General features: G+C 60.4%; 55 protein-coding genes, 1 tRNA gene, 2 pseudogenes and 1 riboswitch (2 of these 59 running past the window's edge). Of the genes and pseudogenes, 29 read left to right on the top strand and 29 right to left on the bottom strand.

Annotation, left to right across the window (positions count from 1 at the left end; all coding sequences use genetic code 11):
* The 3 genes in view from AC3IP0_RS23885 to AC3IP0_RS23875 are tightly spaced (at most 15 nt apart) and all read right to left on the bottom strand, a layout consistent with a single transcriptional unit that may run on beyond the window.
* Positions 1-612: the 5' portion of an ABC transporter permease gene (locus AC3IP0_RS23885; RefSeq protein WP_150756382.1), read on the bottom strand. It extends 195 nt beyond the left edge of the window; only the first 612 of its 807 coding nucleotides appear in the window; its start codon is at positions 610-612; the stop codon falls past the left edge of the window.
* Positions 612-1,532 (bottom strand): ABC transporter permease, encoded by a 921-nt coding sequence (locus AC3IP0_RS23880; protein ID WP_489317217.1) that lies wholly within the window; start codon positions 1,530-1,532, stop codon positions 612-614. Before AC3IP0_RS23880 ends, AC3IP0_RS23885 begins: the two co-directional genes overlap by 1 nt.
* A 15-nt stretch (positions 1,533-1,547) precedes the next feature.
* Entirely contained in the window at positions 1,548-2,666 is a 1,119-nt protein-coding gene (locus tag AC3IP0_RS23875; RefSeq protein ID WP_489317216.1) for an ABC transporter ATP-binding protein, read from the bottom strand.
* Positions 2,667-2,894: 228 nt separating this feature from the next.
* Between AC3IP0_RS23875 and AC3IP0_RS23870 the strand changes: the two genes are divergently transcribed.
* Complete coding sequence (locus tag AC3IP0_RS23870) at positions 2,895-3,800, top strand: LysR substrate-binding domain-containing protein (RefSeq protein WP_489326058.1); 906 nt, start codon at positions 2,895-2,897, stop codon at positions 3,798-3,800.
* A gap of 15 nt (positions 3,801-3,815) precedes the next feature.
* Here AC3IP0_RS23870 and AC3IP0_RS23865 read toward each other — a convergent pair whose 3' ends face one another.
* Positions 3,816-5,873: a methyl-accepting chemotaxis protein gene (locus tag AC3IP0_RS23865; RefSeq protein ID WP_489326057.1), complete on the bottom strand. Its 2,058-nt coding sequence runs from the start codon at positions 5,871-5,873 to the stop codon at positions 3,816-3,818.
* A gap of 334 nt (positions 5,874-6,207) precedes the next feature.
* Between AC3IP0_RS23865 and AC3IP0_RS23860 the strand changes: the two genes are divergently transcribed.
* The gene (locus tag AC3IP0_RS23860; RefSeq protein WP_489326056.1) at positions 6,208-7,425 is read left to right on the top strand and encodes an MFS transporter; all 1,218 of its coding nucleotides are present in this window, start codon (positions 6,208-6,210) and stop codon (positions 7,423-7,425) included.
* Positions 7,426-7,568: 143 nt separating this feature from the next.
* Here the strand turns inward: AC3IP0_RS23860 and ychF are convergent, their stop codons facing one another.
* The 8 genes from ychF to AC3IP0_RS23820 form a co-directional block, all read right to left on the bottom strand.
* Positions 7,569-8,669, bottom strand: coding sequence for a redox-regulated ATPase YchF (ychF, locus tag AC3IP0_RS23855; RefSeq protein WP_150728018.1), 1,101 nt, complete (start codon positions 8,667-8,669; stop codon positions 7,569-7,571).
* A 22-nt stretch (positions 8,670-8,691) separates the two neighbouring features.
* Positions 8,692-9,276: an aminoacyl-tRNA hydrolase gene (gene pth, locus AC3IP0_RS23850; protein WP_046030136.1), complete on the bottom strand. Its 585-nt coding sequence runs from the start codon at positions 9,274-9,276 to the stop codon at positions 8,692-8,694.
* Positions 9,277-9,445: 169 nt separating this feature from the next.
* Positions 9,446-10,045 (bottom strand): 50S ribosomal protein L25/general stress protein Ctc, encoded by a 600-nt coding sequence (locus tag AC3IP0_RS23845; protein ID WP_008046051.1) that lies wholly within the window; start codon positions 10,043-10,045, stop codon positions 9,446-9,448.
* 142 nt (positions 10,046-10,187) lie between these two features.
* The gene (locus AC3IP0_RS23840; RefSeq protein WP_003208392.1) at positions 10,188-11,129 is read right to left on the bottom strand and encodes a ribose-phosphate pyrophosphokinase; all 942 of its coding nucleotides are present in this window, start codon (positions 11,127-11,129) and stop codon (positions 10,188-10,190) included.
* A 46-nt stretch (positions 11,130-11,175) separates the two neighbouring features.
* Positions 11,176-11,250 (bottom strand) — tRNA-Gln (locus AC3IP0_RS23835).
* Between the two features lie 36 nt (positions 11,251-11,286).
* The gene (gene ispE / locus AC3IP0_RS23830) at positions 11,287-12,138 is read right to left on the bottom strand and encodes a 4-(cytidine 5'-diphospho)-2-C-methyl-D-erythritol kinase (protein WP_489317213.1); all 852 of its coding nucleotides are present in this window, start codon (positions 12,136-12,138) and stop codon (positions 11,287-11,289) included.
* Between the two features lies 1 nt (position 12,139).
* A complete protein-coding gene (gene lolB / locus AC3IP0_RS23825) occupies positions 12,140-12,757 on the bottom strand; it encodes a lipoprotein insertase outer membrane protein LolB (protein ID WP_489317212.1) in 618 nt (205 codons plus the stop codon).
* 4 nt (positions 12,758-12,761) lie between these two features.
* The gene (locus tag AC3IP0_RS23820) at positions 12,762-14,486 is read right to left on the bottom strand and encodes a tetratricopeptide repeat protein (protein WP_489317211.1); all 1,725 of its coding nucleotides are present in this window, start codon (positions 14,484-14,486) and stop codon (positions 12,762-12,764) included.
* A gap of 233 nt (positions 14,487-14,719) precedes the next feature.
* Here AC3IP0_RS23820 and hemA point away from each other — a divergent pair, with 233 nt between their 5' ends.
* From hemA to AC3IP0_RS23790, 6 genes are all read left to right on the top strand, one after another.
* Positions 14,720-16,009: a glutamyl-tRNA reductase gene (hemA, locus tag AC3IP0_RS23815; RefSeq protein WP_056726273.1), complete on the top strand. Its 1,290-nt coding sequence runs from the start codon at positions 14,720-14,722 to the stop codon at positions 16,007-16,009.
* On the top strand, positions 16,006-17,088 hold the full coding sequence (gene prfA, locus AC3IP0_RS23810) for a peptide chain release factor 1 (RefSeq protein ID WP_223461123.1): 1,083 nt from the start codon (positions 16,006-16,008) through the stop codon (positions 17,086-17,088). The genes hemA and prfA overlap by 4 nt, the downstream gene beginning before the upstream one ends.
* Entirely contained in the window at positions 17,089-17,919 is an 831-nt protein-coding gene (gene prmC / locus AC3IP0_RS23805; RefSeq protein WP_489317210.1) for a peptide chain release factor N(5)-glutamine methyltransferase, read from the top strand.
* Positions 17,913-18,668 carry a molybdopterin-synthase adenylyltransferase MoeB gene (locus AC3IP0_RS23800; RefSeq protein ID WP_489317209.1) on the top strand — a complete coding sequence of 252 codons (756 nt, stop codon included), beginning with the start codon at positions 17,913-17,915 and terminating at the stop codon, positions 18,666-18,668. The genes prmC and AC3IP0_RS23800 overlap by 7 nt, the downstream gene beginning before the upstream one ends.
* Positions 18,661-19,452, top strand: a complete 792-nt coding sequence (gene murI / locus AC3IP0_RS23795) for a glutamate racemase (RefSeq protein WP_489317208.1) — start codon at positions 18,661-18,663, stop codon at positions 19,450-19,452. Before AC3IP0_RS23800 ends, murI begins: the two co-directional genes overlap by 8 nt.
* A 122-nt stretch (positions 19,453-19,574) precedes the next feature.
* Positions 19,575-20,093 carry an acyloxyacyl hydrolase gene (locus tag AC3IP0_RS23790; protein WP_489317207.1) on the top strand — a complete coding sequence of 173 codons (519 nt, stop codon included), beginning with the start codon at positions 19,575-19,577 and terminating at the stop codon, positions 20,091-20,093.
* Positions 20,094-20,224: 131 nt separating this feature from the next.
* Here AC3IP0_RS23790 and AC3IP0_RS23785 read toward each other — a convergent pair whose 3' ends face one another.
* The 7 genes and pseudogenes from AC3IP0_RS23785 to AC3IP0_RS23755 form a co-directional block, all read right to left on the bottom strand.
* The gene (locus AC3IP0_RS23785) at positions 20,225-20,530 is read right to left on the bottom strand and encodes a YkgJ family cysteine cluster protein (RefSeq protein ID WP_007981864.1); all 306 of its coding nucleotides are present in this window, start codon (positions 20,528-20,530) and stop codon (positions 20,225-20,227) included.
* Between the two features lie 99 nt (positions 20,531-20,629).
* A complete protein-coding gene (locus AC3IP0_RS23780; RefSeq protein ID WP_489317206.1) occupies positions 20,630-21,412 on the bottom strand; it encodes an SDR family NAD(P)-dependent oxidoreductase in 783 nt (260 codons plus the stop codon).
* A pseudogene (locus AC3IP0_RS23775) lies at positions 21,409-21,507 on the bottom strand (nuclear transport factor 2 family protein); the annotation flags it as partial. The pseudogene AC3IP0_RS23775 and the gene AC3IP0_RS23780, both read right to left, overlap by 4 nt.
* Positions 21,508-21,509: 2 nt before the next feature.
* Complete coding sequence (phrB, locus tag AC3IP0_RS23770) at positions 21,510-22,952, bottom strand: deoxyribodipyrimidine photo-lyase (RefSeq protein WP_489317205.1); 1,443 nt, start codon at positions 22,950-22,952, stop codon at positions 21,510-21,512.
* A gap of 21 nt (positions 22,953-22,973) precedes the next feature.
* Positions 22,974-23,915 (bottom strand): MerR family transcriptional regulator, encoded by a 942-nt coding sequence (locus AC3IP0_RS23765; protein WP_489317204.1) that lies wholly within the window; start codon positions 23,913-23,915, stop codon positions 22,974-22,976.
* Positions 23,915-24,457, bottom strand: a pseudogene (locus tag AC3IP0_RS23760) (YbgA family protein); the annotation flags it as partial. The pseudogene AC3IP0_RS23760 and the gene AC3IP0_RS23765, both read right to left, overlap by 1 nt.
* Positions 24,458-24,653: 196 nt before the next feature.
* Complete coding sequence (locus AC3IP0_RS23755) at positions 24,654-25,640, bottom strand: NAD(P)/FAD-dependent oxidoreductase (RefSeq protein ID WP_057713325.1); 987 nt, start codon at positions 25,638-25,640, stop codon at positions 24,654-24,656.
* 196 nt (positions 25,641-25,836) lie between these two features.
* On the opposite strand from AC3IP0_RS23755, the gene AC3IP0_RS23750 reads away from it, so the two are divergent.
* Together AC3IP0_RS23750 and hemH are read left to right on the top strand one after the other, a co-directional pair.
* Entirely contained in the window at positions 25,837-26,739 is a 903-nt protein-coding gene (locus AC3IP0_RS23750) for a TIGR01777 family oxidoreductase (protein WP_489317203.1), read from the top strand.
* 13 nt (positions 26,740-26,752) lie between these two features.
* Complete coding sequence (hemH, locus tag AC3IP0_RS23745) at positions 26,753-27,775, top strand: ferrochelatase (protein WP_489317202.1); 1,023 nt, start codon at positions 26,753-26,755, stop codon at positions 27,773-27,775.
* A 105-nt stretch (positions 27,776-27,880) separates the two neighbouring features.
* Here hemH and AC3IP0_RS23740 read toward each other — a convergent pair whose 3' ends face one another.
* Positions 27,881-29,155: a uracil-xanthine permease family protein gene (locus tag AC3IP0_RS23740; protein ID WP_057713328.1), complete on the bottom strand. Its 1,275-nt coding sequence runs from the start codon at positions 29,153-29,155 to the stop codon at positions 27,881-27,883.
* 2 nt (positions 29,156-29,157) lie between these two features.
* Complete coding sequence (gene upp, locus AC3IP0_RS23735) at positions 29,158-29,796, bottom strand: uracil phosphoribosyltransferase (protein ID WP_056726260.1); 639 nt, start codon at positions 29,794-29,796, stop codon at positions 29,158-29,160.
* 165 nt (positions 29,797-29,961) lie between these two features.
* On the opposite strand from upp, the gene AC3IP0_RS23730 reads away from it, so the two are divergent.
* The 4 genes from AC3IP0_RS23730 to AC3IP0_RS23715 all read left to right on the top strand — a co-directional run bounded on the left by AC3IP0_RS23730 (position 29,962) and on the right by AC3IP0_RS23715 (position 32,003).
* The gene (locus AC3IP0_RS23730) at positions 29,962-30,519 is read left to right on the top strand and encodes a hypoxanthine-guanine phosphoribosyltransferase (RefSeq protein ID WP_150728000.1); all 558 of its coding nucleotides are present in this window, start codon (positions 29,962-29,964) and stop codon (positions 30,517-30,519) included.
* 3 nt (positions 30,520-30,522) lie between these two features.
* Complete coding sequence (locus AC3IP0_RS23725; protein ID WP_489317200.1) at positions 30,523-30,996, top strand: WbuC family cupin fold metalloprotein; 474 nt, start codon at positions 30,523-30,525, stop codon at positions 30,994-30,996.
* 170 nt (positions 30,997-31,166) lie between these two features.
* Positions 31,167-31,652 carry a hypothetical protein gene (locus AC3IP0_RS23720; RefSeq protein WP_489317199.1) on the top strand — a complete coding sequence of 162 codons (486 nt, stop codon included), beginning with the start codon at positions 31,167-31,169 and terminating at the stop codon, positions 31,650-31,652.
* A gap of 63 nt (positions 31,653-31,715) precedes the next feature.
* On the top strand, positions 31,716-32,003 hold the full coding sequence (locus tag AC3IP0_RS23715; protein ID WP_223454751.1) for a PA4642 family protein: 288 nt from the start codon (positions 31,716-31,718) through the stop codon (positions 32,001-32,003).
* A 143-nt stretch (positions 32,004-32,146) separates the two neighbouring features.
* On the opposite strand, the gene mqo is transcribed toward AC3IP0_RS23715, so the two are convergent.
* Positions 32,147-33,655: a malate dehydrogenase (quinone) gene (mqo, locus tag AC3IP0_RS23710; RefSeq protein ID WP_489326054.1), complete on the bottom strand. Its 1,509-nt coding sequence runs from the start codon at positions 33,653-33,655 to the stop codon at positions 32,147-32,149.
* 738 nt (positions 33,656-34,393) lie between these two features.
* A complete protein-coding gene (locus AC3IP0_RS23705; RefSeq protein WP_489317197.1) occupies positions 34,394-34,633 on the bottom strand; it encodes a hypothetical protein in 240 nt (79 codons plus the stop codon).
* 204 nt (positions 34,634-34,837) lie between these two features.
* Here AC3IP0_RS23705 and AC3IP0_RS23700 point away from each other — a divergent pair, with 204 nt between their 5' ends.
* Positions 34,838-35,422 (top strand): YajG family lipoprotein, encoded by a 585-nt coding sequence (locus AC3IP0_RS23700; protein ID WP_007973847.1) that lies wholly within the window; start codon positions 34,838-34,840, stop codon positions 35,420-35,422.
* Positions 35,423-35,614: 192 nt separating this feature from the next.
* On the opposite strand, the gene AC3IP0_RS23695 is transcribed toward AC3IP0_RS23700, so the two are convergent.
* Complete coding sequence (locus tag AC3IP0_RS23695; RefSeq protein WP_033052291.1) at positions 35,615-35,821, bottom strand: hypothetical protein; 207 nt, start codon at positions 35,819-35,821, stop codon at positions 35,615-35,617.
* A 190-nt stretch (positions 35,822-36,011) separates the two neighbouring features.
* On the opposite strand from AC3IP0_RS23695, the gene AC3IP0_RS23690 reads away from it, so the two are divergent.
* Entirely contained in the window at positions 36,012-36,290 is a 279-nt protein-coding gene (locus AC3IP0_RS23690) for a hypothetical protein (protein ID WP_489326052.1), read from the top strand.
* Positions 36,291-36,367: 77 nt separating this feature from the next.
* On the opposite strand, the gene AC3IP0_RS23685 is transcribed toward AC3IP0_RS23690, so the two are convergent.
* Positions 36,368-37,534, bottom strand: coding sequence for a 1-acyl-sn-glycerol-3-phosphate acyltransferase (locus AC3IP0_RS23685; RefSeq protein ID WP_489317195.1), 1,167 nt, complete (start codon positions 37,532-37,534; stop codon positions 36,368-36,370).
* A gap of 139 nt (positions 37,535-37,673) precedes the next feature.
* Between AC3IP0_RS23685 and AC3IP0_RS23680 the strand changes: the two genes are divergently transcribed.
* The 4 genes from AC3IP0_RS23680 to AC3IP0_RS23665 all read left to right on the top strand — a co-directional run bounded on the left by AC3IP0_RS23680 (position 37,674) and on the right by AC3IP0_RS23665 (position 39,788).
* Entirely contained in the window at positions 37,674-37,856 is a 183-nt protein-coding gene (locus AC3IP0_RS23680) for a CPXCG motif-containing cysteine-rich protein (protein ID WP_007979317.1), read from the top strand.
* A 10-nt stretch (positions 37,857-37,866) separates the two neighbouring features.
* Positions 37,867-38,127, top strand: coding sequence for a putative signal transducing protein (locus AC3IP0_RS23675; protein WP_223442476.1), 261 nt, complete (start codon positions 37,867-37,869; stop codon positions 38,125-38,127).
* Between the two features lie 35 nt (positions 38,128-38,162).
* Positions 38,163-38,786 (top strand): SOS response-associated peptidase, encoded by a 624-nt coding sequence (locus tag AC3IP0_RS23670; RefSeq protein WP_489317194.1) that lies wholly within the window; start codon positions 38,163-38,165, stop codon positions 38,784-38,786.
* 183 nt (positions 38,787-38,969) lie between these two features.
* A complete protein-coding gene (locus AC3IP0_RS23665; RefSeq protein WP_489317193.1) occupies positions 38,970-39,788 on the top strand; it encodes a M48 family metallopeptidase in 819 nt (272 codons plus the stop codon).
* 146 nt (positions 39,789-39,934) lie between these two features.
* Here AC3IP0_RS23665 and AC3IP0_RS23660 read toward each other — a convergent pair whose 3' ends face one another.
* From AC3IP0_RS23660 to AC3IP0_RS23650, 3 genes are all read right to left on the bottom strand, one after another.
* Positions 39,935-40,519, bottom strand: a complete 585-nt coding sequence (locus AC3IP0_RS23660) for a TMEM165/GDT1 family protein (protein WP_008016665.1) — start codon at positions 40,517-40,519, stop codon at positions 39,935-39,937.
* An 89-nt stretch (positions 40,520-40,608) separates the two neighbouring features.
* Positions 40,609-40,733, bottom strand: a riboswitch (yybP-ykoY riboswitch).
* A gap of 50 nt (positions 40,734-40,783) precedes the next feature.
* Positions 40,784-41,782, bottom strand: a complete 999-nt coding sequence (locus AC3IP0_RS23655) for a methyltransferase (protein WP_489326051.1) — start codon at positions 41,780-41,782, stop codon at positions 40,784-40,786.
* 33 nt (positions 41,783-41,815) lie between these two features.
* On the bottom strand, positions 41,816-42,781 hold the full coding sequence (locus AC3IP0_RS23650) for a 2-hydroxyacid dehydrogenase (protein ID WP_489326049.1): 966 nt from the start codon (positions 42,779-42,781) through the stop codon (positions 41,816-41,818).
* Between the two features lie 91 nt (positions 42,782-42,872).
* Between AC3IP0_RS23650 and AC3IP0_RS23645 the strand changes: the two genes are divergently transcribed.
* The 7 genes from AC3IP0_RS23645 (at position 42,873) to AC3IP0_RS23615 (ending at position 53,541) form a co-directional block, all read left to right on the top strand.
* Complete coding sequence (locus tag AC3IP0_RS23645; RefSeq protein WP_489317189.1) at positions 42,873-43,502, top strand: LysE family translocator; 630 nt, start codon at positions 42,873-42,875, stop codon at positions 43,500-43,502.
* Positions 43,503-43,737: 235 nt separating this feature from the next.
* Complete coding sequence (locus AC3IP0_RS23640; RefSeq protein WP_489326048.1) at positions 43,738-45,420, top strand: fatty acid--CoA ligase; 1,683 nt, start codon at positions 43,738-43,740, stop codon at positions 45,418-45,420.
* A 338-nt stretch (positions 45,421-45,758) separates the two neighbouring features.
* Positions 45,759-47,660 carry a DUF1302 domain-containing protein gene (locus AC3IP0_RS23635; RefSeq protein WP_489317188.1) on the top strand — a complete coding sequence of 634 codons (1,902 nt, stop codon included), beginning with the start codon at positions 45,759-45,761 and terminating at the stop codon, positions 47,658-47,660.
* A gap of 28 nt (positions 47,661-47,688) precedes the next feature.
* Positions 47,689-49,053 (top strand): DUF1329 domain-containing protein, encoded by a 1,365-nt coding sequence (locus AC3IP0_RS23630; protein WP_150759000.1) that lies wholly within the window; start codon positions 47,689-47,691, stop codon positions 49,051-49,053.
* A gap of 175 nt (positions 49,054-49,228) precedes the next feature.
* A complete protein-coding gene (locus AC3IP0_RS23625; protein WP_489317187.1) occupies positions 49,229-51,967 on the top strand; it encodes a winged helix-turn-helix domain-containing protein in 2,739 nt (912 codons plus the stop codon).
* Between the two features lie 86 nt (positions 51,968-52,053).
* Positions 52,054-52,695, top strand: coding sequence for an MBL fold metallo-hydrolase (locus AC3IP0_RS23620; protein ID WP_489326047.1), 642 nt, complete (start codon positions 52,054-52,056; stop codon positions 52,693-52,695).
* Between the two features lie 105 nt (positions 52,696-52,800).
* Positions 52,801-53,541, top strand: coding sequence for a YiaD family glycine zipper/OmpA-like lipoprotein (locus AC3IP0_RS23615; RefSeq protein ID WP_489326045.1), 741 nt, complete (start codon positions 52,801-52,803; stop codon positions 53,539-53,541).
* A gap of 252 nt (positions 53,542-53,793) precedes the next feature.
* Here AC3IP0_RS23615 and AC3IP0_RS23610 read toward each other — a convergent pair whose 3' ends face one another.
* A complete protein-coding gene (locus tag AC3IP0_RS23610) occupies positions 53,794-54,228 on the bottom strand; it encodes a Z-ring associated ZapG family protein (RefSeq protein ID WP_007998221.1) in 435 nt (144 codons plus the stop codon).
* A gap of 144 nt (positions 54,229-54,372) precedes the next feature.
* On the opposite strand from AC3IP0_RS23610, the gene AC3IP0_RS23605 reads away from it, so the two are divergent.
* Positions 54,373-55,002: an alpha/beta hydrolase gene (locus AC3IP0_RS23605; RefSeq protein WP_046041902.1), complete on the top strand. Its 630-nt coding sequence runs from the start codon at positions 54,373-54,375 to the stop codon at positions 55,000-55,002.
* A 24-nt stretch (positions 55,003-55,026) separates the two neighbouring features.
* A protein-coding gene (locus AC3IP0_RS23600; protein WP_489317185.1) for a tryptophan--tRNA ligase crosses the window boundary here: on the top strand, positions 55,027-55,327 show its 5' portion. The gene runs 1,055 nt beyond the window's last position; only the first 301 of its 1,356 coding nucleotides appear in the window; the start codon lies at positions 55,027-55,029; the stop codon falls past the right edge of the window.

Here is a 55,327-nt window from a genome sequence, read left to right as displayed (position 1 = left end):
GGCCAGCATCAGCCCGGAGAAAATCCCCGGCATCAGCAGCGGCAGGGTGACCTTGCGGAAGGTCCGCCACGGGCCGGCATACAGGTCGGCCGAGGCCTGTTCCAGGGACAGGTCCATGTCGTTCAGGCGTGCCCGAATCGGCAGAAAGGCAAACGGAATACAGAACACCGTATGGGCGATGATCAGGTTGCCGTAGCCCAGGGACAGGCCGATGGTGGAGAACAGCGCCAGGGTTGCGACGCCGACCACGATTTCCGGCAGCACCAGGGGCAACATGATCGCGCCCATGGACAGTTGCAGGCCCTTGAACTTCGCACCTCGTGAAGTGCCGAGGGCGGCGAGGGTGGCGATGGCCGTGGCGACCATGCTGGCGCAGACTGCGATCAACAGGCTGTTGCCTGCCGCTTGGCGCAGGGCCTGGTTGGCGAAGGCCGCGCGATACCAGTCGAAGCTGAAACCGGTCCACACCGTGGCCGACTGGTTGGCGTTGAACGAGAACACCACCAGCACCACGATCGGCGCGTAGAGGTACAGGTAGAACAGCAAACTGAATCCGCCAAAGCCCGGGAAATCCTGCACGCCCAGCGTGTTGCGTTTGAACAGGCCGATCATCACGCACCTCCTTTGGCGATGCGCTGGCGCTCGGCACGCAAGGCATAAACCGTCAGTACCAACATCACCGCCGCCATCAGCACCAGCGACAGGGCCGCGCCGAATGGCCAGTTACGCGCATCGCTGAACTGGCGGAAGATCAGGTTGCCGAGCATCATCCGCGTGCCACCGCCGAGCAGTTCCGGAGCGATCATCGCGCCCAGGCAAGGCACGAAGGTGAGGATGGCGCCGGCGAGAATCCCCGGTTTGGCGATCGGCAACACCACCTTGCGCAAGGTTCGAACGCGTCCGGCGTAGAGGTCCTGAGCGGCCTCGAGCAGGCGGATGTCCATTTTTTCCAGGGTGGCGTAGATCGGCAGCACGACGAAGGGCGCGTAGGTATAAACCAGCCCCAGCAGTACCGCGCCGTCGGTGTAGAGCAATTGCAGCGGCTGGTCGATGACCCCGAGGCCGATCAGGCTGTTGTTGATCACCCCGGTGTTGCGCAGCAGCAGAATCCACGCATAGGTGCGGATCAACAGGTTGGCCCAGAACGGCACGGTGATCAGGAAGATCAACAAGCCGCGACGATGGGGAGGTTGCATGGCCAGCCACACCGCCACCGGAAAACCGATCAGCAAAGTGATGAGGGTGGTCAGCCCGGCAATGCCGATGGAGCGCAAGGCGATGATCAGGTAGGAGTCGGCGAAGGCCAGACTATCGTCCAGTTGGCGCTCGAACAGCAGCGAGGTGTAGGCGTCACTGCTGAATACCTTGTTCACCCCGCCGTAGGGGTTGGCCTCCATCAGCGAGTAGCCGATGACGATCAGGATCGGCACGATCAGGAACAGGCCGATGGCGATCAGCGCCGGGCTGACCCCGAGAAAGCTCTGGAAGGCCCGCCGACGTTCCAGGGTATTGGCAATCGGTAAAGCGTGCATGGCAATTCCTCGTGCTCAATCGTGCAGGACGCTGGCGCTACCCTGGTCGAACAACAGACCGGCCTGGCTGCCGACGGCGAAGCGTTTGCTCTGGTCGACGCAGTTGGGGGTGCGCACGGTGAGGCGCGAACCGTCGCTCAGGCTGACCTGGTATTGCAGGTCGGTGCCGAGGTAGATCTGCGCTTCGATCCGGCACGGCAAAGCACATTCGGTATTGCCCGGCACCAGATGCAGACGCTCAGGGCGCACGGACAATGCGACGTTGGCCCCGACTCGCACATCGCTGCATGGCTGTGCAGGCAGCGGATGACCGGCCGGGCCGGCGAACCAGGCCAGGCCGTCTTCGACGCGGGTGACCGTGCCTTCGATGAAGTTGGTTTCACCGATGAAGTCCGCCACGAAGCGATTGCGCGGGCGTTCGTAGATGTCTTCCGGACGACCGACCTGCTGCACCTCGCCTTCGGACAACACGGCGATGCGGTCGGACATGGTCAGAGCTTCTTCCTGGTCATGGGTGACGAAGATGAAGGTGATGCCGGTGCGGGCCTGAATGGTTTTCAGCTCTTCGCGCATGGCCTGGCGCAGCTTGAGGTCCAGCGCCGAGAGCGGTTCGTCGAGCAGCAAGACTTTGGGATGCGGCGCCAACGCACGAGCGAGGGCGACGCGCTGTTGCTGACCGCCGGACAGCTGCGCTGGCTTGCGGTTGGCAAAGCGCTCCATTTGCACCAGGGCGAGCATCTCGCGCACCCGTTCGGCCATTTGCGTTTTGTTCAGGACTTTGCCCATCGGGTGGGACTCAAGACCAAAGGCCAGGTTCTCGGCGATGGTCATGTGCGGGAACAGCGCGTAATGCTGGAACACCGTGTTGACCGGGCGCTGGAAAGGCGGGCGATCGGCGATGTTTTCACCGTAGAGCAGAATCTCGCCTTCGGTAGGGAATTCGAACCCGGCGATCATCCGCAGAAGGGTGGTTTTGCCGCAGCCCGAAGGGCCGAGAAGGGTGAAGAATTCGTTGTCGCGAATGTCCAGGTCGATGCTTTTCAGCGCCACCGGGCCAGTCTTTGGATCACCGTAGACTTTGCGCACTGAGCGGATGGACACCGCCAGCGTTTGCAGCGAATGCAGGGCATTCATGCGTTACCTCCGATTCCCCCATCGCCTGTGCACGTGCTGAAAACAGCTGTGCCGTCGGGCCATGGATATTATTTTTCTGGGCAGGATCGAGATTGCGTTCGGGTGTTGTAACCAGCTGTTTTTTTGTTCTGCTGTGGATCGATTATCAGCGAGGGGTTGCGGGGGCGAAACTTCAATTTTAACATAGGGGTTGTTAAAAAATTTAACAGCAGAAGGCGCCCGGAAACCATGCCTGACCACCGTTTGCCGCCACTCAACGCGGTGCGTGCCTTTGATGCCGCGGCCCGGTTGGGCAGCTATGTCGAAGCCTCCAAGGCCCTGCACGTGACCCAGCCGGCCATCGGACGTCACGTGAAGTTGCTGGAAGACTGGCTCGGCATCCAACTGTTCGAGCGCACCTCTCGCGGGGTCAATCTGACGGTGGCGGGGGAGAAGTACCACCGCAAGATCACCGCTGCCTTGCAGCTGATCATCGAGGCCGGAAAAGAGGCGCAGCCAAAACACGCCGAACGTTGGCTGCGCATCATGGTAGTGCCGGGGTTCGCCAAGCGCTGGCTGATGCCGCGGATCGAGGCCATGCGTCATCTGCGCCCGGGCTTGAAGTTCGCCATCGAACCCAATTCGACCTTCACCGAAGTGGATGGCAAAAGCGCTGACCTGGGCATCGTCTACGGGGTGGACGGCCAATACGCCCACTCGCGCACCAGCCTGATTTGTCCTCGGGTGTTTCCGATCTGTTCCCCCGATTATCTGGCCAGCGTCGAGCCCATCGATAGCCCCGCGGACCTGGTGAAGCACAACCTGATCCACGTCGATGACGGCGAGTGGTGGAACCTGTGGTTCGCCGCCAACGACCTCGACATCCACCTCAATTCGGACATGCTCTACGTCAACAACGACCACGCGCTTTCGGTGGCCGAGAGCGGGCAGGGCATTGCGCTGGCCAACGAAGTGCTGGTGCGCGAAGAACTCCATAGCGGCAAGCTGGTGCGGGTGGTGGACGCGCAAGTGAAGCTGGAAAGCTACCGGGTGCTGACGCCGTCCGCCGAGCTCTCGGCGGATGTGGCGTGGTTTATCGACTGGCTCAAGAGCGAACTGGAGCAGGACTTCCCGGAGGCGGTGATTCGCCCCTGAAAAGTCCTGGCGGACTCAACTCAAGCGGAAGCGCCCGGTATTGTCGCTTAAGGCCTTGCTGCCGTGGCTCAAGGTGTCCGCAGCCTGGTTCACCGCGCGCGCACCTTCGAGCAAGCGCACCGCCGCTTGATCTACCTGCTGGATATTGCCGCTGACCTCGTCGGCGGTACAGGCCTGTTCTTCCACTGCCGTGGCGATTTGCGCCAGGGTATCGGTGACGCTCTGCACCGCGCTGGCGATTTCCCCAAGCCGTTCACCGAGACCGGTGACCGCTTGTGCATCGGACTCTGCCTGACTGCACGCGGCTTGCATCAGGCTAACGGCCTCATTCACCGTGTTGCGCAGGCTGTCGACCGTGCCGGCAATCTGTGCAGTCGACGATTGCGTGCGTTGCGACAGGCTGCGCACTTCATCGGCCACCACCGCGAAGCCTCGCCCTTGCTCGCCCGCCCGTGCCGCCTCGATGGCGGCGTTGAGTGCCAGCAGGTTGGTCTGCTCGGCGACGCCGCGAATGGTGTCGACCACCAGTTGAATCTGCTGTCCTTGTTCACTGACCCGGCCGAGTGCCGCTGCGGTCTCGTTCAGGCGTTGATTGAGTTGCTGGATGCTCGCGGTGGTGCGCTGGCTGTCACGGCTGCTGTCGGCGGCAATGCGCCGGGTGTGCTGGGCGCTGCCGGACGCCTGTTCGCAACTGTGGGCCACTCCTTGGGAGGTGGCGGCCAGTTGCGTCGCTGCTGCGGCAATCTGGCTGATCTGCAACTGCTGGGCTTCGACTTCGCCCAGGGCGTCGCTGGAATGATGGTTGAGGGTTTTTACCGCGTTGCTCAGTTGCAGGGTTTCGTGATCCACCCCTTGCAGGCTGGTGCGCAGTTGCACCACGGCGACGTTCAGCGCGGTGCTGATGACTGCCAGTTCGTCCCGACCTTGAACCGGCACTTGCAGGCTCAGATTGCCATCGCGCAAGGCCTCGGCCAGCACTGTTATGCCGCTGGCGCTGCGGCGGATCGAGGCCTGCAAACAGATGAACAGATACAGCGCGGCCAACAGCAGGCAGCCCAGCACGGCGGCCACCACGACGAACTGGCGGATCGCCGAGCCGTGGTAGTAATCCAGGCGTTGATCCAGCGACACCAGCGACTGCTGGCGCAACGAGGCGAGGTCGGAGAGCAGGGCATCGAGACTGCGTTCGAAGTCCTCCGGCTTGAGGTTGATGCTGCCGCCGAACACGCCGTCATCCAGCACCTTCAGGCCCGCATCGAGGCGCTTGAGGTTGTCATGGTATTGCCCGGCCCAGGTTTGCAGGGCGCTGGGCAAGCGCGCTTCGAGCAGGCCAGCGGTTTTCACCAGTTGCTCTCGCGCATCGCCGATGCGGCTGCGCAGGTCGCGCAGTTGCAGGCGGCTTTGCAGGGTGAATTGTCCGGACACCACCGACGCCTGGCCCACCGCCGCGAGCCGACCGACCCGTTCGATCAGGTCCGGCGCATGCTGGGTGGAGATCTGCGTCAGCAAATAAGTCTCCAGCCAAGGTGCCAGCGTCAGGCGATTGTCCATGGCGATCTGCTCGCGCAAGGCTTGCAGGGCGCTCAAGGCGTTGGTGGAGCGATCATAGCCATCCGGCCACCAGCCAACATTGCTCAGGCTTTTTGAGTTGAGGCCATCGAGGGCGGTTTGCAGGGCCTGATAACGCGACAGCGTTTCGCCCTCGGCACTTTCTTTTTGCAGGGCCTGGCCCAGCTCGGCAGTGGCCTGGATGACGGCGGGCTGAACCGCATCGAAGGCGGCCATCGCGGCGAGGGTGGCCGGCGTTGGCTGGCGATTGGTTTCGGTGGCGCGCCACCGGGCGGCGCGATCACGCTGGGCGGCGAGCAGGTCATCCAGCGCATCAAGCGCAAGCAGTTGCCGCACCCCGGCGCGTTCGCCGGAGATCAGGCTGAGTTTGTCGCGATAGTCCTGGCCGATCATCCACAGGCTGCCGGCCAGCGGCAGGATAAACAGCAGAAACAACAGCTGGAATTTACGTGCGAAGCCAAAACGCCCCAGCAGCCCGATCCCCGGTGATAAAAAAGCCTGCATGCCCCATGACTCCTCTGGACACCACGCACTATTGGCGTGCGCCGGAGGTTATCGCACCCCCGACTCGTGCCCTCTAAAAAGGCCTCGAAAGTTCACCCTTGTCCGCTCTGTAGGCTGACTCTGTAGCGAAACTTCCCATTGTCGGTCTCCTTTGTAAGGAAGCCGCGTTCAAGCAGACAAGGAAGGCAAGATTCAGACCATGGCTTTGCGCCATCAAGGTTGTGGCGATGAAAAATCGAGGTCGTTAGCAGGCTAAGGGGATGGCGTTGCTGCCCTGAAAAATGGCACATTGACGCACCTGCACGTTTGTACCTCCTGTTGTCTGGAAATTCCCATGGCTATCAGCAACGCCCAGTCCGGCTCTGTGCCGGCGTCCGCTACGCCCCAAAGCAGTCCCCTGGTGATGCGCATTATCGGCGCGGTGGCGCTGGCGCACTTGATCAACGACCTGATCCAGTCGGTGCTGCCGTCGATCTATCCGATGCTCAAGGCCAACTATGGTCTGACTTTCACCCAGGTCGGCCTGATCACCTTGACGTTCCAGTTGACGGCCTCGCTGCTGCAGCCGTGGGTCGGTTACTACACCGACCGCCATCCCAAGCCGTGGTTGTTGCCGGCGGGGACGGTCTGCACCCTGGTCGGGATTCTGATGATGTCGGTGGTCGCCAGTTTCCCGCTAATCCTGTTGGCGGCGGGGCTGATCGGCATCGGTTCATCGACCTTCCACCCGGAAGCGTCCCGCGTGGCGCGCCTGGCTTCGGGCGGGCGCTTCGGGTTGGCGCAATCGACCTTCCAGGTCGGCGGTAACGCAGGCTCGGCATTCGGCCCGTTGCTGGCGGCGGCGATCATCATTCCCTACGGTCAAGGGCACGTGGCCTGGTTCGGCCTGTTCGCGGTGTTTGCGCTGTTCGTGCTTTATCGGATCAGCCGCTGGTACGCCAACCACTTGAACCTGTTCAAGCTCAAGCAAGGCCAGGCAGCGACTCACGGCCTGTCCAAGGGCCGAGTCACGAGTGCGCTGGTGGTGCTCGGATTGCTGGTGTTCTCCAAGTATTTCTACATGTCGAGCCTCACCAGCTACTTCACCTTCTACCTGATCGAGAAGTTCGACCTGTCGGTGGCCAGTTCGCAGCTGCACCTGTTCCTGTTTCTCGGCGCGGTCGCGGCGGGGACATTCTTTGGCGGGCCGATCGGCGACAAGATCGGGCGCAAGGCGGTGATCTGGTTCTCGATCCTCGGCGTTGCGCCGTTCACATTGTTGCTGCCCCATGTCGACCTGTTCTGGACCAGCATCCTCAGCGTCGTCATCGGCTTCATCCTCGCCTCGGCGTTCTCGGCCATTGTGGTGTATGCCCAGGAACTGGTGCCGGGAAATGTCGGGATGATCGCCGGGGTGTTCTTCGGCTTGATGTTCGGCTTCGGCGGGATTGGCGCGGCGTTGCTGGGGCATCTGGCGGACATTCACGGCATCGAGTACGTGTACTTCCTGTGCTCGTTCTTGCCGCTGTTCGGGGTGTTGGCGATCTTCCTGCCGCGAACCAAAAAGGCATAGAGCTAAAAGATCGCAGCCTTCGGCAGCTCCTACGCCGTTCATCTGTAGGAGCTGCCGAAGGCTGCGATCTTTTGAATTTCTCACAAAAAAGCCGCGTATCAAACGCGGCTTTTTCTTGGGCGGGTGCTTCGCTCTGTATAACGTTAGACGTTGAAGCGGAAGTGCATCACGTCGCCGTCTTTGACGATGTAATCCTTGCCTTCCAGGCGCCATTTACCGGCTTCCTTGGTACCGGCTTCGCCCTTGTACTGGATGAAGTCGTTGTAGGCGATCACTTCGGCGCGGATGAAGCCTTTTTCGAAGTCGGTGTGGATCACGCCAGCGGCTTGAGGTGCGGTGGCACCGACGCGGACAGTCCAGGCGCGGACTTCTTCGACACCGGCGGTGAAGTAGGTCTGCAGGTGCAGCATTTCGTAGCCGGCGCGGATCACGCGGTTCAGGCCAGGCTCTTCGAGGCCCAGGGCTTCAAGGAACATGTCTTTCTCTTCGCCGTCATCGAGCTCGGCGATTTCCGCTTCGATCTTGTTGCACACCGGCACAACCACGGCGCCTTCTTCTTCGGCGATAGCGCGTACAACGTCCAGGTGCGGGTTGTTCTCGAAACCGTCTTCAGCGACGTTGGCGATGTACATGACCGGTTTGGTGGTCAGCAAATGGAAGCCCTTGATCACCGCTTTCTCGTCGGCACCCATGTTCTTCATCAGGCTGCGCGCCGGCTTGCCTTCGGTGAAGTGAGCGATCAGTTGCTCCAGCAGGCCTTTCTGGACCACTGCGTCCTTGTCGCCGCCCTTGGCGTTACGCGCGACTTTCTGCAGTTGCTTCTCGCAGCTGTCGAGGTCGGCGAAGATCAGTTCCAGCTCGATGATTTCGATGTCGCGTTTCGGGTCGACGCTGTTGGAGACGTGAATCACGTTCTCGTCTTCGAAGCAGCGGACCACGTGGGCGATGGCATCGGTTTCACGGATGTTGGCCAAAAACTTGTTGCCCAGGCCTTCACCTTTCGAGGCGCCGGCGACCAGGCCCGCGATGTCGACGAATTCCATGGTGGTCGGCAGGATGCGCTTTGGATTGACGATGGCTGCCAGGGCATCCAGGCGCGGATCCGGCATCGGCACGATACCGCTGTTCGGCTCGATGGTGCAGAAGGGGAAGTTCTCGGCCGCGATCCCGGATTTGGTCAGGGCGTTGAACAGGGTGGACTTGCCGACGTTAGGCAGGCCGACGATGCCGCAATTGAATCCCATGGTGTTTCCCCTCGGATAAGAGTCAGGCCTTCTGGCTGTGCAGGTTTTTCATCGCGCGGTTCCATTCCCCGGCGAGGATATCCGGCAGCACGCCGAGGGCAAAGTCGATGCTGGCATCGAGTTTTTCCTGTTCGGCGCGTGGCGCACGACCCAGGACGAAATTTGAAACCATACTGGCAACGCCCGGGTGGCCAATGCCAAGCCGCAGGCGATGAAAGGTATTCTGATTGCCCAGTTGCGCAATGATGTCGCGCAACCCGTTATGACCGCCATGGCCGCCGCCCTGCTTGAGCTTGGCAACGCCGGGTGGCAGGTCGAGTTCGTCGTGCGCCACGAGGATTTCTTCAGGCTTGATGCGGAAGAAACCGGCGAGTGCCGCCACGGCCTGGCCGCTGCGGTTCATGTACGTGGTGGGAATCAGCAGACGAACATCCTGACCCTGATGCGAATAGCGCCCGGTCAGGCCGAAATATTTGCGGTCCGCCACAAGGTTCACGCCTTGTGCGTTCGCGATGCGCTCAACAAAAAGGGCCCCTGCGTTATGCCGGGTCTGTTCGTATTCAGCGCCTGGATTTCCCAGGCCAACGATCAGTTTGATGGCAGTCACGATAGGGGCCCTTCCTTGGAGTGGTGGATAACATCGCCGCAATCAGGGAGAGCGGCGAAAGTGGACGAAAATTGCTCATTTACCATGATGTAAACTCCGCGTTCTCGCCCGCTTTCTCGCTATGCTCTAGTCCGCGATGTTTCCGGTCACTCCGGCGTACAGAGTAAAATTACTCTGCAGCGCCTTCTGCAGCTTCTGGGGCAACACGTGGAGCGTGGACGTTGGCAACAGCCTTGTCATCACCGTGTGCCAGGGCCACGAACTCAACGCCTTTAGGAGCCTTGAGGTCCGACAGGTGAATGATCGAACCGATTTCAGCGTTAGCCAGGTCGACTTCGATGAACTCAGGCAGATCTTTCGGCAGGCAGGAAACTTCGATCTCGGCAACAACGTGCGAGATTTCGCCGCCTTTCTTGGTCGGTGCTTCTTCATTGATGAAGTGCACTGGAACGATAGCGGTCAGTTTCTGGCCAGCTACTACGCGTACGAAGTCAGCGTGCATCACGTGGCCTTTGGCCGGGTGACGCTGCAGGGCTTTGATCACGACGTTCTGCTTGGTGCCACCAACGTTCAGCTCGATGATGTGGCTGTAAGCCGCTTCGTTTTCGAGCAGTTTGGCAACTTCTTTGGCCAGCATGCTGATGGATTCAGGGGCTTTTTCGCCACCGTAAACTACAGCTGGAACCAGGCTTGCGAGACGACGCAGGCGGCGGCTCGCACCTTTCCCCAGGTCGGAACGCACTTCAGCATTCAGGGTAAAATCGTTCATGTTGTATCTCCAAAATAACCACATTCGCCCCAGCGTTTGCGACCAGCGCTAAAGGCGATATGGGCAAAAAAGCCCCGCCCCGACAGGAATGCCGGGGCGGGGCGCTTTTCGTCAACGAGACATTTCGAGAAGGGCAGGGCCCTTAGCGGAACATCGCACTGATCGATTCTTCATTGCTGATGCGGCGAACCGCCTCGGCAACTACCGGCGCGATATCCAGTTGACGGATACGCGAGCAGGCTTGTGCAGCAGCGGACAACGGGATGGTGTTAGTCACCACCAGTTCGTCCAGCATGGAATTTTCGATGTTTTCGATCGCCCGACCGGACAGCACAGGGTGTGTGCAGTAGGCGAAAACCTTGGCAGCGCCATGCTCTTTCAGGGCCTTGGCCGCGTGGCACAGGGTGCCGGCGGTATCGACCATGTCATCGACCAGAATACAGGTACGCCCTTCGACATCACCGATGATATGCATCACTTCAGAGTGATTGGCTTTCTCACGGCGTTTGTCGATGATCCCGAGATCCACGCCCAGGGATTTGGCAACGGCACGTGCACGCACGACGCCGCCAATGTCCGGGGACACGATCATCAGGTTTTCGAAGCGCTGATCTTCGATGTCATCCACCAGAACCGGGGAGCCGTAGATGTTATCTACCGGAATATCGAAGAAACCCTGGATTTGGTCAGCATGCAGATCAACCGTGAGAACACGGTCGATGCCGACTACGGTAAGCATGTCAGCCACGACTTTCGCGCTGATAGCCACACGTGCGGAACGCGGACGGCGATCCTGACGGGCATAACCAAAGTAAGGAATAACAGCAGTGATACGAGTAGCCGAGGAGCGGCGGAAGGCATCAGCCATCACTACCAGTTCCATCAGGTTATCGTTGGTCGGAGCGCAAGTCGGCTGAATAATGAAGACGTCTTTACCGCGAACGTTTTCATTGATCTCGGCTGTAATTTCGCCGTCGGAGAATTTACCGACAGAGATGTCACCGAGAGGGATATGCAGCTGACGTACGACACGCCGAGCCAGATCGGGGTTAGCGTTCCCCGTAAAGACCATCATCTTGGACACGCGCAGTACCTGAAGGCTGAGGGTAACCTGGATGAGTATAGGAAAATGGCAGGGGCGGCTGGATTCGAACCAACGCATGGCAGGATCAAAACCTGCTGCCTTACCGCTTGGCGACGCCCCTGTATTTGTTGCAACGATTACCCGGTAATCGGTTCCTTTAGAGCAGACTTTGCAGCTTGCGATGCAACATCGAAACGTTGCTTCCTTTTGCTACAAACCCTGTAAGGGTCTCTGTAAGAAGGGCCGAGACTTTATCAGCTTCAGCTTTGCTTGGGAAGCCCCCAAACACACAACTTCCAGTTCCGGTGAGTTTTGCTTCGGTAAATTTACCTAACAAATTCAAAGCGTTACGTACCTCTGGATAACGCCTTGTTACCACCGGCAAGCAGTCATTTCGACTGTTTCCCTTGGGAACGGGGCGCACTTTAATGGGAGGAGTGTTACGTGTCAACAACGGATCTGAAAAAATTTCTGCCGTACTTACAGAGACTTGCGGCACCAGCACCAGATACCACGGTTCTTCCGGGTCTACAGGGGTCAGTTTCTCCCCCACGCCCTCGGCAAAAGCCGCGTGGCCACGTACGAAAACCGGGACGTCGGCGCCCAGCGTCAACCCCAGCCCGGCCAGGCAATCTTCATCCCAGCCCAATTGCCACAGATGATTGAGGCCGAGCAAAGTCGTTGCCGCATTCGAGCTGCCGCCACCGATGCCGCCGCCCATGGGCAGGATCTTGTCGATCCAGATATCGACGCCCAGCGAGCAAGCGGATTGCTCCTGAAGTTTTTTGGCGGCCTTGACGATCAGGTTGCTGTCGTGGGGGACGCCTTCGAACTCGGTGTGCAGGCGAATGACGCCGTCATCACGAGCAGCGAAAGTGATTTCGTCGCCGTAGTCGAGAAACTGAAACATCGTTTGCAGTTCGTGGTAGCCGTCTTCGCGGCGCCCCAGAATGTGCAGCATCAAATTGAGTTTGGCCGGCGAGGGTAGCGTCAGGCGATTGTCCGGCATGTCATTGCCCCAGTTTGCGCGGTTGCCAGACCTTGATCACCAGCGTGACATCAAGGTCGGTGCCGCTGAGCTTGATGCGCTCGGGCAACCAGAAACCGTTTTGCTGGGTGTAGGCGGTGTAGTCGACCTTCCAGCCATCCTGTTCCAGGCTGGCCAGGCGGCTGTCGCCGTCCAGGGTCAGGCGACTTTTGCTGTCGGGAGCCGGGAGCCCGCGCACCCACCAGGCCAGGTTGGACACCGGCAATTTCCAGCCCAGCTGTTCTTCGAGCAGCACTTCCGGGTTCGGCGCGTCGTAGCGTCCCTGGTTGGCGACTTCCAGCGACACCTTGCCCGGACGTCCGGTCAGGCGAGCCGCACCGCGGCCCAGTGGTCCGGACAGGCGAATGTCGTAGTAATCCTGGCGCTGCAGCCAGAACAGCGTGCCGCTGCCCGAGTCTTTCGGGGCGCGGATGCCGATCTTGCCGTCGATCTGCCAGCCATCGAGGCCGGTCAGTTGCTGTTTGTGCTCGCGCCATTGGGCGGCGTTGCCATGACCCTCGACCGATTCGCGGGGACCCAGACCCGCGCAACCGGCGAGCAGGGCGATAAAACTGAAAACGATGAAATGGCGCAAAAACATAATCTTAAAGAGTCTCTGATCCGGTCAGGCGTTTGATGGTGCCGCGCAGGGTCGGGCTGTCAGGCTGTTCCTTGAGGAACTTGCCCCAGACTTGTTTCGCTTCGCGCTGTTTGCCGTTGGCCCACAGGACTTCGCCCAGGTGAGCGGCGACTTCCTGGTCGGGGAAGCGTTCCAGGGCCTGGCGCAGCAGGCGCTCGGCTTCGTCGAGATTGCCCATGCGGTAATTCACCCAGCCAAGGCTGTCGAGTACCGCCGGGTCTTCCGGACTGATCCGGTGCGCCTGTTCGATCAGGGCCTTGGCTTCGGCGTAGCGCGTGGTGCGGTCGGACAGGGTGTAGCCGAGGGCGTTCAACGCCATGGCATTGTCCGGATCGCGCTTGATGATCGTGCGCAGGTCTTTTTCCATCTGCGCCAGGTCATTGCGTTTTTCCGCCTGCATGGCGCGGGTGTAGAGCAGGTTCAAATCGTCCGGATATTGCTGCAAGGCTTGTTGCAGAACGTTCCAGGCCTTGTCGCCCTGATTGTTGGCGGACAGGGTTTCGGCTTCGATGAGGTACAGCTGGATCGCGTAATCCGGCTGCTCGTCGCGCTCTGCCGCCAGTTTGCGTTGGGCTTCGGCGGTCTTGCCGTTGTCGATCAGGATGTCGGCCTGACGCAATTGCGCCGGCAGGTACTCGCTGCCCGGGCCAACCTTGGCGTATTCGATCAGCGCGCCCTGCGGGTCGTTCTGTTCTTCGGCGATGCGGCCGAGGTTCAGGTGTGCCGAGTCGACGTGGCTTTCCCGGGCGATCAGGTCTTCAAGATAACCCTTGGCCTCGTTCCAGGCCTTGGCTTCCAGGCAGACCAGTGCCAGGGAGTAACGCAGTTCGTCGTCTTCCGGGTATTGCTGGACCAGGCTGGAGAACTCGGCCTTGGCGTCGTCCATGCGGTCCTGTTCAACCAGCATCCGCGCGTAAGTCAGGCGCAGGCGCTTGTCGTCCGGGTATTTCTTGATGCTTTTTTGCAGCAGCGGCAAGGCCTCGTCACCGCGATCGAGGGTTTGCAGCAGGCGTGCGCGCAGCAGGATCGGCGCGATTTCGCCGTCGTCCGGCGGATTGTCTTCCAGCAGCTTCAGCGCGCCTTTGGTGTCGCCGTCCTGTTGCATCAGCAAGGCCTTGCCGAAAATCAGCTGGCTGTTGTCCGGATGACGCTGCAACAAACGGTCGAAGCTTTTCATCAAGCCGTTGCGGGTGTCCTGGTCGGTGTCGGCCGCGGACAGCGCAAGAAAGTCGAAATGGGTGTCGCCCTTGCCTTGCAGGACTTTCTCCATATAGACCATGGAATCGTCATAACGCCCGGCGCGTGCCAGTTGCACGGCGGCGGCGCGTTGCGCTTCGAGGTCCTCGGGGGCGTTCCTGGCCCAGATCAGCGCGGTATCCAGGGCTGCCTGATCGGCGCCCAGATACTCGGCGATACGAAATGCCCGCTCGGAGATGCCCGGATCCTGGGTGTTGATCGCCTGGGTCACATAGTTGTCCAGGGCAATGTCGAAACGATTGCGCTGGCCAGCCAGTTCGGCGCTCAACAGGCTAAAGATGGTTTCCTCGCTGAATGAGCTGTAGACCTTGGGCTTTTCAGGGGCCGGGGTGCTGTCTTCAACCGGCGGCGCACCGTCCGACGACACGGGTGCCAAGGCCTGGCAGCCGCTGAGGAAGACAAGAGCGAGGAGCAACGCGGAAGATCTATTCATATAGGAGGAGGACGACTAACCTGCGGTCGGATCATCATGACACAAGCTTTCGGCCAAACATAACCGGCCCGGCAATTTACCTGCCAGCCCGATAGACGACTCTGGGCGATCCTTTAAACGAGAACCGCTCGCAACGTCGGCGTCGTCTACTGGCACGATAGATATCGAGTAGTTGTTCTGATTCCGTCGAAGTAGGACAATTGTCGGCTTCACGTCACAATCAGCGACTTTGAATGGCCTTCCTTGCACTCGGTATTAACCACAAGACTGCTTCAGTAGACGTCCGCGAGCGCGTGGCTTTTACCCCTGAGCAGCTGGTTGAGGCCTTGCAGCAGCTCTGCCGACTCACCGACAGCCGCGAAGCTGCGATCCTCTCCACCTGCAATCGCAGTGAGCTCTATATAGAACAGGATCACCTGTCGGCGGACGTCGTGCTGCGCTGGCTGGCCGAATATCATCATTTGAGCTACGACGAGCTGCGCGAAAGCGCCTATGTGCATGAAGATGATGCGGCAGTTCGTCACATGATGCGGGTCGCTTCCGGGCTCGACTCGCTGGTGTTGGGCGAACCGCAGATTCTCGGCCAGATGAAGTCGGCCTATGCCGTGGCTCGCGAGGCCGGCACCATCGGGCCGTTGCTCGGGAGGCTGTTCCAGGCCACGTTCAATGCGGCCAAGCAGGTGCGCACCGACACGGCCATCGGCGAGAACCCGGTGTCGGTGGCGTTTGCCGCAGTGAGCCTGGCCAAGCAGATTTTCAGCGACCTGCAACGCAGCCAGGCCTTGTTGATCGGTGCCGGCGAGACCATCACCCTGGTCGCCCGCCATCTGCATGACCTGGGTGTAAAGCGCATCGTCGTCGCCAACCGTACCCTGGAGCGCGCGAGCATCCTGGCTGAACAGTTCGGTGCACATGCGGTGTTGTTGTCGGATATTCCGGCAGAACTGGTGCGCAGCGATATCGTCATCAGTTCCACCGCCAGCCAGTTGCCGATTCTGGGCAAGGGTGCAGTGGAAAGCGCCTTGAAACTGCGCAAGCACAAACCGATCTTTATGGTGGATATCGCTGTTCCCCGTGACATCGAGCCAGAAGTCGGCGAACTGGACGACGTTTACCTCTATAGCGTCGACGATCTCCACGAAGTGGTCGCCGAGAACCTCAAGAGTCGTCAGGGCGCAGCCCAGGCCGCCGAAGAGATGGTCTCGATCGGCGCCGAAGACTTTATGGTCCGCCTGCGCGAGTTGGCGGCGGTGGACGTGCTCAAGGCCTATCGTCAACAGAGCGAGCGCCTGCGCGACGAAGAATTGCAAAAGGCCCAGCGCATGCTGGCCAACGGCAGCAGTGCCGAAGAGGTGCTGGTGCAACTGGCCCGCGGGCTGACCAACAAACTGTTGCACGCACCGAGCGTGCAGTTGAAAAAGCTCTCTGCCGAAGGTCGCCTGGATGCGCTGGCGATGGCCCAGGAACTCTTTGCCCTCGGTGAGGGCTCATCGGATAGCTTTTCGGATAAAAAACCGCAATGAAAGCGTCACTGCTCAATAAGCTGGATATCCTCCAGGACCGTTTCGAGGAATTGACTGCCCTGCTGGGCGACGGCGAGGTCATTTCCGATCAGAACAAGTTCCGCACCTATTCCAAGGAGTACGCGGAGGTTGAACCGATCGTGGGCGTCTATAAAGAACTGCTGAAAGTGCAGGACGACCTCGAAGGCGCCCAGGCGCTGCTCAAGGACAGCGACCCGGACATGCGTGAAATGGCCGTGGAAGAAGTCCGCGAGGCCAAGGAGCGCCTGGTCACGCTCGAAGCCGACCTGCAACGCATGCTGCTGCCCAAGGACCCGAACGACGGGCGCAACGTGTTCCTCGAGATCCGTGCCGGTACCGGCGGCGACGAAGCGGCGATTTTCTCCGGCGACCTGTTCCGCATGTATTCGCGTTACGCCGAGCGTCGTGGCTGGCGGGTGGAGATCCTCTCGGAAAACGAGGGTGAGCACGGCGGCTATAAAGAGGTGATTGCCCGGGTCGAGGGCGACAACGTCTACGGCAAGCTGAAATTCGAATCCGGTGCGCACCGCGTGCAGCGGGTTCCGGCGACCGAATCCCAGGGCCGCATCCACACGTCGGCCTGCACCGTGGCGGTATTGCCCGAGCCGGACGAACAGGAAGCCATCGAGATCAACCCGGCCGATCTGCGCGTCGATACCTATCGCTCCTCCGGCGCCGGTGGTCAGCACGTCAACAAGACCGACTCGGCGATCCGTATCACGCACTTGCCGTCCGGCATTGTGGTCGAGTGCCAGGAAGAACGTTCGCAGCACAAGAACCGCGCCCGGGCGATGTCCTGGTTGTCGGCCAAGCTGAACGATCAGCAGACCTCCGCCGCAGCCAACGCCATCGCCAGTGAGCGCAAGTTGCTGGTCGGCTCCGGCGACCGTTCCGAGCGCATCCGCACCTATAATTTTGCCCAGGGCCGGGTCACCGACCATCGGGTCAACCTGACCTTGTATTCCCTCGACGAGATCCTCGCCGGCGGTGTCGAGGCGGTGATCGAGCCGTTGCTGGCCGAGTACCAGGCCGATCAACTGGCAGCGATAGGTGAGTAAATGACGATCATTGCCAGTTTGTTGCGCGCCGCCGATTTGCCCGACTCGCCGACGGCGCGTCTGGATGCCGAACTGCTGCTGGCGGCGGCGTTGGGCAAGTCCCGCAGTTTCCTGCACACCTGGCCGGAGCGCATCGTGCCGAGCGAAGCGGCGCTGACGTTCGCCGAATATTTGCAGCGCCGCCGCAGCGGTGAGCCGGTGGCCTATATCCTCGGCCAGCAGGGTTTCTGGAAGCTGGACCTGGAAGTGGCACCGCACACGCTGATCCCGCGCCCCGACACCGAACTGCTGGTGGAAGCTGCACTCGAATTGTTGCCAGCCACCCCCGCCAAGGTGCTCGACCTTGGCACCGGCAGCGGCGCGATTGCCCTGGCCCTGGCCAGCGAACGTCCGGCCTGGAATGTCACCGCCGTGGATCGTATTCTGGAAGCCGTGGCCCTGGCCGAGCGCAATCGCCAGCGCCTGCACCTGAACAACGCCAAGGTACTGAGCAGCCATTGGTTCAGCGCCCTGGAAGGTCAGCGTTTTCAACTGATCATCAGCAATCCGCCCTACATCGCAGCGGCCGATCCGCATCTGGTCGAGGGCGATGTGCGCTTCGAACCGGCCAGCGCCCTGGTGGCCGGTATCGACGGGCTCGACGATCTGCGCCTGATCGTCGCCCAGGCACCGGACCATCTGGATGCCGGCGGTTGGCTGATGCTCGAACACGGCTATGATCAGGCCGAGGCGGTCCGCGACTTGCTGCTGACCCGGGGTTTTGAACAAGTCCACAGCCGCACCGATCTGGGCGGTCATCAACGCATCAGTCTGGGGCGCCTGCCGTGCTGAATGATCAGGAGTTGCTGCGTTACAGCCGGCAGATTCTGCTGCAACACATCGATATCGACGGCCAGTTGCGGCTCAAGGAAAGCCGCGTATTGATCGTCGGTCTCGGCGGCCTTGGCGCGCCAGTGGCGCTGTATCTGGCAGCCGCCGGTGTTGGCGAGTTGCACCTGGCGGACTTCGACACGGTCGACCTGACCAACCTGCAACGCCAGATCATCCACGACACCGACAGCGTCGGCATGACCAAGGTCGATTCGGCAATCAAGCGCCTGACAGCGATCAACCCCGAGATCCAGTTGATCGCTCATCGTGCGGCTCTGGATGAAGATTCCCTGGCCGCCGTTGTGGCCGGGGTGGATCTGGTCCTCGATTGTTCTGACAATTTTTCTACCCGTGAAGCGGTGAATGCCGCTTGCGTGGCGGCCGGCAAACCGCTGGTCAGCGGTGCGGCGATTCGCCTCGAAGGGCAGCTGTCGGTATTCGATCCGCGCCGGCCGGAGAGTCCGTGCTACCACTGTTTATACGGGCACGGCAGCGAAGCCGAATTGACCTGTAGCGAGGCCGGCGTGGTCGGTCCGCTGGTGGGGCTGGTTGGCAGCATGCAAGCCCTCGAAGCGCTGAAGTTGCTGGCCGGATTCGGCGAGCCGCTGGTGGGGCGCCTGCTGTTGATCGATGCCTTGGGCACGCGCTTCCGTGAGTTGCGGGTCAAGCGCGATCCGGGTTGCAGCGTCTGTGGGTCGAAACATGCGTGAAGCGCCGATTGGCGTGTTCGACTCCGGTGTCGGTGGGCTCTCGGTACTGGCCGAGATCCAGCGTTTGCTGCCCAATGAATCTCTGTTGTACGTCGCCGACTGCGGGAATGTTCCCTACGGCGAGAAAACCCCGGAATTTATCCAGCAACGTTGCAGCGTGATGGCTGAATTCTTTCGGCAGCAGGGCGCCAAGGCCCTGGTGCTGGCGTGCAACACGGCGACGGTGGCCGGTGTCGCCGACCTGCGTCGCGACTATCCAGAATGGCCCATCGTTGGCATGGAGCCGGCAGTCAAGCCGGCCGCCGCCGCAACCCGCTCCGGCGTGGTGGGGGTCCTGGCCACTACCGGCACCTTGCAGAGCGCCAAGTTCGCCGCATTGCTCGATCGTTTCGCCACGGACGTGAAAGTGATCACCCAGCCCTGTCCCGGGCTTGTGGAGCTGATTGAAAACGGCGATCTGCGCAGCCCCGAGCTGCGCCAGCTGTTGGCCGGGTATGTTCGGCCACTGCTGGCTGCCGGCGCCGACACCCTGATTCTCGGCTGCACCCATTACCCCTTTCTCAAGCCGATGCTGCGGCAGATGATCCCCGACGACATCAGCCTGATCGACACCGGCGCCGCCGTCGCGCGGCAACTTCAGCGTCTGCTGGCCGAAGGCGAGCTGCTCGCCGAGGGACCTGCCCGTGAGGCACAGTTCTGGACCAGCGCCGATCCGCTACATTTCAGAAATATCTTGCCGATATTGTGGAATACCTCTGGCGTTGTGCGAAGCTTCAGCAGGTAGAAGGCTGTCCGGGGGGAACAGGAAGAGTCGGGTGAACTTCTGATAAATCGCTGACTTCTATAGTTTTGCAGGGCTTGGCAACAAAAAAACCATACGAAATCGTTCGCAAAAGGAAGTTTCAATTGAAGCGACTATTCTGCTTGGCCGCGATTGCGGCCGCACTAATGGGGCACACTTTTACCGCGCAGGCGGCAGGTGTGGAGTTTGCCGTGGGGCAAACCGGCGAGTCGACCATGACCTATCGATTGGGGATGCAATTCGATTGGGACCAGAGCTGGTGGCAGAGTGACGTGGGTCGTCTGACCGGTTATTGGGACGGCGCCTACACCTATTGGGAAGGTGACGAGGCATCCAGTAACCACAGCCTGTCGTTCTCGCCCGTGCTTGTTTATGAATTTTCCGGCCAGAACGTCAAACCCTACATCGAGTTTGGGGTTGGCGTGGCAGCCTTTGCCAGCACCGAAGTCGAAAACAACGATCTGGGCAGCGCCTTCCAGTTCGAAGACCGCTTTGGATTCGGTTTGCGCTTTGCCGGCGGACATGAAGTCGGGGTTCGTGCGACGCACTATTCCAACGCCGGGATCACCACTCCGAACGATGGTGTAGAAAGTTACGCATTGCATTACACGATGCCGTTGTAAGACGCAACGCTGTACTAAATGTGGGAGCGAGCTCGCTCGCGAAAGCAGAGGATCAGTCGACACAGTAATCGACTGACCTGACGCTTTCGCGAGCAAGCCCGCTCCCACATTGGTATTGGGACAACTTCAAACTAGCGATACGCCGTCGAAATCCCCTGGCGTTCGTCGATGCACTCCGGAGCGCCCATCTCGAACTCCCGGCAGATCAGCGGGCGTTTTTCGTAGATGGTGCACATCATCGTGTTGCGATCCAGCGCGGCACACCAGCCGTCATCCAGGCGCAGCATCACTTCCCCGCCCCAGTCATCGGTATCGATGAACCGTTCAGGCACACCCGTATCGGTGATCAGCATGACTTCGAGCTGACAGCAGCAGGCTGCGCAGGTCGAGCAGGTGACCGCGGGTTCCGCGATTTGCGTATGGGGGATGGTTTTCATGGCGCGCAGTGTAAGGCAGTCACCGGGTGCTGTGTGAAAGGTCTGACGGACGCTCAAGTATCGAAACGTCCGGGATACCGCCGCCGATGATGGCGATTTTCAGGGTTGATCCTTGATCGGCGGCTGGCTGCGTATCATGCGCTTGCCGATTTCCAGTTTCACTTGGTCCGGCCGTTTGGCGAGTGGCCAGAGAGCGGCCATGAACGCTGCCGGGAAAGCGATTTCCAGCGGGCGGTCCCTGAGTTTTTCGAAGATGTGCCGTGCGGCTTTCTCCACCGGCCAGCTCAAGGCCATGGGGGAGTCGTTATTCGCCATCAGCGGCGTCTCGACAACCCCGGGGCTGATCACCGTGAGTTCTATGCCTTCCGGGGCCAGGTCGATGCGCAGGGACTCGAACAGGTAACGCAGCCCGGCCTTTGAGGTGCCGTAGGCTTCTGCCTTGGGCAGCGGCAGGTAGGTCACCGTACTGGCCATGGCGACCATATGCGGTGCGGTGCCGGCCCGCAGCAAAGGCAGTGCGGCGTCGATGCAAAAGCTGCTGGCCAACAGGTTGGTGCGCACCACATGCTCGACAATCGACGCATCGAACTGCTTGGCATCCACGTACTCGCAAGTGCCGGCGTTGAGTATCACGGTGTCCAGCGAGCCCCAGTCCTCGGCAATCTGCTCGCCGATCTCGCGCACGGTCTGGCTGTTGGTCAGGTCTCCGGCGACCACCAGCACCTGCCCCGGGTAACGGAGCGACAAGTCTTTCAGGGGGGCCACGGTGCGCGAACTGACGGCCAGGTGCGCACCGGTTTTCAGGATTTCTTCGGCCAGGGCGGCACCGATGCCGCTGCTGGCACCCGTCAGCCAGTATCGTCGTGCGAGTGTACGACTCATCCCAATCTCCTGTTCAGCCGGGTAATTGTCCGGCCCAATACGGGTAAATGTTCATAAAGCAGAGCCCCGGCATCGAAGTCATCCCGGTGGCGGTAATTCATGAGCCAACGGCGGCGTATTGCCGCGAGGGCAGGTTTTTGAATGCCGTCAACGCACGCGAACGGGAAGTGCTCAGGTCGACGATCGGTGAGGGGTAATCCACAACACCGAAAAGGCCGCCGAGATTGGCGGGGTTGTGCACGTCTTTTTTGTTCAGCCCGGCCAGTTCCGGCAGCCATTGCTTGATGAACACGCCTTCGGGGTCGAATTTTTCCGACTGGCTCAGCGGGTTGAATATCCGGAAGTAAGGCGCCGAATCGGTACCGGTGGAGGAACTCCACTGCCAGCCACCATTGTTCGCCGCCAGGTCGCCATCGATCAGGTGACGCATGAAAAAGCGTTCGCCTTCGCGCCAGTCGATCAGCAGGTTTTTGCTCAGGAACATCGCCACCACCATGCGCAGGCGATTGTGCATCCAGCCGGTTGCCAGCAGTTGGCGCATGGCGGCGTCGATGATCGGCAAACCGGTGCGCGCCTGTTGCCAGGCGGCCAGTTCTTCGGGGGCGTTGCGCCAGGCCAGCGCTTCGGTTTCCGGACGAAACGCGCGGTGCCGGGAAACCCGTGGGTAGCCCACCAGGATGTGTTTGTAGAACTCGCGCCACAGCAGTTCGTTGATCCAGGTGATGGCGCCGGTCTTGCCGCTTTCGAATTCACCTTGATTGCTGTTCAAGGCGGCGTGCAGGCATTGGCGCACAGAAATCACTCCGGCGGCCAGATAGGCCGAGAGCTGACTGGTGCCGGGCTTCGCCGGGAAATCCCGTTCGCTTTGGTAGTGCTCGATCTGCGCATCGCTAAAGCTGTCGAGGCGATGCCGGGCTTCGGCTTCGCCCGCCGGCCACAGGTTGCGCAGGTTATCAGCGGGTGCTGCGAAGCCGTCGATACTCAAGGGGATCGCATCGCTGGCAATGTTCAGGGGAGCTTGTTTGTGCGGCGCGCGGACCAGGCTGGGCAGCGCGTGGTGCAGTCGTTCGTAGCAGACTTTGCGGAACTGGCTGAAGACCTGAAAGTATGTGCCGGTGCGGGTCAGCACGCTTCCGGGCTTGAACAGCAATTGATCGAGGTAGCGGTGAACTTCGATGCCTTCGGCCTGTAGCGTCCGGGCGACCGCTGCATCGCGACGGGACTCGTGGATGCCGTATTCCTCGTTGAGGTGCAGCGCGTCGACCTGCCACTGTCGGCACAGGTTCAGCAATACGCTGGGTGCGTCATCCCAGCGAGGAGCCTGGCGGATCAGCAGGGGAATGTTCAGTTGACCCAGTTCGCGGCTCAACTCGCGCAGGTTGCGCAGCCAGAAGTCCACTTTGCAGGGCGCATCGTCGTGTTCCTGCCATTGTTCCGGGCTCAGCAGATACACCGCCACGCACGGGCCGCGAGCCGCGGCGGCCGAGAGGGCGGTGTTGTCATGTAGGCGCAAGTCGCTGCGCAGCCAGATCAATTGCATTTTGGTATCCACGCGATTCATTTAAATCAGCCCGTGCTGAACGAGTGCCTGATGTGCCGACAACGGATCTTCGGCCAGGTACAAATCAGCGATCTCGGCAGTACTGACGGACAACTCGGTGTGGTGGATGCATACCGTTGGTCCGGCAATCATTTTTGGGCAACTGACACCTTTGAAAAGTTTCGGCAGCTGCGCCGGATTCAGGGCTTTGCTTGAGTACAGCAGAACCCCGCGGGGTTGCAGAAGTTCGACCGCCAATGCCAGTTCTCCGACAGGCAGCGGCCAGTCGAAGACCTCCACCGGGCAATCCGCGCTGCTGATCAGCCAGGCCGTTAGCCACAGTTGCGGCTCCATGGGCAGGTCCGAGTGGTTGACCAGCAGCAGCGGCGCGGTGCGCAACTGACGATTGTTATGGTAGATGCGCGCACCGAATTTGCTGCGCAGCCAGGCACAAAAAAAGCCCCGCTCCATCTGCGCCCCGAACTGGCCTTGCCAGCGTTGCTCCAGAACGGCCAGCAAGGGCATCAGCAACTGCTCGCACAGGGTTCGCGGCGGATACAGCGCCATCGCCTGATTGACGCTGTCATCCAGGGCGCGTTCCTGCAATCGGCTGACCGCCTGCAGCAACGTTTGCAGCATGGCGTGCCAATCGTTGTCGACGGACTCGCTGAAGGCTTGCGGCGTGTCGAGCAATGGCTTGACCTGGCTGACGGCAACGCCACGGTTGAGCCAGGTGAGGATGGCCTGGATGCGTTGTACATGGTCGGCCGAGAACAACCGATGGCCCTTGGGCGTGCGCAGCGGCACGATCAGACCGTAGCGCCGCTCCCAAGCGCGCAAGGTCACGGCATTGACCCCGGTTTGCCGCGCCACTTCACGGATCGGCAGCCAGCCTTCGTCCAGCGCCTTTTTAAAGTTATCGCCGAGGTCTTCGCAGGCGCTGGTGTCGAGTGCTTTTTTCATCAGATGGCGTTTCGCAGGCTGAGGTTTTCCGGGTGCGGTTGCAGGTAAACCTGCTGTGCGATGTACGGATCGGGGTGTTGGCGAAAGTGATGTTTGAGCAGTGTCAGCGGCACTACCAGCGGCACGATGCCCAAGCGGTACTGGCTGATCACATGCTGCACTTCCTGCTTGTCTTCGCCGCTGATGGCCTGTTTCAGGTAGCCACTGAGGTGTTGCAGGACGTTGGTGTGAGTGCGGCGGGTGGCGCACTTTTTCAGCGCCGCCATCAGTTCGCTGAAATAGCGGGGGCCCAGCTCCTGCGGATCGGTATGGCCCATGTTACCCAGCAGGTGGCCCAGGGTTTTGTATTGCACCGGGTTATGGGCCATCAGCAGGTATTTGTAGCGCGAGTGAAAGTCCGTGAGACCGCGCCGGGTCAGGCCTTCCTGGCACAGCTGCTGCCAGGCGTTGTAGACGAACACGCGGGTGAGGAAGTTTTCCCGCAGCACCGGATCGTTGAGCTGGCCGTCTTCTTCCACCGGCAAGTTCGGGTGCAGCAGGCAGGCGCTGATGGCGATTTTCGGTTTGGCGGGGGAGTGGAGCATCGGAGCACCTCGAATCTGAACCTGTACAAACATTTGGGTCTGTACAAGATAACTTCATCATAGATTCGAAGTTATACAAGTCAATTTTTTTGTATAGGTTTTTGACGGGCTGCTGTCCAGGACGACAGCAGCGATTTGCTCGAATTGATGCTCTTTACTGCAGGTGCTCATGCAAGCGGCGGGCGGCTTCCTGACCGCTGAGCCAGGCTCCTTCGACGCGTCCGGACAGGCACCAGTCGCCACAGGCGTACAGCCCCAGGTCGGCATCGGCCAGGGTGCCCCATTCGTGACTGCTGGCGGGGCGGGCGTAGAGCCAGCGGTGGGCGAGGCTGAAGCTCGGCGCGGGCATGGAATCGTGCAGCAGTTCGGCAAACGCGCCGTGCAACTGCTCGATCACCGCTTCCTTGGACAGGTCGATGTGCTGGCGACTCCAGGCGCTGGTGGCATGCAGCACCCAGGTGTCGAGGGTGTTGTCGCGCCCGGGTTTGCTGCGGTTGCGGGCCAGCCAGTCGAGTGGGCTGTCCTGTACGAAGCAGCCTTCCATGGGCGTTTCCAGCGGCGTTTCGAAGGCCAGGGCGATGGCCCAGGTCGGGTCCATTTTCACCCCGGCGGCGGCCCCGGCGAGTTTCGGCGCTGATGCCAGCAGAGCCGTGGCCTGTGGGGCCGGCGTGGCGATGACCACGTGGCTGAACGGTCCGTGGGTGAAGCCTTCGGCGTCCTGCAGGTGCCAGTGTTCTTCACCGCGATAGACCTCGGTGATCCGGCAGGCGAAATGCACTTCCAGGTCACCGAGCAGGGCGCGGGTGATGGCGCTCATGCGGGGCGTGCCGACCCAGCGGGTCTGCTCGTCCGGCGACAGGTTGAGCTGGCCGCCGTGGTAGGTGTACAGCTGCGGCGTCCACTCGGCGACCCAGCCCTTGGCTTGCCAGCGCTGGACTTCGTTGACAAAACGCCGGTCGCGGGCAGTGAAATACTGCGCGCCCATGTCCAGGGCACCCGCATCGCTGCGCTTGCTCGACATGCGCCCGCCGCTGCCGCGACTTTTATCGAACAGTTGAACCACATGCCCGAGGTCAGTCAGGGCCTGGGCGGCGGAGAGTCCGGCAATGCCGGTGCCGATGATTGCGATAGGTACAGTCATAGGGGCCTCGTTTACCTTTCTGTACAGACTACGCCGGGGTTCAAACCTGTACAATATTGTTTTTTGGTATAACTTTTAGCGTTCTCGATCTGACAGCTTGGCCTATTGTTAAACATAGAGCCTGCTCGATACCAAAGATCCCTGCTTATAAAAATAGACTAATGGACAAGGTAAAACGCCACGCGAGGAAGAAGTCATGCACATATTGCTGACCGGCGGTACTGGTTTGATAGGACGTCAGCTCTGCCGGCACTGGTCAGGGCAGGGCCATCGCCTGACAGTCTGGAGTCGCCAGCCTGAAAAAGTCGCGAAAATATGTGGTACCCAAGTGCGTGGCATTGCCCGGCTGGAGGATCTGGGGCAGGAGTCGGTGGATGCGATCGTCAATCTGGCCGGAGCGCCGATTGCCGACCGGCCCTGGACACACAAGCGTAAAGCCTTGTTGTGGAGCAGTCGCATCACGCTGACTGAAACCCTGCTGGCGTGGCTTGAAAGCCGCGAGCAGAAACCACGGGTGATGATTTCCGGTTCGGCTGTCGGCTGGTATGGCGACGGTGGCGAGCGCGAACTGACCGAGAGCTCGGGGCCGGTCAGCGAAGATTTCGCCAGTCAGTTGTGCATCGCCTGGGAAGAGACTGCACAGCGGGCTGAAGCGTTGGGCATTCGCGTCATCCTCATTCGAACCGGGTTGGTGCTGTCGGCGGAGGGCGGCTTTTTGTCGCGGCTATTACTGCCGTTCAAACTGGGCCTGGGAGGGCCGATTGGCAACGGCCGGCAGTGGATGCCCTGGATTCATATCGACGATCAAATCGCCCTGATTGATTTTCTTCTGCATCGCAACGAGGCCAGCGGTCCCTATAATGCGTGCGCGCCCAAACCTGTGCGCAACGGCGACTTTGCCAAGGCGTTGGGCAGTGTGCTGCATCGCCCGGCGTTCATGCCAATGCCGGCCTTCGTATTGAAGGTGGGGCTGGGCGAGTTGTCGCTGTTGTTGCTGGGCGGCCAGCGCGCCACTCCGGTGCGTTTGTTACAGGCTGGTTTCACTTTTAAGTTCACGGATTTGCGCGCGGCTCTGGACGATCTGTCCGGTCGCCTTTGAAATAGGACGTTGCATGACCGATCACGCGTTGCTTCTGGTCAACCTGGGCTCACCTGCCTCCACCTCGGTGGCGGATGTGCGCAGCTACCTCAATCAATTTCTGATGGACCCGTACGTGATCGACCTGCCATGGCCGGTTCGTCGGTTGCTGGTGTCGCTGATCCTGATCAAGCGTCCCGAGCAGTCGGCCCATGCTTATGCCTCGATCTGGTGGGATGAGGGCTCGCCGCTGGTGGTGCTCAGCCGTCGCCTGCAACAAACCATGACCCGTCAATGGCTGCACGGCCCGGTCGAATTGGCGATGCGCTACGGCGAGCCGTCGATTGAATCTACGCTGGTTCGAATGGTCGCGGCGGGGCACAAGCGAATCACCCTGGCGCCGCTTTATCCACAGTTCGCCGACAGCACCACGACTACGGTCATCGAAGAGGCCAAACGCGTGGTGCGCGAGAAAAACCTCGACGTGCAGTTGTCGGTGCTGCAACCGTTCTACGATCAACCGGAATACCTCGATGCGCTGGTGGCCACGACCAAGCCCTATCTAGAGCAGGATTTCGATCACTTGCTGATGAGCTTTCACGGCTTGCCGGAACGGCATCTGAAGAAGCTCAATCCCGGTCACAGCTTCGAGGGTGGCGGTGATTGCTGCGCCGGCGCACCGCCGGAGGTGGTCGCCACCTGTTATCGCGGCCAGTGCCTGCGTACGGCGGCAGAGTTTGCCAAGCGCATGGGATTGCCGGAGGGCAAGTGGTCGGTGTCGTTCCAGTCGCGCCTGGGGCGCGCCAAATGGATCGAACCCTACACCGAAGCGCGCCTGGATGAGTTGGCCAAAAGCGGGGTGAAAAAGATTCTGGTGATGTGCCCGGCGTTCGTTGCCGATTGCATCGAGACCCTGGAAGAAATCGGTGATCGCGGCAAGGAGCAATTCCGCGCAGCGGGGGGAGAGGACCTGGTGCTGGTGCCGTGCCTCAACGATGATCCGCATTGGGCGCGGGCGTTGAGTGTGTTGTGCGAGCGAGCGCCGTTGACGCTTTAAAAGCTTCGCGAGCAAGCCCGCTCTCACAGGTGGAATGCATTCCAAATGTGGGAGCGGGCTTGCTCGCGAAGAGGGTCTTTCAGTCAGCGAAGAATCCGAACCTGCTTAGATCAGCGGCTCATTCGCCTTCTTGTGCTTCCAGCTGTCATTGCCCGGCAGGATCAGGTTCAAGCCAATCGCCACCACCGCGCACAGCGCGATGCCCTTGAGGCCGAAATCGTCCGGCCCGGTGCCGGTGCCGATCAGCACACCGCCGATTCCGAACACCAGGGTCACCGACACAATCACCAGATTGCGCGCCTCGCCCAGATCGATCTTGTGGCGGATCAGCGTGTTCATCCCCACCGCCGCGATCGAACCGAACAGCAGGCACAGAATCCCGCCCATTACCGGCACCGGAATGCTTTGCAGCAGTGCGCCGAACTTGCCGATGAACGCCAGGCTGATGGCGAAGATCGCCGCCCAGGTCATGATTTTCGGGTTGTAGTTCTTGGTCAGCATGACCGCACCGGTCACTTCGGCGTAGGTGGTGTTGGGCGGACCGCCGAACAGACCGGCCGCCGTGGTGGCAATGCCGTCGCCGAGCAGGGTGCGGTGCAGGCCGGGCTTCTTCAGGTAATCGCGACCGGTCACGCTACCCACTGCAATCACGCCGCCGATGTGTTCGATGGCCGGGGCCAGGGCTACCGGAACGATGAACAGAATCGCCTGCCAGTTGAATTCCGGCGCGGTGAAGTGCGGGATGGCGAACCACGGTGCCGCCGCAATCTTCGCCGTGTCGACCACGCCGAAGTAGAACGCCATGCCAAAGCCCACCAGCACGCCAGAGATGATCGGCACCAGGCGGAAAATGCCTTTACCGAATACCGCGACGATCAGTGTGGTCAGCAGCGCGGGCATCGAAATCATCATCGCCGTCTGGTAATGAATCAATTCACTGCCGTCGCCGGCCTTGCCCATGGCCATGTTGGCGGCAATCGGTGCCATGGCCAGGCCGATGGAAATGATCACCGGACCGATCACTACCGGCGGTAGCAGGCGGTCGATGAAACCGGTGCCTTTGATCTTCACGGCCAGGCCGAGGAAGGTGTAGACGAAACCCGCCGCCATCACGCCGCCCATGGTCGCGGCCAGGCCGAACTGGCCCTTGGCGAGAATGATCGGGGTGATGAAGGCAAAGCTCGATGCCAGGAACACCGGCACCTGACGCCCGGTGACGATCTGGAACAGGATCGTCCCCAGGCCGGCCGTGAACAGCGCCACGTTCGGGTCGAGACCGGTAATCAGCGGCATCAACACCAGGGCGCCGAAGGCCACGAACAGCATCTGTGCACCCGACAGCACCGTGCGCCAGAGCGGATCGTTGAACTCTTGCTGCATGGTCACGCGTCCTTCTGCTTGGTGCCGAAGATCTTGTCACCGGCATCGCCCAGTCCCGGGATGATGTAGCCGTGTTCGTTGAGTTTTTGATCAATGGAAGCGGTGTAGATGATCACGTCCGGGTGAGCTTTCTCTACGGCGGCGATGCCTTCCGGGGCGGCAACCAGCACCATGGCGCGGATGTCGCGGCAGCCGGCCTTTTTCAGCAGGTCGATGGTGGCAACCATGGAGCTGCCGGTGGCGAGCATCGGGTCGATGATCATCGCCAGGCGTTCGTTGATTTCCGGAACCAGTTTTTCCAGGTAGGTGTGGGCCTGCAGGGTTTCTTCGTTGCGGGCAACGCCGACGGCGCTGACCTTGGCGCCCGGGATCAGGCTGAGCACGCCTTCAAGCATGCCGATACCGGCACGCAGGATCGGCACGACAGTAATCTTCTTGCCGGCGATTTTCTCGACCGACACAGTGCCGCACCAGCCTTCGATATCGTAGGATTCCAGCGGCAGGTCTTTGGTGGCTTCATAGGTCAGCAGGGCGCCGACTTCCTGAGCGAGCTCACGGAAATTCTTGGTGCTGATGTCTGCGCGGCGCATCAGGCCAAGTTTATGACGGATCAGCGGGTGGCGGATCTCATGGATGGGCATGGGGAAAGGCTCCGGCGGCGGGCAAAAAAACCGGCCTAGATTAATCTATCCGAGGGTGTTGTCCTATAGACATACAGTACGTTAGTCCACAAACGCTTGATCTGGCCGTTCGGGATGCGTACCTTTGCCCGCTTTTCCTGATTCCGCCACCCCTTGGAGAGCGCCATGTCCGCTGATCTCGAGCATATCCGTCAAATCATGCGAGAGGCTGACTGCCTGTACACCGAAGCTGAAGTCGAGGCGGCCATCGCCCGCGTCGGTGCACAAATCAACGAACAAATGGCCGACAGCAACCCGGTGGTGTTCTGCGTGATGAACGGCGGGCTGATTTTCTCCGGCAAGCTGCTGACCTATCTGCACTTCCCGCTGGAAGCGTCCTACCTGCACGCCACCCGCTATCGCAACGAAACCAGCGGCGGCGACCTGTTCTGGAAAGCCAAGCCGGAAGTTTCCTTCATCGACCGTGACGTGCTGATCATCGACGACATCCTCGACGAAGGTCACACCCTGGGCGCGATCATCGACTTCTGCAAACACGCCGGTGCCCGCAAAGTGCACACCGCCGTACTGATCGACAAAGACCACGACCGCAAGGCCCGTCCGGACCTCAAGGCCGATTTCGTCGGTTTGCCGTGCATCGACCGCTACATCTTCGGTTACGGCATGGACTACAAAGGCTACTGGCGTAACGCCAACGGGATTTTCGCCGTTAAAGGAATGTAAGCCATGGATACGCCTCGCTTTCTGGATCAGACCCTGTTCGCCGAGCTGGCCGAGAAAGCCGCGGCCAATCCTCGTGGGCGCCAGCACCACAATTTCCATCAGATGGAAGACGCCTGCCATCGCATGGCGGTGGGGCTGCAGCCGTCCACGTATATCCCGCCTCATCGGCATTTGGGCGACAACAAGGCCGAAACCCTGTTGGTCCTCAAGGGTCGGCTGGGCGTGTTGATCTTTGACGAGACCGGTGCGGTGCTGAGCAAGACCGTGCTGCAAGCCGGTGGCGACTGTGTTGGCGTGGACCTGCCCACCGGTGTGTTCCACGGTTTGGTGGTACTGGAGGCCGACAGCCTGATGTTCGAATGCAAGGCCGGTCCTTACCGCCCGGTCGGTGAAGGTGAGCTGGCGCATTGGGCGCCGCGTGAAGGCGAGCCCGGTGTTGCCGAGTATCAGGCCTGGATGCGCGCGCAGTTCGACTGATCCAAAACCTGTGGGAGCGAGCTTGCTCGCGATGGCAATGTCACTGACACATAGATGCTGGATGTGCCGACGTCATCGCGAGCAAGCTCGCTCCCACAGTGGTTTCTGTGCACTTGAACCACTTCCTTCAGCCCATGCTAGAGTGCTCGGCCCCGATTCCGGAGCCTGTCATGAGCCCTTTTATCCGCAGCTGCGCCGCCCTGTTGCTGACCCTCAGCCTGCCCCTGGCCGCCGCGCCGGCGCCCATGCATGCGCAGTTCCTGCCGCCCGATGACCTGACCCTGCGTGACAGCGAGCCCGAGCAGCAGCAACTGATGCAGGTCACCGATTATTCGGTGGTGGTAGGCAGCCAGCGTCAATCCAATCAACAGCCGATTCCGGTCACTTCGCCGCTGATGATTCGTCTCAAGGGCAAATCCCTGAACAAGGGCGCCACCATCAGTCAGGTGCTGGTCAACTTCGATGGTGAAAGCAAAAGCCTGAAAAAGCCGGTTTACGACATGCCGAGCAAGACCCTGACCCTCTATTATCCAATGGCGCAATACCGGGTGGTGATCGACTTGTTGCGCAACGACACGGTGTATTGCCAGTTTCTCAGCTACGCCAATGGCCATGTCTGGGCCGATCTGCACACCGGCAGCACTCGTCCGCGTTGAGCCTTGAGCCCGCGCAGGGGTAAACTGCCCGCCCCGTGAAATGTCTGCGAGCTGGAGTCGGCAATGCGTAAAGATAAAAAACAAGTGATTGGTGACGAGATCGGCGATGAGCAGATCAAATTGTTCCTCGATTTCGAACCGGTCGACGCGACTTCTCCGTCCCTGCACAAACTGGTCAAGGCCTACCGTGGCCTGCGCATCGACGATTTCGCACGTTTCCTGACGTTCTTCGTCGAAGCGGGTTACGACGTGAATGGCAAGGATGAGCACGGCAATAACTTCATCGCCCTGATCAAGGATCAGCGCAATGCGGCGGATTACATCGAGCTGATCGAAAAGGCTCGCGGTTAAAGATCAAAAGATCGCAGCCTTCGGCAGCTCCTACAGGAGGTACGCTGTTCCAAAGTAGGAGCTGCCGAAGGCTGCGATCTTTTAAATGCATAAAAAAAACGCCCCGCTCTCGGTGAGAACGGGGCGTTTTTCATAAGGTCGAATCAAGCGTAGCTTTCGGTCTCGCTGCTGGCTTCAACCAGTTCCAGGGCAACGTTGTTCTGCGTGTTGATCTTGCGATACAGCGCAGCGTCGGTTTCCAGGACCTTTTCCCGGGCCGGGAAAATTTCCGCCAGTTTGGTAGCCCATTCGCCCTTGGTTTTGCTCGGGAAGCATTTTTCGATCAGCTCAAGCATGATCGAAACGGTCACCGAGGCACCTGGCGAAGCGCCGAGCAGTGCCGCCAGGGAACCGTCCTTGGCCGCGACCAGTTCGGTACCGAATTGCAGGACGCCGCCTTTTTTCGGGTCTTTCTTGATGATCTGCACCCGTTGGCCGGCCACTTCCAGGCGCCAGTCTTCAGCTTTCGCCTCAGGGTAGAAGCGACGCAGGGACTCCAGGCGCTGCTCCATCGACTGCATCACTTCGCTGACCAGGTACTTGGTCAGGTCCATGTTGTTTTTTGCCACGGATAGCATCGGGCCGATGTTGCCGGCACGAACCGACATCGGCAGGTCCATGAAGGAGCCGTGCTTGAGGAACTTGGTGGTGAAGCCGGCGTACGGTCCGAACAGCAGGGACTTCTTGCCTTCCACCACACGGGTGTCCAGGTGCGGCACGGACATTGGCGGCGAACCTACGGCAGCCTGGCTGTAGACCTTGGCCTGGTGGTGCTTGACCACTTCCGGGTTGTCGCAACGCAGCCATTGACCGCTGATCGGGAAGCCGCCGAAGCCTTTGCTCTCTTCGATGCCCGAAGCCTGCAGCAGCGGGAGTGCCGCGCCGCCAGCGCCGAGGAAGACGAATTTGGCGTCGACTTCACGGGTGTTGCCGCTGTTGACGTCCTTGATGCTGACAGTCCAGCCTCCGTTGCTGCGCTTGAGGCCGGTCACGCGCTTGCAGTACTTGACCTGGGCATCGGGTGCGCTGGTCAGGTGCTTGAGCAACTGGTTGGTCAGGGCGCCGAAGTTGACGTCGGTGCCGTTGATCACACGGGTGGCGGCAACGACTTCGTCAGCCGGACGGCCCGGCATCATTAGCGGCATCCACTCGGCCATCTTGGCCTTGTCTTCGGTGTATTCCATGTCGGCGAAAGCGTGGTGCTTGCTCAGCACCTTGAAGCGTTCCTTGAGGAAGGAAACGCCGCTGTCGTTCTGCACGAAACTCAGGTGCGGCACCGGGCTGATGAACGATTTGCACGAGCCGAACGTGCCTTTCTTGGTCAGGTACGACCAGAATTGCTTCGACACCTCGAACTGGGTGTTGATGTGCACGGCTTTCTTGATGTCGACGGTGCCATCGGCGGCCTGCGGCGTGTAATTGAGCTCACACAGCCCGGCGTGACCGGTACCGGCGTTGTTCCACGGGTTGGAACTCTCCGCGGCACCGGAATCCATCAGCTCGACGACTTCCAGCTTGATCGCGGGGTCGAGCTCTTTGAGCAGTACTGCAAGGGTGGCACTCATGATGCCGGCCCCAACCAGTACTACGTCGACTGCTTCGTTATGCGCCATTTAACGCGTCTCCAAAATCTGCAGCACCAAATTGTCGGCATGGCTGCCAGGAGTGACGGGGCGTGTCAGTGTTGCCCCAGGTACCCATGGCAGGATCGCCATGTCCGAATCTTCGCAATTTATCGCAACTTCGACGGACGCTACCTGACGGGCCTATGAGCCATATGAACTCATTTCGGCGCGCGGGAGGCAATTCGACTTATGGTCGATACATCCGTTTGTGCAACCAAATCCGTAGCGGACAGGCTTCAGGCTCCGGTGTTCGAGGAATACTCGGTCCTGTGTCGTTGGGCTGTTGTAGACGCTAATGGTGCATGTTCAGACGCAAAACTATTCATTTGCTCGCCACACTCTTGTGAAGTTGTGAAAACCCGTTTTTTTCACGCTCTTTTGAAGACGTGAACCTCAAAAAAGGGCTGTCCCAGCCTGGCACCGTGCCCGGATGGATTGCCGCCATGGGATACAGGGCAGGCAAAACGGGCAAACAGCTCAGTGACCGAGCGTAATGACAGCTCTGCAGATTCGCGAAAAGTGGAGGTTTTGCTCAACAAAACAGCAAGCGCGCCAGCTTCACTCGATCTGTGTGGGCGGCTCTCTGTGGGCGGTGCGGGGTGTCAATACAAGCGCATTGACGATGCTGCGAGGCCCGATCAGGAGACGTCCTTATAATCGGGGGGAGATTGTATCTAAGAAACGCAGGGAAATGGTCGTGTTTAATGACTTTTATTAGGTGTTTGGTCAGGTCGTCATCAGTTGCTGTGCGCGCGAGCGTGGCCGGTGCTGCTGCGAAACGACCCGGGCGCCGGCAGGCAGCGGTTGATTCAGCCAGTTCAGGCGGATCTCTTCGATTTCAACCCAGCCATCGCCCATGGGCTGGAGGCTGCACTGCTTGAAGGCCTGGCAGTGGCCGTGGCGGTCGAGCAGGGCGAAGCAACGATGCAATGGGCGTGGCGCGAACAGAGAGATCAGATGGCGCATGGCGAAATACCGTTAGGGTGTCTGCCGAGAAGATTGCCTGCAGGCCATTACGTGCAAGTGTATGGGGGGTGACATCTGTATGACAGGAACCGCGTTGCCAAGGGCTTGTCAGAGATTTCATCAAACACTGTGCGGTGCTGGTTACCCGCAGTGGCGCACCGCTATACTGCCGGCCTGTTTGTGCCTGATTCTGGAGAGAAGAGCATGTTGCAACGCCTGTTGTTCGGTTTGATCACTGTGACCAGTTTGACCCTGGTTGGCTGCGCCCACAGCCCGCAACAACTGAGCCCGGAACCCAAGCTGACCGCCCAGTTGGCCCCGGTCGGCCATGGCCAGCCCGTCGTGGTGCGAGTAGTGGACGGTCGTCCGTCGCCGACACTGGGCACTCGTGGGGGCCTGTATCCGGAGACCAGCGCGATCACCGTCCAGGGCGCGCAGATCCTGCCGAAGCTGCAGGCCCAGGCTGAAGCCGCCGTACGTCTGTTGGGCTTTACCCCGACGAACAATGCCATGAATGCACCGCAACTGACCGTGACCCTGGCGGAGTTGAAGTACCAGTCGCCCAAGGAAGGCATGTACGTGACCGAAGCCACCATCGGCGCGACCTTCCGCTCGGATGTGCAGAACGCCAACCGTCGCTACAGCGGCCGTTATGGTTCGTCCCTGGACCAGCGCTTCGGTATGGCGCCGAACCAGGAAACCAACACCAAGCTGGTCAGCGATGTGTTGAGCGATGCGTTGACCCGCCTGTTCAAGGACCCGACCGTGGGTCAGATTCTCGGCGAGTAAGCTTCGCTGGATGCGAAAAAGCCCGGTGCCAGCGATGGTCCCGGGCTTTTTCATGACTGCACACTTTCGAGGATGTACACCTGCCTCTTGTGGGAGCGAGCTTGCTCGCGATAGCTGCATGTCAGGCAACATCAATGTTGAATGTTAAACCGTCATCGCGAGCAAGCTCGCTCCCACAGGGGATCTGGGGTGTCAGGCAGCTTGCGAGTAAAAGTCCAGCACGCTCACGCCGGTCAGCAAATCCGCCTCCGGCAAATCCGCATGCTGGTGGCCACCGAGTGCGCAATACACCAGCCAATGGCGGTCTTGAACGTTGAAGGCGAGGCTGCCGACGAGGGCTTGTTGTTCTTCGCTGGGGGTGATGAGGTAAAGACGATCCTGGTTTTCGGCGTGGAGCATGACGTGATCCGTGTCGGTTTTGAGGCGCGCATGTTCGCCGATACAGATGACGAAACCGTGACTCAGGACAGCCATTGATCAAAAGCTTCGTTATTTGTCGGAAACAGAGGGCAGGTGCGCAGGCTTTCGGTAGAATCCGCGCCGCGGTCGCCGGCCCGGCACCTGCCACCTGTTTTACTTGAGGTTCGTGATGTCGCTGCACTTGATGACGCTGTTAACCGCCCATCCCGCCAAATTGATCAATCTGCTGGCTTTGCTCTTTGCCTTCCCGGGCGGCTGGTTGCTGCACGCCACCCGTCGTCGCGAACTGCGCGCGATGGCCAGTTTGCAGGCGCAGCGCCAGAGCAGCCCCAACGTAGAGCCCACGCTGGACTGGGCGACCTTGCGCATGAACCGGTTTTTCTACATCTTCGGCTTTGCCTGCATGGGGATGGCGCTGCTGGTGTCGTGGATCAGCACTCAGGTCTGAGTAACCGCAAAACCAGTGGTGAACAGACACAAAAGCGGCGCCTCGAGGGCGCCGTTTTCACATCTGGCCGAAACCGCTTACAGCGGCAACCCTGCCTTCACCCGGTACTGATTGCGTACCGGCGTCGCATATTGCAGCACCAGGAATGGACGATGCTCTTCAGGGCAGGCGTCCAGACGGCGTTGCCATTCTTCCTGGGCCTTGGCCAGTTCCTCGGCCGGGAACACTTCGGCGGCTTTCGGCACCTGCAACTGCGGATCGGCGTCCTTCCACTGCGCATAAGCCAGGTAGTGCACCGGGAACAAGCGGTATCCGCTGAGGATTTGCCTGTCCATCTCGACCGCCAATTGCTTGGTGTCTTCGAACAGTTCCGAGATCGGCGCGGCAAAGTTCACATGCACCCGGCCCTTGTAGCCGGTGATGCCCTTGGCGATGCTCACATCATCCTCGCCCGGCACCTTGGTGTAGCTGCCGGTATTGGCGCGAATGTAAAGCTCGCGGGCCTTGGCCTGGTCGCACGGGTCGTACTCGTAGCTGATCGACACCGGGGTCAGGTTCAGCGACTGAATGACCTCGCCGAACGGCTCGTCCTTGCGGCTCATGTGGAACATCTTGAGGATCGCCGATTCGGTACGGTCGTCACCGTCCTTGGCACGGCCTTCGGCTTGGGCGATCCAGATCGAGGCGCAATCGTTGCGGATCGAATGGTTGATGTACGCCGACAACAGCTGATAAGCCGCCATTTTCTCCCGGCGTCCGCTGATCGAGCGGTGCACGATGAAGCTCTTGTTCAGGCGCATCAGATCGCTGACGAAGGGCTTTTGCAGCAGGTTGTCGCCAATGGCGATACGTGGCGTCGGCAGGCCGGCGTGGTACACGGCATAGTTGACGAAGGCCGGGTCCATCACGATGTCGCGGTGGTTGGCGATGAACAGGTAGGCGCTGCCGGACTTGAATTGCTCCACCCCGGTATAGGTGACACCGTCGGTGGCGCGCTCGATGGTGTGGTCGACGTAATGCTCGACTTTGTCCTGTAACGTGGCCACCGAGGTAATGCCGGCAAACTCACGGCGCAACCGATGGGCTATAAGAGGTTTGAGTGCCCAGCCTAAAGCGCCGGCGAAACGCGGGAAGCGGAAGTGGGTGAGGATATCTAGAAACGCCTTGTCGCCGAGCAGTCGTGCCAGCACTGCCGGGACTTCACTGTCGTCGTAAGGTCGGATGGCATCGAATTCGCCCATCATGCTCTCTTGTTAGAAACGGCTAGGGTAAGTAAAGGTTTTGATCGAAAACCGGCGGGGTACGGTCTGAAAAAGTAGCCAGACAAAAATAGCCCTGCAAATAGACCGGCGATTATACGCACAAGTCACCTGGGAGACCGCGATGCTGGAAACTGCGCAATATGAATGTCCGTATTGTGGTGAGGAAGTCGAGACGACGCTGGATTTGTCCGGTGGCGATCAGACCTATATTGAAGACTGTCAGGTGTGCTGCCGGCCGATAACCTTCGTGTTGCAGGTTCATGAAGATGAATGGCATCTCGAAGTGTTCAGCGAAAACGAGTGAGGGGGCGTGTATGCAGCGCATCTACGATCCGGAAAACCTGATGGAAGGCGAGTTGCTGCAAGGAATGCTCGCCAGCGAGGGTATCGAGGCGCATCTGATGGGCCGTGACTTGGTCGGCGGCAGCGGCGAGTTGCCGATCTATGGCCTGCTCGGACTGTCGGTCGAGAACGACCAGGCCGAATACGCCCGCGAGCTGATCACCGCGTACAATGCCGCGCTGCCGCTGTCCGGCGATGAACCGGACAGCTTTCCCGGCACGCTGGTCTGTTAGGCTGGCGTTCGTTTGATCAAGAGCCGTGTTGCCCCATGTGTGGACGTTATGCCCTGTTTCGCTGGAACCCCGCCTTTGCGGCGCTGCCCGGTTTTCCCGCCGACCAGCAGGCGCAGTGGAACATTTCCCCCAATGATTCGGTGTTGATGCTGCGGGCCGAGCCTGACGGCCAGCGCACGCTGGCCCGCGCCCGCTGGGGCCTGACGCCACCCTGGCTGACCGATCTGTCCCGTACCCCGGCCCATGCCCGCGCCGAAACCGTTGCCGAACAGCCAATGTTTCGCCAGGCCTTGCGCGAGCGCCGCTGTCTGTTGCCGGCCAATGGTTTCTACGAATGGCGCGGCACCACGCGCAAGCGCCCGTACTGGCTGACACCGGGGGAGGGCTCGTCATTATTTTTCGCGGCGATCTGGGAGGCGTATCCGGTGCAAGAGCAGGTGTGGCTGAGTACCGCGGTGATTACCCAGCCGGCGGCGAGCCAGCGGCGGCCGTTGATTCTTGATGAGGCGGGGCAGGCCGCGTGGCTGGATCCCGAGACGCCATTGCATACTTTGCAAGCCTTGCTGGCCAGTGAACCTGCCGCATTGCGCGAACGGGTTTTGGCCAACATGGTGAATGATCCGAAGCTCAATGGGCCGGAGTGTTTGACTCCGGGTTGAGTTGGCTTCGGATCAGACCCGCAACTGATTGATCAACCGCCGCTGCTGTTCCCTGTCGCTGTATGTGAATTTTTTCTACGGCGATGAGAGCTTTGTCCGAATTGTGCGTCTTACGTCCATTGTATCTGGCGTCGATACATTTCCACGCCTAGGATACGCGGCATGTTTTCAGGGAGTTTTTTGATGAACAAGATTTTGGTTGTCAGTGCGCTGGGCGCAGCGCTGCTGCTCAGCGGTTGTCAGTCGGTCAATACCACCAGTGGTGGCGCCGTGGGTGTGGAGCGCAAGCAATACATGTTCAGCATGTTGTCGGCGCAAGAAGTCGACCAGATGTACGCCCAGTCCTATCAGAAGACAGTGGGCGAGGCGTCCAGCAAAGGTGTGCTGGACAAGACCAGCAATGAAGCCCGGCGGGTTCAGCTGATTGCCGACCGACTGATTGCCCAGGCGCCGAACTTCCGTCCGGACGCGGCCCAGTGGAAGTGGGAAGTCAACCTGATCAAGAGCGATGAGCTCAACGCCAACTGCGGCCCTGGCGGCAAGATCATCTTTTACACCGGGCTGATCGACAGCCTGCAACTGACCGACGATGAAATCGCCGCGATCATGGGCCATGAAATCGCCCACGCCCTGCGCGAGCACGGTCGTGAAGCGATGTCCAAGGCTTATGGCATCGAAATGGCCAAGCAGGGCGCCGGTGCCTTGCTCGGATTGGGGCAGGACACCATGGCCCTGGCCGATACCGTGGCCAACTACGGCATGACCTTGCCCAACAGCCGCGCCAATGAAAACGAGGCGGACCTGATCGGCCTGGAACTGGCCGCCCGCGCCGGCTACAACCCGAATGCCGCGATCACCCTGTGGAACAAGATGAGCAAGGCCTCGGAAGGTGCGCCACCGGAGTTCATGAGCACTCACCCGGCGTCTTCGAGCCGTATTGCTGCGTTGCAGGCGGCGATTCCGAAGGTCATGCCTTTGTATGAGCAGGCCAAGAAGTCCTGATAGTCATGTGGTGAGGCTGCTGGCCTCTTCGCGAGCAAGCTCGCTCCCACATTGGTTTTGTGCTCAACGCCGAACCCTGCGGGAGCGAGCTTGCTCCGGGCGGCGTTCCGACGATGAACGATAACTCGGTCTATCGACCTAAACCGTCAAACCCACCCGCTGCTCTGCATCGCCTTGTACACCGCGACAATCGCCAGGATGAAGAACGCCGACGCCGCCAGTCGACGGATCAGGGTCAATGGCAATTTGTCTGCGGCAAAGTTACCGGCCAATACCACGGGCACATTGGCAATCAACATGCCGAGGGTGGTACCGATGATTACCAGCCACAGCTCCGGATACTGCGCAGCCAGCATCACGGTTGCGATCTGCGTCTTGTCGCCGATTTCCGCCAGGAAGAACGCGATCAGTGTGGTCAGGAACGGCCCGAACTTGCGGGCGGTGCTGGCTTCGTCGTCATCCATCTTGTCCGGGACCAGGGTCCACAGCGCCGTGGCGGCGAAGCTCGCGGCGAGGATCCAGTGCAGCATCGTATCCGAGAAGAAACTCCCGACCCAGGCGCCTACCGCACCGGCGGCCGCGTGGTTGGCCAGGGTCGCGGCGACGATACCGGCGATGATCGGCCAGGGCTTGCGGAAACGGGCAGCGAGAATGAGCGCGAGCAGTTGCGTCTTGTCGCCGATTTCGGCCAAGGCAACGATTGCGGTAGGTACGAGTAGTGAATCCAGCATCAGGGGTTTTCCTAAGGGGCGGGTCGACACGGCTATGACACGTACAGCCTTCCCGCCCCGGGTAAGGTGTTCGTGTCATAGGTCTTGTCAAACCCTGCGATCCATCTGATGTGGATGCTTGGGTCGCATGCGCCATGGTCTGAGGACCAAGTATGTTGACGCATGCCGGACGAGCGTGGCGCTCGTGGGAGACTACTCCCCTAGGACGGAGCGGATTCTGCCTAGGCAAAATCCATTCGGCAAGCCTTCTTTTTCAAAAGAAGTTCAACCGCGTTTGGCCCGGTAGATTCGGAAACCCTGTCCTTCGGCCTTGATCGCACACACGCCAAGATGCTCTTCGATCAGCGGTTGATACTTCAGGAAGCTGTTCGCCACCAAGCGCAGTTCGCCACCGTTTTTCAGATGTTTGGCTGCTTTTCGCAGCAAGTTTTCCGTTGCGAAATAATCGGTGTGTACGCCGACATGGAACGGCGGGTTGCTCAGGATCGCACTCAAACCCATCGGCGCGGCATCGATTCCGTCACCGGTAATCACCTCGGCTTCCAGACCATTGGCAGCAAGGGTCAGACGACTGCTGGCAGCGGCAAAGGCATCCACATCCAGCAACGTGACCTGGTTGTGCGGGTAACGACGTTTCACCGCCGCGCCCAAGACCCCGGCACCGCAACCGAAATCGAGCAAGTGACCGCTGGGCAGTTTGTCCAGATGCTCCAGCAGCAGCGCGCTGCCGCGATCCAGGCGACCATGGCTGAACACCCCCGGCAGGCTGATGACCTTCAACGGGCCTTCGGCCAGCGGCAGTTCGTAGGTCTGCGCCAGGCTTTCCAGTGGTTTGGCTTCAGGCGCGTTGGCCACGGTGACCAGCCAGAGCTGGCAGTGGCGCGCGCTGTCGAGTTTGCGCGGCTTGCCGAACGGGTTGAGTTGTTTGGCGGCACCTTCGATGCCGCTTTTTTTCTCGCCGACCAGGTACAGCTCGCGGCCGGCCATCCGCGAGGCCAGGGCGTTGAGGATGTAGTCGGTCAGGTCCTTGGCCTTGGGCAGAAACACCACGGCGCTGTCGAACTCGCGCTCCGGTGCATTCACGCCAAAATGGCTGCGCTCGGCGAAGCGGGCGTCCAGCGCGGCCTGATCGCCGGCGTGCCAGCACCAGCCATGAGCTTTGGGCAGGCGGCCCAGCAAGTCGTCGGCGGGCAAGCCGGCCAACAACACCGAACCCTGGAATAACTCGGCCTGACGAAGCAGTACTTCACTGCGCGGATCCATAACTGCTCCCGTGGAAAAAAGTGCCGCAGTTTATCAACTGACGACCCGCAGCGCCTTACCGCTGAAGTATCCCAGTGCGTTTTCGGTCACTTGGCCAACGATTCGCTGGCGCGCTTCGCGGCTGCCCCAGGCGTTGTGCGGGGTGACGATCAGGCGCGGGATGTCGTGGGCCAGCAGCGGATTGCCGTTGACGGGAGGCTCGACGCTCAGCACGTCCGTGGCGGCGCCGCCCAGATGCCCGTTGCGCAAGGCGTCGGCCAGCGCCTGTTCGTCGATCAGGCCTCCGCGGGCAGTGTTGACCACGAACGCGCCGGGTTTCATTGAGGCCAGTTCACTGGCACCGATGAAGTGGCGGGTGTGTTCATTGAGCGGGCAGTGCAGGGTCAGGGCATCGATCTGTGGCAACAGTTCATTCAGTGGCAGGCGGTCCGGCCGGGCAGGGCGTCCGGGAATTTGCCCCAGCAGAACACGCATGCCGAAGGCTTCTGCCAGCCGTGCGACCGCGCCGCCCAATTCGCCATGTCCCAGCAGGCCAAGGGTTTTGCCTTCGAGTTCGACAATCGGGTAATCCAGCAAGCAGAACTGTCTGGCCTGCTGCCAGCGGCCTTCGCCGACGGCTTTTTGATAATCGGCCAGGCGCGTGGCCAGGTTGAGCAGCAGCATGATCGTGTGCTGCGCCACCGACGGTGTGCCGTAACCCTGGCAGTTGCACACGGTTATCCCGTGGGCGCGGGCGGCGGCGAGGTCGACATTGTTGGTGCCGGTGGCCGTGATCAGGATCAGCTTGAGATCAGGGCTGGCGGCCATGGCGGCGGCATCGATGACAATTTTGTTACTGATGGCGACGGTGGCGCCCTTGAGGTGTTCGATGACTTGATCGGGCAAGGTCTGGGCGAACAGCTGCAAATCGCTGAAACAACTGCGCAGCGGGTTGAGGTCAAGGTCGCCGAGGTCCAGGGACGGGTGGTCGAGGAAAACGGCGCGGCGAGTGTTCGTCATCAACTGTACCTTTTGTGCAATGAACTGAAGGCGTAATCTGCCGAGCCTACCAGATGAAATAAATAGTTACGCTTGGCCTGAAGGAGCCCCCATGTACTGGACAGAGTTCTTGACCGTTGCCCTGATTCACCTGCTGGCCGTGGCCAGCCCCGGCCCGGACTTTGCCGTGGTGGTACGCGAGAGTGTTACCCACGGTCGCCGCGCTGGCACCTGGACCGCGCTGGGTGTGGGTACGGCGATTTTCCTGCACGTGGGTTACTCGCTGTTGGGTATCGGCCTGATCGTGTCCCAGTCGATCGTGTTGTTCAATGCCTTGAAATGGGCCGCCGCCGCTTACCTGCTGTACATCGGTTACAAGGCGCTGCGCGCGCAACCGGCCAAGGCTGTGGCGGACGATCTGCACAAGGAAGCCGGGGAGCGCACGGCCCGTGGTGCCTTCACCTCGGGTTTCGTCACCAACGGCCTCAACCCGAAAGCCACGCTGTTCTTCCTCTCGCTGTTCACCGTGGTGATCAACCCGCATACGCCGCTGGCCGTGCAGGCTGGTTACGGGGTTTACCTGGCGGCGGCGACAGCGGTCTGGTTCTGCCTGGTAGCGATGCTGTTCAGCCAGCAGCGCGTACGCGCCGGTTTCGCCCGCATGGGTCACTGGTTCGACCGGACCATGGGCGCGGTGCTGATTGCGATTGGCGTGAAGCTGGCTTTTACCGAGATGCATTGATCCGTAGGAGCTGCCGCAGGCTGCGATCTCATTATTGGAATCGCCAAAAGATCGCAGCCTGCGGCAGCTCCTACGCCGGATCCAACCGCAATCACCAAGCTTCTGTGAAAGCTGGCGCAACGCCAGTATTCATGCGGTTCTGCAAATCATTCCTTTGGCTGATTTGGCTGGCGTTCAAGGGCACTACAGTGCGTACTTTCAGTCACGACCGTGCAGTCAGATTAAAGGGATTATTATGTTGCAGACTCGCGTTATCCCCCCGGCCGAAGGCGCTTACCAGTACCCGCTGTTGATCAAACGGCTGCTGATGTCCGGTGCCCGTTATGAGAAAACCCGCGAGATCATCTACCGCGACAAGTTGCGCTATAGCTACCCGACGCTGATCGAACGGGTGGCCCGCCTGGCCAACGTGCTGACCGCGGCCGGGGTCAAGCCCGGGGATGCCGTGGGTGTGATGGACTGGGACAGCCATCGTTACCTGGAGTGCATGTTCGCCATCCCGATGATCGGCGCGGTGATCCACACCATCAACGTGCGCCTGTCGCCAGAACAGATCCTCTACACCATGAACCACGCCGAGGACCGCTTTGTGCTGGTCAACAGCGAGTTCGTCGGCCTCTACAAGGCCATCGAGGGGCAACTGACCACGGTCGACAAAACCCTGCTGCTGACTGACCTGCCGGAAAAAACCGCGGACCTGCCGAACCTCGTCGGCGAGTACGAACAGCTGCTGGCCGCGGCGAGCCCGCAGTACGACTTCGAGGATTTCGACGAAAACTCGGTCGCGACCACGTTCTATACCACCGGTACCACCGGCAATCCCAAGGGCGTGTACTTCACCCATCGGCAACTGGTGCTGCACACCATGGGCGTGTCGACCATCATGGGTGCGATCGATAGCGTGCGCCTGCTGGGCACCAACGACGTGTACATGCCAATCACCCCGATGTTCCACGTCCACGCCTGGGGCTTGCCGTATGTGGCGACCATGCTCGGGCTCAAGCAGGTGTATCCCGGCCGCTATGACCCGGAGTACCTGGTGGAGTTGTGGCACAAGGAGAAGGTCACGTTCTCCCATTGCGTACCGACCATTTTGCAGATGGTCCTTAATGCCAAGGCCGCGCAGAACGTCGACTTCGGCGGCTGGAAAATCGTCATCGGCGGCAGCGCCCTGAACCGCAGCTTGTACGAGGCGGCCAAGGCCAAAGGCATTCAGTTGACCGCCGCCTACGGCATGTCGGAAACCGGGCCACTGGTGTCGTGCGCGCACCTCAACGACGAATTGATGGCCGGTACCGAAGACGAACGCACCACTTACCGGATCAAGGCCGGCGTGCCGGGGCCACTGGTGGAGGCAGCGATCGTCGACACCGAGGGCAACTTCCTGCCCGCCGACGGCGAGACCCAGGGCGAGCTGGTGCTACGCGCGCCGTGGCTCACCGAGGGTTATTTCAACGAGCCGCAGAAGGGCGCCGAGCTCTGGGCCGGAGGCTGGCTGCACACCGGTGACGTGGCGACCCTGGACAGCATGGGCGTGATCGATATTCGTGACCGGATCAAGGACGTGATCAAGACCGGTGGCGAGTGGATCTCCTCCCTGGACCTGGAAGACCTGATCAGCCGTCATGCGGCGGTACGTGAAGTAGCAGTGGTGGGGATCCCCGATCCGCAGTGGGGCGAGCGGCCGTTTGCCCTGCTGGTACTCCGTGAGGGTCATGCAATCGGGGCCCGGGAACTCAAGGAACACCTCAAGCCGTTTGTGGAGCTGGGGCACTTGAGCAAGTGGGCGATTCCGAGCCAGATCGCCCTTGTTACTGAAATTCCCAAGACCAGCGTCGGCAAACTCGACAAGAAGCGCATTCGCGTCGACATCACCGAATGGCAAGCCACCAACAGCACCTTCCTCTCGACGCTTTAAGCGTCTATCGGCGTGCCCGAAAGGGCACGCCAGCCCCACCAAGCAAGCGCTTGGCTTGTCAAATCGAAATTTTCAGCCATCCTTGCCGTGCCGACGGGTGTCGGACTGGCGAAAGGACTGTTCCAGAGTGGCTGGCAACTGCAAATCACACTTTAGAGGGATCAAGCGCTACTACCTGCTGGCTATAGTCCGCTCAAGGATTTTTAAGAACGGGGCAACCGCACGAACCGGGGCGATGCAACTTTGGAATGACTTTGGGATGCCATGGCTCCCGGTTATCCACAGCGTTTTTAGAAGTGCTCTTGCCATAAAAATAAAATGCACATGGAGTAGCGTCGATGACATCAGTAAACCAGTTCTGGCGCCGGGCGAAACTGCCCCTGGCTGTCAGTCTTGCCTCTACGCTCGCCGGGCCAGCATTCGGCGTCAGTTTCAACGTCGGTGAAATCGAAGGTCAGTTCGACTCATCCCTGTCGGTTGGTGCCAGTTGGTCTACCGAAAGTGCCAACAAGAACCTCATCGGTGTCAACAACGGCGGCAAGGGTCTGTCCCAGACTTCTGATGACGGTCACCTGAACTTCAAGAGCGGGGAAACCTTCTCGAAGATCTTCAAGGGCATCCATGACCTTGAACTGAAATACGGCGATACCGGTGTTTTCGTCCGTGGCAAATACTGGTACGACTTTGAACTGAAGGACGAAAGCCGTCCGTTCAAGGACATCAGCGACGAGGGACGCAAGGAAGGCGCCAAGTCTGCCGGCGGCCAGATCCTCGACGCCTTCGTCTACCACAACTACTCCATTGCCGATCAGCCAGGCTCCGTGCGTCTGGGCAAGCAGGTGGTGAGCTGGGGTGAAAGTACCTTCATCGGTGGTGGCATCAACTCGATCAACCCGATCGACGTGTCCGCTTTCCGTCGTCCGGGTGCCGAGATCAAGGAAGGCCTGATCCCGGTCAACATGTTCTATGTGTCCCAGAGCCTGACCGAAAACCTCTCGGCCGAAGCGTTCTACCAAATTGAATGGGACCAGACCGTCGTCGACAACTGCGGCACGTTCTTCTCCCAGCCAGACATCGTTGCCGACGGCTGCGACGACAACCTGCGTGTACTGGCCAAGCGCTCGCAAATTCCGGCCATTGCCCTGGGGCCTTTGGCCGCCAACGGCGTCGACGTCAACAATGAGGGGGTTCTGGTGCGTCGTGGCCCTGATCGCGATGCCCGCGACAGCGGTCAGTGGGGCGCGTCCTTCAAGTACATGTTCGATCCGCTGGATACCGAATTCGGCGCCTACTTCATGAACTACCACAGCCGTGCGCCGATCTTCAGCGCCACCGGTGCACCGCAGTCGGTCTACAACACTGCAGCGGGACTCCCGGGCCCGTTCGCCGCGCTGGCGCCATTGCTGGTGGCGGGTAATTCGCAGTACTTCATCGAATACCCGGAAGACATCCGTCTCTACGGTCTGAGCTTCTCCACCACCCTGCCTACCGGTACGGCGTGGAGCGGTGAGATCAGCTACCGTCCGAACGCTCCGGTGCAGCTCAACTCCACCGATATCCTGTTCTCCGGTGTCCGTCCTATCGGCAACAACAACCCGAACAACCCGTTGACCAATGCATCGCTGCTTACCGGCGTGCCGGGTCAGGACCTGCACGGGTATCGTCGCAAGGAAATCACCCAGTTCCAGACCACCCTGACGCACTTCTTCGACCAGGTCATGGGCGCCAGCCGTCTGACCCTGGTGGGCGAAGTGGGCGTGACCCACGTTGGCGGCCTGGAAAGCACTTCCGACGTTCGTTATGGCCGCGATCCGGTCTACGGCCCGGGTGAGTTGCCAGCCTCTGGCGCGCTCGATACCTGCGTGGCGCTCAACACCAGCACCATCAACGGTGCCGGCCCGGGTACGCCGACCAACAACCGCAGCCGCAACTGCAACGACGAAGGTTTCACCACCGCGACTTCGTGGGGCTACCGCGGTCGTGCCATCTGGGAATACAACGACGTGTTTGCCGGTGTGAACCTCAAGCCGAACGTTGCCTGGTCCCATGACGTGAGCGGTTACTCCCCTGGCCCTGGCGGCAACTTCGAGGAAGGCCGCAAGGCGGTGAGCCTGGGTGTCGACGCCGAGTACCAGAACACCTATACCGCGAGTCTGGCCTACACCAACTTCTTCGACGGCAAGTACACCACCGTGGATGACCGCGACTTTGTTGCGCTCAGCCTCGGCGTGAACTTCTAAGCACAGTATTTTCAGGACGAACGAACATATGAAAATAACAAAGAGTCTGTTCCACGCCGGTGTTCTGGGCCTTTCGCTGCTGGCGACCAGCGTCATCGCAGCGGTTCCCCAGGCCGAGGCCGACAAGCTGGGCAAGAGCCTGACCCCGATGGGCGCTGAAATGGCAGGTAACGCCGACGGTTCGATCCCGGCCTGGAAGCCGATGGCGAAGAACGCCGGTACGGTCGACAGCAAAGGTTTCCTGTCCAATCCGTTCGCCAGCGAAAAACCGCTGTTCACCATCACGGCGCAGAACGTCGACCAATACAAGGAAAAGCTTGCCCCGGGTCAGTACGCGATGTTCAAGCGCTACCCGGAAACCTTCAAGATGCCAGTTTATCCGTCCCATCGCGGTGCCACCGTGCCGGATGACGTGTTCGCCGCCATCAAGAAGAACGCCACCAACACCAAACTGGTGTCCGGCGGCAACGGCCTGGAGAACTTTGAAACCGCCATTCCGTTCCCGATTCCGAAAAGCGGCGTTGAAGTCATCTGGAACCACATCACCCGTTATCGCGGTGGTAGCGTGACCCGCCTGGTAACCCAGGCCACGCCACAGCCGAACGGCTCGTTCAGCCTGGTGTACTTCCAGGACCAGTTCGTGTTCCGCGACAAGATGAAGGACTACGATCCGGCGAACCCGGGCAACATCCTGTTCTACTTCAAGCAGAAAGTGACTGCCCCGGCGCGTCTGGCCGGTGGTGTGCTGCTGGTGCACGAGACCCTCGACCAGGTGAAGGAACCGCGCTCGGCGTGGGTCTACAACGCCGGCCAGCGTCGTGTGCGCCGTGCACCGCAAGTGTCCTATGACGGTCCGGGTACCGCGGCCGACGGCCTGCGTACTTCCGACAACCTGGACATGTTCAACGGAGCACCGGATCGTTACGACTGGAAGCTCGAAGGCAAAAAAGAGATGTACATCGGCTCCGATGCCTACAAGCTCGACGATCCGAAGCTCAAGTACGCAGATATCATCAAGGCCGGTCACATTAACCAGGACCTGGCTCGTTACGAGTTGCGTCGTGTGTGGCATGTGGTTGCAACCCTGAAGGAAGGTCAGCGTCACATCTATGCCAAGCGTGACTTCTACATCGACGAAGACACCTGGCAAGCTGCGGTGATCGATCACTACGACGGTCGCGGTCAACTGTGGCGCGTCGCCGAGGCCCATGCCGAGAACTACTACGACAAGCAAGTGCCGTGGTATGCCCTCGAAGCCCTGTACGACCTGCAATCGGGTCGTTACCTGGCGCTGGGCATGAAGAACGAAGAGAAGTCGGCTTATGACTTCGGCTTCACTGCCACCACCAGCGACTTCACTCCGGCCGCCCTGCGTCAGGACGGTGTTCGCTAAGGTGAACTGAGTAGAGGCCGCACCCTCTGAAAACGCCCCGACTGGTTCGGGGCGTTTTTTTTGCGTGTAGACTTTTTGTAGCCATTTGTAGCAATTACCTTCATTCCCTATCCGTTTACGGCTAGTCTGCGGACATCTGCAACGCCGCCACCCGCAATTCAAACAAGAGCCGGCTATGACTGATTTGTCTACATCCCCAGGTTCTGCAAACGTTGCTGTCGCGACACTCGACGGGCGCTTCTTCCGCCCGCCGTTGCCCGACGGTCATGTGCTGCGTCCACGTTTGTGCGAGCGCCTGAGTGCCGGGCTCGGTGGCAGGTTATTGCTGGTCAGCGCACCGGCAGGGTTCGGCAAGAGTTCGTTGGCGGTAGAGTTTTGTCAGGGGTTGCCGGCGCACTGGCAAAGTCTCTGGCTGGGCTTGAGCCCGCGAGACAGTGACCCGGGGCGTTTTCTCGAGCGCCTGCTGGAAGGCCTCCAGGACTACTTCCCGCACTTGGGCAGGCAATCCCTCGGGCTGTTGAAAATGCGCCAGCGCCATCAGCCTTTCGCGTTCGAAGAATGGCTGGACGGCCTGCTCGACGAACTGGCCGAGCACCTGTCCACCGCGACGCCATTGCTGCTGGTGCTGGATGATTACCATCTGGCCCAGGGGCCGGTGCTGGACCGTTGCCTGCAATTTTTCCTCAACCATCTTCCCGATGGCTTGCTGGTGATGGTCACCAGTCGCCAACGTCCCGACTGGCACCTGGCGCGGTTGCGGCTGTCGCGGCAATTGCTTGAGTTACATGAACAGGATCTGCGCCTGACCCACGACGAGGCCTTGACCCTGCTCGACCGGCACAGCAGTTCCTTGCGCGGTGAGGCGCTGGAAAACCTGATCCAGCGCAGCGAAGGCTGGGTCGCGGGGTTACGCTTCTGGCTGCTGGCCGCCTCGGAGGCGGGTACCGATGGCGCGCTGCCGCAATCGTTGCACGGCGGGGAAGGGCTGATCCGCGATTATCTGCTTGAAGAGGTCATCGATTGCCTGCCCGCCGAGGTCCAGTCGTTCCTTTATGACACGGCGCCCCAGGAGCGTTTTTGCAGCGAGCTGTGCGACGCCGTTCGCGATGCCCATGACAGTGGGGAGATCCTGCGCTTCCTGCTCGCCCACCAAGTGTTCCTGGTGCCGCTGGACGAGCACGGCAACTGGTATCGCTACCACCACCTGTTTTCCGATCTGTTGCGCACGCGGCCGACTTCCCAGTCGATGGTGCCGGCCGCCAGCCTGCACCTGCGTGCCTGCCGCTGGTTCAATGCCCAGGGGCTGCTCGATGAGGCCGTAGAGCAGGCCTTGCGCGCCGGTCACCTGGACGTCGCGGCGAACCTGGTACAGAACCTCTCCGAAGAGCAACTGCTGGCCGAGCAGAATGTCGGCATGTTGCTGCGCTGGAAAATGGACTTGCCTGACAGTTTGCTGATCAGCACGCCGCGGCTGATCGTGCTCTATAGCTGGGCGCTGGGGATGGCATGCCAACTGGATGCCGCGGAAGAACTGGCCAGCCATTTGAGCCGTTTCCTGCCTGCTCCGTCGGCCACCGCCCAGAAGTCCATGCTGGCTCAATGGCTGGCGTTGAGCGGCATCATTGCCCGTGGGCGCGGCAACCGCGAACTGACGCTGCGGTACTGCGGCGAAGCGTTGGAAAGTCTTCCGTCCAAGCGTTACGGCCAGCGGCTGATGTGCCTCTCGACCCTGTCCAACCTGGCCATTGCCGACGGTGATTTGTGGCGGGCTCGGGGATTGAACCGCGAATCGCTGGAACTGGCGCAACGGGTCGGCAACCCCTTGTTCGAAGCACTGGCGCACTACGATCGCGCCCGGGTGTTGCAAGCGCGCGGGGAAATCTGTCGTGCGCTGGAAGAGGTCCGTCAGGGAATGCAGCGCCTGCAGAGCTTGCCTGCGCAACGGCTGTATGCGGTTCGCGCCCGGCTGACCTTGTACGAAGGTTTTTTACTGGCCCTGCGCATGCAGCCGCAAGCGGCGCGGGTGCGATTGCAGGCGGGTTTGAGCGAGGCGCGCGCCTGCCGTGACATCAGCGTACTGATCGGTCACTGCGTGATTGCCAGGCTGGAAGGCAGCAGCGGCGAGTTTGCCAAAGCCTTTGCCGAACTTGCCGAAGCCGAGCGCCTCATGCACATCTGGGACGTGCCACCGATCTACTACCTGGCGATGATCACCCTGGTCAAATGTGAACTCTGGCTGGCCCAGGGACGCACCGATCTGGCTGAAGCCTGGCTGGCGCGCCTGGGGCAGACCTATAACGGTGAAAACGGGGCGGCACCCCCGGAGTTCCATCCGCAATTGCCGCTGCATATCGAATTGCAACAAGCCTTGCTCGACGTCATCCAGGGCCAACCGATGCTGGCTGAAGGGCGTTTGAATGCGCTGCTCGAACATGGCCAGCAAAGCGGACGGCAGATGCTCAGTGCCATGGCGCTGACCCAGAAAGTGGCGTTGTTGATGGGCAACGGACGGGAACCGGAAGCGCGCAAGGCTCTGGCCCAGGCGCTGGACGCCGCCGGCGGAGGGGTGCTGCAACCCTTCGAGGGCTTGTTGGCCGAGCACCCGGACTGGCTGCGAGGGCAGCTTCAACACTGTCCGCCAACCCCCGTTTCCCTGAGCCTCAGTGAAAAACTGCCGGCATTGGCTGCCCGTCCCGGGATGGAGTCCTGCTCGACCGCGGAACAGCTCAGCGCCCGGGAAATGGCGGTCCTGCGATTGATCGCCCAGGGTTGTTCGAACCAGGAAATCAGCGATCAGCTGTTTATTTCCCTGCACACGGTCAAGACCCACGCCAGCCACATCAACAGCAAGCTCGGGGTCGAGCGGCGCACACAGGCGGTGGCGCGGGCCAAGGAGTTGGGGGTGCTGGGTTAAGGATTTTTCACGTTACAGATCGTGGCCATTGGCTGGATACTCAATTGTGCGAAAATCGCTCGTCCCCGATTATCGAGCAGGCCCCGATGTCCCAGCAGCCCACCCTCATCCGCGAAACCTTCCCCGTCGGCCCTTTGCAGTGCAACTGCACGATCATCGGCGATCCGATAACGAAAAAGGCCATCGTCGTCGATCCGGGTGGCAATCATGAGTTGATCCTGGCGCGTCTCGATGCCCTGGGGCTGAAAGTGGTCAGCATCATTCACACCCATGCGCACCTCGATCATTTCCTGGCTTCCGGTCAACTCAAGGAGAAAACCGGTGCGACCCTGCATCTGCACAAGGAAGACCAGTTTCTGTGGGACAACCTGGAAATGCAGTGCCAGATGTTCGGCGTTCCTTATACCCCGGTGCCGTCCCCGGATCGCTGGCTGGCCGATGATGAAGAACTGGCCTGTGGCTGTGGCGTGGCGCTGCACACGCCAGGTCATACGCCGGGCTCCATGAGCTTCTGGTTTTCCGAGGCCAAGTTGCTGATTGCCGGTGATACGCTGTTTCGTCGCGGCGTCGGGCGCACGGATTTGTGGGGCGGCGACCAGGCGACCATCGTGCGTTCGATCAAGCAGCGGCTGTACACCCTCGACGAAGACGCGACCGTGGTGACCGGGCATGGTCAGGACACCCGTCTGGGCGAAGAAATGCGCGAAAACCCGTTTGTACGGGCCTGATTTGTAACTAGTGGAATTTTTATTCCAGGAAGTGATCCAACGCCCGCAAAGGCTGATGCCTTAGGTCCGTTGCACCACAGAATGCAAAAAAAGTAGGAGCTTTACATGTTCACCACGCGTCGTTTGATGATTGTCGCTACAGCTGTGGCCGTTTTGTCCGGTTGTGCCTCGCCTAACCCATACGGCGGTCAGGGCCAGACTCAGGGCCAGACGGAAAGCGGCTCCGAAGGCATGAGCAAGACCGCGAAATACGGTGGCCTCGGCGCTCTGGCCGGTGCGCTGGCCGGTGCTGCGATCAACCACGATAACCGTGGCAAGGGCGCACTGATCGGTGCTGCGGTGGTCGGTGCTTCCGCCGCCGGTTACGGCTATTACGCCGATCAGCAAGAGAAAAAGCTGCGCGCCAGCATGGCCAACACCGGTGTTGAAGTGCAGCGCCAAGGCGACCAGATCAAGCTGATCATGCCGGGCAACATCACGTTCGCAACCGATTCGGCGAACATTGCCCCAGGTTTCTATCAGCCGTTGAACAACCTGGCGGGCTCGCTGAAAGAGTTCAACCAGAACCAGATCGAGATCGTCGGCTATACCGACAGCACCGGCAGCCGCCAGCACAACATGGACCTGTCCCAGCGTCGTGCCCAGAGCGTGGCAACCTACCTGACCTCGCAAGGTGTCAGCGGTGCCAACCTGAGCGCTCGCGGCGCCGGCCCGGACGGCCCGGTTGCCAGCAACGCTGACGTCAATGGCCGTGCGCAGAACCGCCGTGTAGAGGTCAACCTCAAGGCGATTCCGGGCCAGCAGTATGGTGGTCAGCAACAAGGCCAGGTTCAGCAGTACCCTTGATCGTCTGATTGAACCCCAGGCGTAAACAAGCCCGCCCGATTCTCTACAGATCGGGCGGGCTTTTTTTGTCGTCAGTTCGGGCCCCATCGCAAGCAAGCTCGCTCCCACAAGGTTCTGGGTCGACCACGGATACTGTGGGAGCGGGCTTGCCCGCGAAGAGGCCAGTGTGGGCACAAGAGCAACTGGATCAGAAACAAAAAAGCCCCCGGACAATCACGTGTCCGGGGGCTTTTTGCTATGCGCGAAACCTGCTTACTTCTTCAGGCCATAATGCTCATCGAGCATGCCTGGCGCGTTCGGGGCTTTCGGTGCGTAATCGCGCGGCGGCTCCTGATCGCGCGGTGGTGTCAGGCGTTCACGGGGTGCCTGCGCCGCATCGGCGTGCAGGGAGGCTAGCAGGCGTTGGCGAGTCTGTTCGTCCAGGGCCAGGCGGTTGGCGCCCTCGGCGAGATGGTCCTGCACTTCCTGATAGCTCTGAGTCAGTTTCTTGACCAGTGTCGCGGTGCTGTTGAAGTGGGTCACCACCTCGTTCTGATAACTGTCGAAACGTTCCTGAATATCGTCCAGCTGACGCTGCGTGCGGCTGGGCGCGGCGTTCGGAGCAACGCGAGCGATCAGGAACCCAATGGCGACACCCACAACCAGGGCAAGAGTCGGTAACAACCAAACTAAGAGCGAGTGTTCCACGAGTCCTTCCTCTATAAACGGCTTTGCTTTACGTTAACGGCTCGAACCTGCGCTGTATACCGCGATTCACTCGCAATAGACAGCCACAGACAATTTGCTAGACGAGTCGACCCGATTCGAGGTCACGGAGTTCCTTCCTTGCTTATGCGTGAAACCCCTGTAGTGATTGATGGCCCGGTGGGTCAACTGGAAGCACTGTACCTGGACAACGAGCAGCTGCGTGGCCTGGCGCTCATCTGCCATCCGAACCCGGTGCAGGGCGGCACCATGCTCAACAAAGTGGTCTCGACCCTGCAGCGCACCGCGCGTGATGCCGGTTTGATTACTTTGCGTTTCAACTACCGTGGAGTCGGCGCCAGCGAAGGCACCCACGACATGGGTACCGGTGAAGTCGATGATGCCCAGGCTGTGGCCGAGTGGTTCCGGGCCAAACACCCGGAATTGCCGCTGACCCTGTTCGGTTTCTCCTTCGGTGGATTTGTTGCCGCAAGTCTCGGTGGACGTCTGGAAGCGAAGGGCGAACAGCTCAAGCACCTGTTCATGGTCGCGCCGGCGGTCATGCGCCTGGGCGATCAGGATCAGCTGCCGCAACAGGGCGAACTGACCCTGATCCAGCCGGAAACCGACGAAGTGATCGATCCGCAGCTGGTTTACGAATGGTCCGACAAGCTTGAACGTCCCCATGAGCTGCTGAAAGTGGCAGAATGCGGGCACTTTTTTCATGGCAAGCTGACCGATCTCAAGGATCTGATCCTGCCGCGTCTCTCGAATTGATTGCAGTCTGACAAGCGATTACCCATGACGACTCGTACCCGTATCCTCACCGGCATCACCACCACCGGCACGCCGCACCTGGGCAACTACGCTGGCGCCATCCGCCCGGCGATCGTCGCCAGCCGCGACAGCAATGCCGATTCGTTCTACTTCCTGGCCGACTACCATGCCCTGATCAAGTGCGATGACCCGCTGCGCATCCAGCGCTCGCGTCTGGAAATCGCCGCGACCTGGCTGGCCGGTGGCCTGGATGTCGACCGCGTGACCTTCTACCGCCAGTCCGACATCCCGGAAATCCCTGAGCTGACCTGGCTGCTGACCTGCG

It is taken from the genome of Pseudomonas sp. GL_103 (genome assembly GCF_057835175.1).
This window is presented reverse-complemented; position numbering and strand designations above follow the sequence as displayed.

What these genes read in the sequence shown, in the direction of transcription:
- AC3IP0_RS23880 (WP_489317217.1), bottom strand. Translation starts at nt 1,532, where the DNA reads ATGCACGCTTTACCGATTGCCAATACCCTGGAACGTCGGCGGGCCTTC.
- AC3IP0_RS23875 (WP_489317216.1), bottom strand. Translation starts at nt 2,666, where the DNA reads ATGAATGCCCTGCATTCGCTGCAAACGCTGGCGGTGTCCATCCGCTCA.
- AC3IP0_RS23870 (WP_489326058.1), top strand. Translation starts at nt 2,895, where the DNA reads ATGCCTGACCACCGTTTGCCGCCACTCAACGCGGTGCGTGCCTTTGAT.
- AC3IP0_RS23865 (WP_489326057.1), bottom strand. Translation starts at nt 5,873, where the DNA reads ATGCAGGCTTTTTTATCACCGGGGATCGGGCTGCTGGGGCGTTTTGGC.
- AC3IP0_RS23860 (WP_489326056.1), top strand. Translation starts at nt 6,208, where the DNA reads ATGGCTATCAGCAACGCCCAGTCCGGCTCTGTGCCGGCGTCCGCTACG.
- ychF (WP_150728018.1), bottom strand. Translation starts at nt 8,669, where the DNA reads ATGGGATTCAATTGCGGCATCGTCGGCCTGCCTAACGTCGGCAAGTCC.
- AC3IP0_RS23845 (WP_008046051.1), bottom strand. Translation starts at nt 10,045, where the DNA reads ATGAACGATTTTACCCTGAATGCTGAAGTGCGTTCCGACCTGGGGAAA.
- ispE (WP_489317213.1), bottom strand. Translation starts at nt 12,138, where the DNA reads ATGCCGGACAATCGCCTGACGCTACCCTCGCCGGCCAAACTCAATTTG.
- lolB (WP_489317212.1), bottom strand. Translation starts at nt 12,757, where the DNA reads ATGTTTTTGCGCCATTTCATCGTTTTCAGTTTTATCGCCCTGCTCGCC.
- AC3IP0_RS23820 (WP_489317211.1), bottom strand. Translation starts at nt 14,486, where the DNA reads ATGAATAGATCTTCCGCGTTGCTCCTCGCTCTTGTCTTCCTCAGCGGC.
- hemA (WP_056726273.1), top strand. Translation starts at nt 14,720, where the DNA reads ATGGCCTTCCTTGCACTCGGTATTAACCACAAGACTGCTTCAGTAGAC.
- prfA (WP_223461123.1), top strand. Translation starts at nt 16,006, where the DNA reads ATGAAAGCGTCACTGCTCAATAAGCTGGATATCCTCCAGGACCGTTTC.
- prmC (WP_489317210.1), top strand. Translation starts at nt 17,089, where the DNA reads ATGACGATCATTGCCAGTTTGTTGCGCGCCGCCGATTTGCCCGACTCG.
- murI (WP_489317208.1), top strand. Translation starts at nt 18,661, where the DNA reads ATGCGTGAAGCGCCGATTGGCGTGTTCGACTCCGGTGTCGGTGGGCTC.
- AC3IP0_RS23785 (WP_007981864.1), bottom strand. Translation starts at nt 20,530, where the DNA reads ATGAAAACCATCCCCCATACGCAAATCGCGGAACCCGCGGTCACCTGC.
- AC3IP0_RS23780 (WP_489317206.1), bottom strand. Translation starts at nt 21,412, where the DNA reads ATGAGTCGTACACTCGCACGACGATACTGGCTGACGGGTGCCAGCAGC.
- phrB (WP_489317205.1), bottom strand. Translation starts at nt 22,952, where the DNA reads ATGCAATTGATCTGGCTGCGCAGCGACTTGCGCCTACATGACAACACC.
- AC3IP0_RS23765 (WP_489317204.1), bottom strand. Translation starts at nt 23,915, where the DNA reads ATGAAAAAAGCACTCGACACCAGCGCCTGCGAAGACCTCGGCGATAAC.
- AC3IP0_RS23755 (WP_057713325.1), bottom strand. Translation starts at nt 25,640, where the DNA reads ATGACTGTACCTATCGCAATCATCGGCACCGGCATTGCCGGACTCTCC.
- AC3IP0_RS23750 (WP_489317203.1), top strand. Translation starts at nt 25,837, where the DNA reads ATGCACATATTGCTGACCGGCGGTACTGGTTTGATAGGACGTCAGCTC.
- hemH (WP_489317202.1), top strand. Translation starts at nt 26,753, where the DNA reads ATGACCGATCACGCGTTGCTTCTGGTCAACCTGGGCTCACCTGCCTCC.
- AC3IP0_RS23740 (WP_057713328.1), bottom strand. Translation starts at nt 29,155, where the DNA reads ATGCAGCAAGAGTTCAACGATCCGCTCTGGCGCACGGTGCTGTCGGGT.
- upp (WP_056726260.1), bottom strand. Translation starts at nt 29,796, where the DNA reads ATGCCCATCCATGAGATCCGCCACCCGCTGATCCGTCATAAACTTGGC.
- AC3IP0_RS23730 (WP_150728000.1), top strand. Translation starts at nt 29,962, where the DNA reads ATGTCCGCTGATCTCGAGCATATCCGTCAAATCATGCGAGAGGCTGAC.
- AC3IP0_RS23725 (WP_489317200.1), top strand. Translation starts at nt 30,523, where the DNA reads ATGGATACGCCTCGCTTTCTGGATCAGACCCTGTTCGCCGAGCTGGCC.
- AC3IP0_RS23720 (WP_489317199.1), top strand. Translation starts at nt 31,167, where the DNA reads ATGAGCCCTTTTATCCGCAGCTGCGCCGCCCTGTTGCTGACCCTCAGC.
- AC3IP0_RS23715 (WP_223454751.1), top strand. Translation starts at nt 31,716, where the DNA reads ATGCGTAAAGATAAAAAACAAGTGATTGGTGACGAGATCGGCGATGAG.
- mqo (WP_489326054.1), bottom strand. Translation starts at nt 33,655, where the DNA reads ATGGCGCATAACGAAGCAGTCGACGTAGTACTGGTTGGGGCCGGCATC.
- AC3IP0_RS23705 (WP_489317197.1), bottom strand. Translation starts at nt 34,633, where the DNA reads ATGCGCCATCTGATCTCTCTGTTCGCGCCACGCCCATTGCATCGTTGC.
- AC3IP0_RS23700 (WP_007973847.1), top strand. Translation starts at nt 34,838, where the DNA reads ATGTTGCAACGCCTGTTGTTCGGTTTGATCACTGTGACCAGTTTGACC.
- AC3IP0_RS23695 (WP_033052291.1), bottom strand. Translation starts at nt 35,821, where the DNA reads ATGCTCCACGCCGAAAACCAGGATCGTCTTTACCTCATCACCCCCAGC.
- AC3IP0_RS23690 (WP_489326052.1), top strand. Translation starts at nt 36,012, where the DNA reads ATGTCGCTGCACTTGATGACGCTGTTAACCGCCCATCCCGCCAAATTG.
- AC3IP0_RS23685 (WP_489317195.1), bottom strand. Translation starts at nt 37,534, where the DNA reads ATGATGGGCGAATTCGATGCCATCCGACCTTACGACGACAGTGAAGTC.
- AC3IP0_RS23680 (WP_007979317.1), top strand. Translation starts at nt 37,674, where the DNA reads ATGCTGGAAACTGCGCAATATGAATGTCCGTATTGTGGTGAGGAAGTC.
- AC3IP0_RS23675 (WP_223442476.1), top strand. Translation starts at nt 37,867, where the DNA reads ATGCAGCGCATCTACGATCCGGAAAACCTGATGGAAGGCGAGTTGCTG.
- AC3IP0_RS23670 (WP_489317194.1), top strand. Translation starts at nt 38,163, where the DNA reads ATGTGTGGACGTTATGCCCTGTTTCGCTGGAACCCCGCCTTTGCGGCG.
- AC3IP0_RS23665 (WP_489317193.1), top strand. Translation starts at nt 38,970, where the DNA reads ATGAACAAGATTTTGGTTGTCAGTGCGCTGGGCGCAGCGCTGCTGCTC.
- AC3IP0_RS23660 (WP_008016665.1), bottom strand. Translation starts at nt 40,519, where the DNA reads ATGCTGGATTCACTACTCGTACCTACCGCAATCGTTGCCTTGGCCGAA.
- AC3IP0_RS23655 (WP_489326051.1), bottom strand. Translation starts at nt 41,782, where the DNA reads ATGGATCCGCGCAGTGAAGTACTGCTTCGTCAGGCCGAGTTATTCCAG.
- AC3IP0_RS23650 (WP_489326049.1), bottom strand. Translation starts at nt 42,781, where the DNA reads ATGACGAACACTCGCCGCGCCGTTTTCCTCGACCACCCGTCCCTGGAC.
- AC3IP0_RS23645 (WP_489317189.1), top strand. Translation starts at nt 42,873, where the DNA reads ATGTACTGGACAGAGTTCTTGACCGTTGCCCTGATTCACCTGCTGGCC.
- AC3IP0_RS23640 (WP_489326048.1), top strand. Translation starts at nt 43,738, where the DNA reads ATGTTGCAGACTCGCGTTATCCCCCCGGCCGAAGGCGCTTACCAGTAC.
- AC3IP0_RS23635 (WP_489317188.1), top strand. Translation starts at nt 45,759, where the DNA reads ATGACATCAGTAAACCAGTTCTGGCGCCGGGCGAAACTGCCCCTGGCT.
- AC3IP0_RS23630 (WP_150759000.1), top strand. Translation starts at nt 47,689, where the DNA reads ATGAAAATAACAAAGAGTCTGTTCCACGCCGGTGTTCTGGGCCTTTCG.
- AC3IP0_RS23625 (WP_489317187.1), top strand. Translation starts at nt 49,229, where the DNA reads ATGACTGATTTGTCTACATCCCCAGGTTCTGCAAACGTTGCTGTCGCG.
- AC3IP0_RS23620 (WP_489326047.1), top strand. Translation starts at nt 52,054, where the DNA reads ATGTCCCAGCAGCCCACCCTCATCCGCGAAACCTTCCCCGTCGGCCCT.
- AC3IP0_RS23615 (WP_489326045.1), top strand. Translation starts at nt 52,801, where the DNA reads ATGTTCACCACGCGTCGTTTGATGATTGTCGCTACAGCTGTGGCCGTT.
- AC3IP0_RS23605 (WP_046041902.1), top strand. Translation starts at nt 54,373, where the DNA reads ATGCGTGAAACCCCTGTAGTGATTGATGGCCCGGTGGGTCAACTGGAA.